Annotated in this window: 43 protein-coding genes (2 of these 43 cut by a window edge); all 43 read left to right on the top strand. The window is 42.7% G+C overall.

All coding sequences use genetic code 11. From position 1 onward, the window contains the following. Window positions 1–1,443, top strand: the 3' portion of a protein-coding gene (locus tag D6853_RS13140) for a lipopolysaccharide biosynthesis protein (RefSeq protein WP_120658471.1). It extends 108 nt beyond the left edge of the window; the window shows 1,443 of its 1,551 coding nt (coding positions 109–1,551); the start codon falls outside the window, past its left edge; its stop codon occupies window positions 1,441–1,443. Between the two features lie 6 nt (window positions 1,444–1,449). Further along, window positions 1,450–2,541 carry a glycosyltransferase family 4 protein gene (locus D6853_RS13145; RefSeq protein WP_120658472.1) on the top strand — a complete coding sequence of 364 codons (1,092 nt, stop codon included), beginning with the start codon at window positions 1,450–1,452 and terminating at the stop codon, window positions 2,539–2,541. A gap of 28 nt (window positions 2,542–2,569) precedes the next feature. Beyond that, window positions 2,570–4,273: a thiamine pyrophosphate-binding protein gene (locus tag D6853_RS13150; protein WP_120658473.1), complete on the top strand. Its 1,704-nt coding sequence runs from the start codon at window positions 2,570–2,572 to the stop codon at window positions 4,271–4,273. A 39-nt stretch (window positions 4,274–4,312) separates the two neighbouring features. Next, a complete protein-coding gene (locus D6853_RS13155; protein ID WP_120658474.1) occupies window positions 4,313–5,143 on the top strand; it encodes an SDR family NAD(P)-dependent oxidoreductase in 831 nt (276 codons plus the stop codon). 50 nt (window positions 5,144–5,193) lie between these two features. Continuing rightward, complete coding sequence (locus tag D6853_RS13160) at window positions 5,194–6,006, top strand: LicD family protein (protein ID WP_120658475.1); 813 nt, start codon at window positions 5,194–5,196, stop codon at window positions 6,004–6,006. Window positions 6,007–6,023: 17 nt separating this feature from the next. Next, window positions 6,024–7,634, top strand: a complete 1,611-nt coding sequence (locus tag D6853_RS13165; protein ID WP_147367764.1) for a hypothetical protein — start codon at window positions 6,024–6,026, stop codon at window positions 7,632–7,634. Next, on the top strand, window positions 7,634–8,998 hold the full coding sequence (locus tag D6853_RS13170; protein WP_120658477.1) for an MBOAT family O-acyltransferase: 1,365 nt from the start codon (window positions 7,634–7,636) through the stop codon (window positions 8,996–8,998). The genes D6853_RS13165 and D6853_RS13170 overlap by 1 nt, the downstream gene beginning before the upstream one ends. 76 nt (window positions 8,999–9,074) lie before the next feature. Continuing rightward, a complete protein-coding gene (locus D6853_RS13175) occupies window positions 9,075–10,874 on the top strand; it encodes an NTP transferase domain-containing protein (protein WP_243108359.1) in 1,800 nt (599 codons plus the stop codon). A 15-nt stretch (window positions 10,875–10,889) separates the two neighbouring features. Next, window positions 10,890–11,636 carry an NTP transferase domain-containing protein gene (locus tag D6853_RS13180; RefSeq protein ID WP_120658478.1) on the top strand — a complete coding sequence of 249 codons (747 nt, stop codon included), beginning with the start codon at window positions 10,890–10,892 and terminating at the stop codon, window positions 11,634–11,636. 34 nt (window positions 11,637–11,670) lie between these two features. Continuing rightward, complete coding sequence (locus D6853_RS13185; RefSeq protein ID WP_120658479.1) at window positions 11,671–13,215, top strand: BCCT family transporter; 1,545 nt, start codon at window positions 11,671–11,673, stop codon at window positions 13,213–13,215. Window positions 13,216–13,314: 99 nt separating this feature from the next. Beyond that, complete coding sequence (locus D6853_RS13190; protein ID WP_120658480.1) at window positions 13,315–14,382, top strand: polysaccharide biosynthesis protein; 1,068 nt, start codon at window positions 13,315–13,317, stop codon at window positions 14,380–14,382. A 3-nt stretch (window positions 14,383–14,385) separates the two neighbouring features. Next, window positions 14,386–15,663 carry a polysaccharide biosynthesis C-terminal domain-containing protein gene (locus tag D6853_RS13195; protein ID WP_120658481.1) on the top strand — a complete coding sequence of 426 codons (1,278 nt, stop codon included), beginning with the start codon at window positions 14,386–14,388 and terminating at the stop codon, window positions 15,661–15,663. Between the two features lie 14 nt (window positions 15,664–15,677). Next, complete coding sequence (gene wecB, locus D6853_RS13200) at window positions 15,678–16,856, top strand: non-hydrolyzing UDP-N-acetylglucosamine 2-epimerase (protein ID WP_120658482.1); 1,179 nt, start codon at window positions 15,678–15,680, stop codon at window positions 16,854–16,856. Window positions 16,857–16,862: 6 nt separating this feature from the next. Continuing rightward, a complete protein-coding gene (locus D6853_RS13205) occupies window positions 16,863–17,366 on the top strand; it encodes a PglD-related sugar-binding protein (RefSeq protein WP_120658483.1) in 504 nt (167 codons plus the stop codon). 483 nt (window positions 17,367–17,849) lie between these two features. Beyond that, window positions 17,850–19,073, top strand: coding sequence for an SGNH/GDSL hydrolase family protein (locus D6853_RS13210; protein WP_158588756.1), 1,224 nt, complete (start codon window positions 17,850–17,852; stop codon window positions 19,071–19,073). 241 nt (window positions 19,074–19,314) lie between these two features. Further along, window positions 19,315–20,895 carry an NAD(P)/FAD-dependent oxidoreductase gene (locus D6853_RS13215; RefSeq protein ID WP_120658485.1) on the top strand — a complete coding sequence of 527 codons (1,581 nt, stop codon included), beginning with the start codon at window positions 19,315–19,317 and terminating at the stop codon, window positions 20,893–20,895. A 47-nt stretch (window positions 20,896–20,942) separates the two neighbouring features. Beyond that, window positions 20,943–21,887, top strand: a complete 945-nt coding sequence (locus D6853_RS13220) for a glycosyltransferase family 2 protein (RefSeq protein ID WP_120658486.1) — start codon at window positions 20,943–20,945, stop codon at window positions 21,885–21,887. 18 nt (window positions 21,888–21,905) lie between these two features. Further along, complete coding sequence (locus tag D6853_RS13225; protein ID WP_120658487.1) at window positions 21,906–23,366, top strand: MBOAT family O-acyltransferase; 1,461 nt, start codon at window positions 21,906–21,908, stop codon at window positions 23,364–23,366. 7 nt (window positions 23,367–23,373) lie between these two features. Continuing rightward, a complete protein-coding gene (locus D6853_RS13230; protein ID WP_120658488.1) occupies window positions 23,374–24,867 on the top strand; it encodes a hypothetical protein in 1,494 nt (497 codons plus the stop codon). Beyond that, window positions 24,857–25,477 carry a uridine kinase gene (gene udk / locus D6853_RS13235; protein WP_199713038.1) on the top strand — a complete coding sequence of 207 codons (621 nt, stop codon included), beginning with the start codon at window positions 24,857–24,859 and terminating at the stop codon, window positions 25,475–25,477. Before D6853_RS13230 ends, udk begins: the two co-directional genes overlap by 11 nt. Window positions 25,478–25,519: 42 nt before the next feature. Next, window positions 25,520–26,713, top strand: coding sequence for a DUF6077 domain-containing protein (locus D6853_RS13240; protein WP_120658490.1), 1,194 nt, complete (start codon window positions 25,520–25,522; stop codon window positions 26,711–26,713). An 11-nt stretch (window positions 26,714–26,724) separates the two neighbouring features. Further along, window positions 26,725–27,555 (top strand): hypothetical protein, encoded by an 831-nt coding sequence (locus D6853_RS13245; protein WP_120658491.1) that lies wholly within the window; start codon window positions 26,725–26,727, stop codon window positions 27,553–27,555. Window positions 27,556–27,606: 51 nt separating this feature from the next. After that, window positions 27,607–28,452: a LicD family protein gene (locus D6853_RS13250; protein WP_158588757.1), complete on the top strand. Its 846-nt coding sequence runs from the start codon at window positions 27,607–27,609 to the stop codon at window positions 28,450–28,452. A 3-nt stretch (window positions 28,453–28,455) separates the two neighbouring features. Next, complete coding sequence (locus D6853_RS13255; protein ID WP_120658493.1) at window positions 28,456–29,169, top strand: IspD/TarI family cytidylyltransferase; 714 nt, start codon at window positions 28,456–28,458, stop codon at window positions 29,167–29,169. 28 nt (window positions 29,170–29,197) lie between these two features. Continuing rightward, window positions 29,198–30,604, top strand: a complete 1,407-nt coding sequence (locus D6853_RS13260) for an MBOAT family O-acyltransferase (protein ID WP_207667219.1) — start codon at window positions 29,198–29,200, stop codon at window positions 30,602–30,604. A gap of 71 nt (window positions 30,605–30,675) precedes the next feature. Next, window positions 30,676–31,746 (top strand): hypothetical protein, encoded by a 1,071-nt coding sequence (locus D6853_RS13265; RefSeq protein ID WP_120658495.1) that lies wholly within the window; start codon window positions 30,676–30,678, stop codon window positions 31,744–31,746. A 252-nt stretch (window positions 31,747–31,998) separates the two neighbouring features. Further along, entirely contained in the window at window positions 31,999–33,579 is a 1,581-nt protein-coding gene (locus tag D6853_RS13270; protein ID WP_147367765.1) for a DUF6056 family protein, read from the top strand. Window positions 33,580–33,581: 2 nt separating this feature from the next. Next, window positions 33,582–34,601 carry an SGNH/GDSL hydrolase family protein gene (locus tag D6853_RS13275; RefSeq protein WP_120658497.1) on the top strand — a complete coding sequence of 340 codons (1,020 nt, stop codon included), beginning with the start codon at window positions 33,582–33,584 and terminating at the stop codon, window positions 34,599–34,601. A 90-nt stretch (window positions 34,602–34,691) separates the two neighbouring features. Then, entirely contained in the window at window positions 34,692–35,063 is a 372-nt protein-coding gene (locus tag D6853_RS13280; RefSeq protein WP_120658498.1) for a transporter, read from the top strand. Continuing rightward, complete coding sequence (locus D6853_RS13285; protein ID WP_120658499.1) at window positions 35,053–35,403, top strand: multidrug ABC transporter; 351 nt, start codon at window positions 35,053–35,055, stop codon at window positions 35,401–35,403. Before D6853_RS13280 ends, D6853_RS13285 begins: the two co-directional genes overlap by 11 nt. A gap of 3 nt (window positions 35,404–35,406) precedes the next feature. Continuing rightward, window positions 35,407–37,017: a hypothetical protein gene (locus D6853_RS13290; RefSeq protein WP_120658500.1), complete on the top strand. Its 1,611-nt coding sequence runs from the start codon at window positions 35,407–35,409 to the stop codon at window positions 37,015–37,017. Between the two features lie 1,052 nt (window positions 37,018–38,069). Further along, window positions 38,070–42,092 carry a glycoside hydrolase family 25 protein gene (locus D6853_RS13295; protein WP_120658501.1) on the top strand — a complete coding sequence of 1,341 codons (4,023 nt, stop codon included), beginning with the start codon at window positions 38,070–38,072 and terminating at the stop codon, window positions 42,090–42,092. A gap of 138 nt (window positions 42,093–42,230) precedes the next feature. Then, window positions 42,231–43,652 (top strand): hypothetical protein, encoded by a 1,422-nt coding sequence (locus D6853_RS13300; protein WP_120658502.1) that lies wholly within the window; start codon window positions 42,231–42,233, stop codon window positions 43,650–43,652. Window positions 43,653–43,734: 82 nt separating this feature from the next. After that, window positions 43,735–44,820, top strand: coding sequence for a dTDP-glucose 4,6-dehydratase (gene rfbB, locus D6853_RS13305; protein ID WP_120658503.1), 1,086 nt, complete (start codon window positions 43,735–43,737; stop codon window positions 44,818–44,820). A gap of 59 nt (window positions 44,821–44,879) precedes the next feature. Continuing rightward, window positions 44,880–45,749: a glucose-1-phosphate thymidylyltransferase RfbA gene (rfbA, locus tag D6853_RS13310; RefSeq protein WP_120658504.1), complete on the top strand. Its 870-nt coding sequence runs from the start codon at window positions 44,880–44,882 to the stop codon at window positions 45,747–45,749. Window positions 45,750–45,849: 100 nt separating this feature from the next. Then, window positions 45,850–46,326, top strand: coding sequence for a hypothetical protein (locus D6853_RS13315; protein WP_147367767.1), 477 nt, complete (start codon window positions 45,850–45,852; stop codon window positions 46,324–46,326). 91 nt (window positions 46,327–46,417) lie between these two features. Then, window positions 46,418–46,963 (top strand): dTDP-4-dehydrorhamnose 3,5-epimerase, encoded by a 546-nt coding sequence (gene rfbC / locus D6853_RS13320; RefSeq protein ID WP_092247883.1) that lies wholly within the window; start codon window positions 46,418–46,420, stop codon window positions 46,961–46,963. Then, the gene (locus D6853_RS13325; protein WP_243108360.1) at window positions 46,960–48,027 is read left to right on the top strand and encodes an ABC transporter permease; all 1,068 of its coding nucleotides are present in this window, start codon (window positions 46,960–46,962) and stop codon (window positions 48,025–48,027) included. The genes rfbC and D6853_RS13325 overlap by 4 nt, the downstream gene beginning before the upstream one ends. A 42-nt stretch (window positions 48,028–48,069) precedes the next feature. After that, window positions 48,070–49,494, top strand: coding sequence for an ABC transporter ATP-binding protein (locus tag D6853_RS13330; RefSeq protein WP_120658506.1), 1,425 nt, complete (start codon window positions 48,070–48,072; stop codon window positions 49,492–49,494). Beyond that, window positions 49,478–51,667: a class I SAM-dependent methyltransferase gene (locus D6853_RS13335; RefSeq protein WP_120658507.1), complete on the top strand. Its 2,190-nt coding sequence runs from the start codon at window positions 49,478–49,480 to the stop codon at window positions 51,665–51,667. The genes D6853_RS13330 and D6853_RS13335 overlap by 17 nt, the downstream gene beginning before the upstream one ends. A 10-nt stretch (window positions 51,668–51,677) precedes the next feature. Beyond that, window positions 51,678–53,789, top strand: a complete 2,112-nt coding sequence (locus D6853_RS13340) for a glycosyltransferase family 2 protein (RefSeq protein WP_120658508.1) — start codon at window positions 51,678–51,680, stop codon at window positions 53,787–53,789. 12 nt (window positions 53,790–53,801) lie between these two features. Next, window positions 53,802–55,865 carry a glycosyltransferase family 2 protein gene (locus tag D6853_RS13345; protein WP_120658509.1) on the top strand — a complete coding sequence of 688 codons (2,064 nt, stop codon included), beginning with the start codon at window positions 53,802–53,804 and terminating at the stop codon, window positions 55,863–55,865. Between the two features lie 77 nt (window positions 55,866–55,942). Then, window positions 55,943–57,671: the 5' portion of a phospho-sugar mutase gene (locus tag D6853_RS13350; RefSeq protein ID WP_120658510.1), read on the top strand. Its footprint extends 11 nt past the window's final position; the window shows 1,729 of its 1,740 coding nt (coding positions 1–1,729); it begins with the start codon at window positions 55,943–55,945; its stop codon lies beyond the right edge, outside the window.

A 57,671-nucleotide genomic window follows, 5' to 3' on the forward strand; every position in this document is an offset into this window, starting at 1 on the left:
GTATTAGGCAAGGAGTATGCAGGAATTAGTTCGCTGTTTACTTCTATTTTGTCAGTATTAAGCTTGGCTGAGTTGGGATTTGGTTCGGCGTTAGTCTATAGTATGTATCGCCCTATTGCAGAAGGCGATATAGCGCATCTTAATAACTTGCTGGCATATTATAGAAGAGTTTACAATATCTTATGCGGCTTTTTGCTAACTGTTGGAGTGGCAATATTACCTTTCATTAAATATTTCGTGAAAGAAGACTGCCCGCCTGACTTAAATTTATATATTCTCTATTTGATTTACTTAGTAAATTCTGTTTCAGCGTACATTCCTCCTGCTTATCGTAGATCAATCATTTATGCTTATCAGAGGCGTGATATTGATAATACATATACCTGCTTGGTTAAGGCTGCTCAATATTTATTGCAAATTTTGCTTTTATTGACAACTAAGAATTATTATTTATTTGCCTTGGTTCTCGCGTTTTCTAATATTCCTGTTACTTTACTAATCTCTGCAAGAACAAAAAAAGATTTCCCGGATATAAAACCTGAAGGGATGATAAGCAAGTCTGAAAGAGAAGTGGTTAAGAATAAAGTTGCAGCTTTGTTTGGGCATCAATTAGGTGGGAAGGTAATCATTTCTTCAGATAGTATTATTATTTCCTCTTTCTTGGGAGCGGGAATACTTGGTATATATAGTAATTATTACTATATTTTCTACTCTGTAATAGAAATGCTCGAGATTATAAAATCTTCTATAGTAGCAGGTGTGGGAAATAAAATAGTTACAAGCGAAAGAAAAGAATTGTTTAATCTATTTAAGCGATCCATATATATATGGATGATGATTGTGGGATGGGCATCAACCTGCTTGTTGTGCATGTATCAACCATTTATAGAATTGTGGCTTGGAAAGAAGTATTTATATCCGCTTAGTATTCTTATAGTGATTATTATTTATTTCTATACATGGCAGTTTAGGTCGGTTCTAGTAGTTTTTAAAGATGCTGCAGGGTTGTGGACTTCTGATTGGTATAAACCATACCTTGGTAGTGTGATAAATATAGTTGGAAGCATATCTTTAATTATTTATCTTAATAGCGTTGTAGGGGTACTGATTCCAACAATTATTATAATGTGTTGCATTTATTTTCCTATTGAGACGCATGTTATTTACAATAATTTATTCATAGGGGAATCTAAAGTATCTTTCTATTTAAACGTATTGAAATATTGCATTATTAATTGCTCGGGTATGGCACTTTCATTTCTGTTATGTTCGGTGATAAACACATCTTCGTTGCTGATAAATGTGATCATATATTTTATTATATCAAGCGTTTGCGCTATTATTCTTTTTATTTTGCTCACATATAGAACAGATGAATGCCGTTGGTTAATAGCAAATATAAAGAAACGCTTGGTTAGAAGTATTAATTTTGTTAGAAGGTAAGAAAAGATGAAGGCTATTTTTTTGGTTCCTAAGGATTACAAATTGACTGGTGGAATGTATATGCCAATCAATCATTATGTTGATTATTTCAATAGGAATGGAATGATTGTCGATGAGATAATTGAACTTCCTTATCATAAGGATAATACATGCAAAGGAATAAGCGAACGGTTACATAGCAAATTATCAGAAGAAAAGTACAATATAGTTGGTTTCACACTGAATATTTGTTATATGATGCTTAGAGATTTTCAGTTACATAAGAACAGCAATTGTGATTGTACTTGCTTTTTGGTAGATAGTATGTCACTAAATATGGATTCTGTAATTAGAAATGAGAGTATTGGAAAAGAATATATTGAACATATATTGAAATTTTTTTTGTATGAATTAAAGGAAAAGTATTGCCTTCGTAATTGCAATAAAATAGTTTATGTTTCTTCGGTGGATAAGCAATATGTATTAAAGCGTTTTAATAGAGATATTTTGGGTGATGTTTTCGTAGTTCCTAATGGTATAGATCTGCCTAATGAAGTAAGCGATAAGTTGGTGAGAAATGAGAACGACATTCCTACGTTAGGTACATTAACCGGCTTTTCTCAGGAAACATTAAATAATAATTTATATCCATTTTTATATTCAATTTTCCCCCAAATAATCAAAGAGTTTCCGGATATTCGATTTGTAATTGCGGGAAGAGGAGCAAGTGTCGAGGTTGAAGAAAAATTGTCTCACCTTGATAACGTTGATTACATAGGTGAAGTAGAAGATTTACATGATTTTTATGACAAGGTTGACATTGTAGTTACTACAGTAAAGAAAGATTGTGGACTAATAAACAGGGTGCTTGAAGCGTGGGCTTATAGGAGGCTCAATATTGGTTTTTCTAAAAATTTTGCTGCTTTTGAGTATGCTGAGAATGGAGTGCATTATCTTTCGGCAGATAATGAGGGGGAATTTGTTTCGGCAGTGGAGTATGCTATTAAATACCCGGATAAAGCACGAATTATTCGGGATAATGGGTATGATTTAGTAAAAAATAAGTACTCATGGGGAAAAAGTGGAGAAGTATTTTTGGATATTATTGAGAACAAATAATAATTAAGAAAGAGTAGAGATGGTTATTATGAAAATAGGAAATGATGGATTGATTGAGATAGTTATTGATTTACTTAAGGCTCATAATATTCGACATGTTGTAATTAGCCCCGGTGGAACCAATTATGGATTCGTATCTAGAGTTCAAAATGATTCTTTTTTTAAGTGTTATTCTGTTGTCGATGAGAGGAGTGCAGTTTATTTTGCTATAGGATTATATCTCCAAACTAATGAAACTATAGCTATGTCATGTACTAGTGCACAGGCAACGAGGAATTATATTCCAGGCTTAACAGAGGCGTATTATAAGAAAGTACCAATTTTTGCTATCACCATGTGTAAACATCCAAGGTTTGAACTACAAGGATATATGCAGGCACCAATTCAGGATTCATTACCTGTAGATTGTGTGAAGCAATCATACAAAGTCCCGTACTTGACTGATGCTAATGATTATTTACATATTGTTCGTGTAATTAATCAAGCTATTTTGGAATTAGATCATATGGGGAAGGGGCCGGTACAACTGTGTGTTCCAAAACTTGATTGGAGTATAGATGGAGAAGTAAAAGAAAAAAGAACAATTACTAGATACAGTAATGTAGATTATGCGCAACCTCAAATTAAAGGGAAGAAAATTCTTGTGGTAGTTGGTGAACACATTCCGTTTAATGATTTAGAGAAGTCTGCTCTAGAACATTTTTGTGAAAAAACAAACAGTTGTATTTATGTTAATCATCTATCCAATTATTCTGGAAAATACTCTGTCAATGGTAATCTTTTGCTAGCTGGTATGTCGGTAGAATATTTTAAGAATAATTTATGTCCAGATATACTGATTACGATAGGGGGGCAGACAGGAGACTATCCTTTATATAATATTCTATCGAGTCAAACGCTAAATAATGTTGAACACTGGAGCGTTTCAACCGATGGAAATGTTGTAGATACATATGATAAATTAACATGTGTTTTCCAAATGGATGAAATGGCGTTTTTTAATGCATTTTCTGAAAATAAAGTTGAAAATCATCCTTATTATTTTACGTGGAAGAGCCTTATTGACGGAAGTCAATATCCGGATAATATTCCTTTTTCTAGCGTGGCAATCGCTAGTTTGTTGCATGAAAATATACCAGATAACGCTGTAGTTCAATTTTCGATATTACATAGTTTGAGAATATGGAATTTCTTCAAGTTGAAGCCAAGTGTTTCATGCTTTTCAAATGTTGGAGCTTTTGGAATTGATGGTGGATTATCAACTTTGATAGGTCAGAGTTTTGCCACTGATGAGTTGTGCTTTATGATAATAGGAGACTTAGCATTCTATTATGATATGAATTCTATTGGCATAAGGGGAATAAGAAATAATGTAAGAATTTTAATAGTGAACAACAACGGAGGTGTGGAGTTCAAACTTGGTAGTGGAGTAAATATGAAAGAAACTGACAGATACGTTGCTGCAGCTGGACATTATACTAATGCTAAAGGATGGGCGGAATCATGTGGATTTGATTATTATTGTATAACGTCTGAAAAAGAATTTGAAAAAGTGGTTCCTACTTTTACCTCTGTATCTAACAAACCAATTATCATTGAAGCAATGATAAAAGATGTTGATGAAGTTGCTGCTCATGAGAGTATTATTGAACTGAATAGTAAAAGAGATCTTCGTTCTGCTGTAAAACATTCAATAAAAAATTCTGTTAATGCTATTATCAAGAAACACTAGTGTTAATATTTCTGCTAATATCAAAGATAGGGGGAAGGAATGAAATTATCAAAAATACTAAGAGGAGTAGTTAGCATTTTTAAAGAAAAAAGAATATACCCAGTTGTTACTCCGGTATATTCAACTCAGTTACTATCTGATAAGGTGGCATTGATATCAGGAGGAACTGGTGGAATAGGGAAAGCAATAGTGAAAGCGTTTTTAGAAAGCGGATGCAAGGTCATTATTGCAGGAACTAACCAGTCAAAATTATCGCAGCTTTGTACGGAATTAGGTGCGAATGAAAATGTGAGGAGTATGGTAATTGATATTACAGATGTATCTTCATTAAAGGATAAAATTAATGAGGCATGCAGTAAATATGGGACAATTGATATTCTTGTTAATTGTGCTGGTATCATAAATAAGAATACTTTTTTTGATATTACTGAAGATGAATATAATTCGATAATGGATATAAATACCAAAGGTGTGTTTTTTCTTTGCCAGGCGGTGGCAGAAAAGATGATTGAATTAGGTGTGAAAGGACATATTTTAAATATAACTTCATCATCTGCGCTTAGACCGGCATGGACACCATACGAGATGAGTAAATGGGCGGTAAGAGGATTTACTATTGGCTTAGCAGATTCTCTTATAGATAAGGGAATTATCGTCAACGCTATTGGCCCTGGGCCAGTTGCAACTCCTATGTTAGGAAAGTCAGAGGGAGATTCTATGTATAAAGAATCAAGCCCTGTACATAGATTTGCACATCCTGATGAAATTGCAAGTATGGCTGTTTTTTTATGTAGTTCAATGGGAAATTATATAGTTGGTGACACCGTATATATGACTGGTGGTAGTGGCATTATTTCCTTGCATAGATGAAGTAATCATCCCTTTTAGAAGTGGTTATTATGCTATCGGAGTAAGCAAGTATGGGAATCAAATTATCTGAGAAAGAAATTAAATCTATTCAAATAAAAATTTTAAATGATATAAGCGCTTATTGCGAAAAAGAGAGTTTGGTTTATTTTCTGGCATATGGATCGCTTATTGGTGCGATTCGGCATAAAGGTTTTATCCCTTGGGATGATGATATAGATATATGTATGCCAAGGAAAGATTATGATAAATTAGTAAATGGCTATAATAGGAATAATCATGGCGACACTATGCTATTATCTCCAGAGACAGATCCTGATTATTACGTCACTTCTGCAAAAATAGTTGATACGCGTACAATATTAAAGGAATATGTTTCTACCGATAAGACTATAGGTGTATATGTTGATGTTTTTCCTGTAGATACATGGCCGAACGATTTAAAGCTTGCGCAACGGCATCAAAGAAAAATCCTTTTTTGGAGGAGGCTACTAACTCTAAAGAATCTTATTGTTTCAAAAGATAGAGGGATATTAAAGAACATAGTGATATCTATCGGACATGTTATTCTGTTTCCTGTTTCTAAACGTAAAATAATTGAAAAAATAATGGTTATATCACAAAAATACAATTATATCGATAATCCAAAATATAAGGGAACAGTTTCGGAACCGGATTATGGTATGGGTGAGATAATGCCTTCTGAATGGATGGAGGAAATAACTGAAGCTGTGTTTGAAAATTATAAGTTTAAAGTCCCGGTTCATTATGATGATATTCTTAAACAACTTTATGGTGATTATATGAAGTTACCACCTAAGGAAATGCAAGTTTCTCATCACGGATTTGATGTGTGGTGGAAATGAAAATAGAGAGATTAGTTATGAGATTTCAGAATATTATAAATGTAAATCGTAAAAAAATAGTATCTATTATATTCTTTGTAATTATTGCTACCCCGTTATTGCTCCAAGTATTAGGTGAATGGACGGGGTATAGTTTTGATTATTCTCTGAATGGGTATACTGATATTTATGAAAAGCCAAAAGCATCGCTTAAAGAGTGGATGAAGGGGGAGTATCAAAAACAATATTCGGATTGGGTTAGTAATAATTTTGTTACGCGAGGATTAGGAATAAAAAACTATAATCAGATAAGATATTCTTTATTTGATATTGGGAATGGAAAGCAAGTAATTGGAAAAGATCATTATATTTTCCAACAACCATATATTGATGCATACCTCTGTCTTAACGAAGATAACAATTATATTTACGAGGGCAATAAGAATAAATTGCAGAAATATGTCGGTGATTTGGTAGAGATTGATCACAAATTAAAAAAAGTTGGGAAAAAATTATTTTTTTATATAACACCGTCTAAAGCACGCTATTTTTCTGATAAGATTCCTGATAGATATTATAAGATGAGTGGTTCTGATTCTTCATTATCCGGATATGAGTATTTGAAATATTTACTTACTGAAACTGATTTGAATTATCTTGATTCAAATCAGTTGTTCAAAGATTCATCGGTTGATATAAGTTTTTATTCGACGGGAATACATTGGAGTAGGCCATTTGAACAAGTTACTGATAAAAAAATAATTGAGGCGCTATCTGATTGTTCAGGTGAACAATATAGAAATATTGAGTTGGGTGGGTTAAATTCTAGCTATATTCCGTATTGGAGAGACAGTGATGTTCAAGATTTATTAAATATATTTACAGCCCCCAAAGAAACATATTATGAATATGTTTCAAATATTGATGTAGAAGAATATAAGCCGTTACGTGCTTTGCTTCAAGGCGGATCATTTGCTCAAGGTTTGATAACGGATTATTTTGACGAATCCATAGATTCTTCTTTGTATTATATTAACTACAATAAGCATCTTTATGATAATAATACAGGTGATCATCAAACGATATCCGAATGGGATGATGTGGATTTTCAAAAACTGCTAGACGGTTCGGATTGGGTTATTATTGAACTTAATGAAGCGGTTATTTCGAATTATTCTGATGGTTTTGTTGAGTATCTTGATAATTATTTGGATTCATATGTACCAAGGAAGCAAGAACTAGCTGATAATTTTGTTCCCAGCCAAGAATTAAGCAGAACAAGGGCAAGAGGATATTATGGTTATGAAGATACATATCGTTGGACTACTAATGACAGTAGCTTAACTTTGTATAATGAGCGTATAGCTGAAGAAGGATTAAAAATAGAATTTGTAGTTCCGGATCAATTGGTAGTAGAAGGAAGTGTAACAGTAAAAATATTTGTGAATGGGCAAATGTGTACAGATGAAACATACACGGATTTTGGAGATTACTGTGTTAACATAAAACCGGAAAAAATTGAATCAAAAAAAGATACATATTGTATTGAGATTGTTAGTAGTAAATGCTTTGTTCCGAGTGAATTGGGGAACAGTACAGATAGTAGAGTTCTTTCATTAAAAATGAAGTATATAGGAGAGAACGAGTAATGATATTTAATTCAGCCTTTTTTATGTTTGTTTTTTTGCCACTATGTTTGGCGGGTTATTTTTTGATAAATAATAAATTTCATAATATTTTTCTTATGTTGGTTTCATTGTTTTTTTATTCTTGGGGAGAACCAATCAATATAGTTTTTCTGCTATTGTCAATAAGTGCTAATTATGCTCTTGCCAAAGCGATTGGTAGATTGAATAGAAAATTTAAGAGAATTGTTTTTCTTTTTACTATATTAGCTAATATATCGTTACTGTTCGCATTTAAATACTTTAGCTTTGTTGTTAGCAACACACCGTTTAGTATAGGGCCAAAGCATATAATTCTTCCGTTAGGAATATCTTTTTACAGTTTTAAATGTTTATCATATGTTATTGACGTATATGAAAATAGAATAGAAGCGGAAAAGAATATTTTGAAATTTGGATTATATGTATCATTTTTTCCGCAACTGATAGCTGGACCGATTACAAGATATGGAGATATTGAACCACAGATTAGTGATAGAAGAGTATCTTTTGAGGGGATTTATAATGGGGCAATTCGTTTCATGAAGGGATTTTCGAAAAAAGTTCTTATTTCAGACCAATTGATAAATATAGTCTCTATCATCTTTGATAGTAATGGATATTCTGCTCCGATAGCTTGGTTGGGTGCCATTGCGTATACTATTGAAATATATTTTGATTTTAGTGGTTACTCTGATATGGCTATAGGTTTGGGAATGATGTTTGGTTTTGAAACAAAAGAAAATTTCAATCTACCATATATTGCTACGTCTATTCAAGATTTTTGGAGAAGGTGGCATATTTCATTATCGACTTGGTTTAGAGATTATGTATATTATCCTCTTGGAGGGAGTTATTGCTCCAAATTACGAACCTACTTTAATGTTTTAGTTGTTTTCGGATTAACTGGGCTTTGGCATGGGGCTAATTGGAATTTTGTAGTGTGGGGGTTATTTTATGCATTATTTTTAATTGCAGAAAGGGCTGGGTTGAAGAATATATTAGTAAAGCTTCCGCGTTTAATTCAGCATATATATGCACTATCTGTTATTATCATAGGCTGGGTCTTTTTTAGAGCTAATAACATAAATGCAGCTTTAAGATATATAAAGAATATGTTTAGCATTAATTCTAGATGGTATGCTGATTTATTATCAATTGTTGATAAACAATTGGTTTTCTGTATAATTTTAGGCATCGTTTTTTCTTTTGGTTTTTCAGTATGGTTGGAGAAAAGGCTAGTAGATAATAGATGGATTTGTGATTTGATGATTGTTATGATATTTCTGATAGCCATCGGATATATGTGGGGAGGTGGATTTAGTCCATTTTTATATTCACAATTCTGAAGTTTCATTGCTATTTTTATTATTGCGTTCAAGAAATATGAGTTTTATATTTTGATAAAAGTGGAGTAATATTTGAATGAAAAATACTGAAAGAGCTGATTTAAGAGATATCAAAAAACATGAATATGATATCCTATATCATCTCTATACTGAACCTTATATTAATCAGCGTATTCTAGCTAAAGCGTCAGGCCATAGCTTGGGAGTCGTTAATAAGTCGTTGAATAAACTGATTTCTCAAGGCTTCTTGGATGGAAAGGGCAGGCTAACCAAGTTATCTCGCGATCTTATTGATTCTAGGAAACCTAAAAATGCTATCATTCTGGCTGCAGGATTTGGCATGAGAATGGTTCCAATCAATCTAACTACACCCAAAGCATTGATAGAGGTTAATGGAGAGAGGCTTATAGATAGGCTTATAAGTCAGCTTCATGATGTGGGAATAAGGGATATAACTGTTATAGTTGGATTTATGAAAGACAACTTTGAGTATTTGATTGATGAGTATGGGGTAAAGCTTACTTATGCAGCTGACTATGCGAGTACAAACAATATTCATAGCTTAAGAACTGCAATAGATGAAATCGGCAATACATATATTATTCCTTGTGATATATGGTGTGATCGCAATCCGTTTAGGAGTCATGAGCTTTATTCGTGGTATATGGTAAGTGATATTGTTGATGAAACCTCAAGCGTAAGAATAAATCGTAAGATGGAACTCATTAAGATTCCTAAGCATTCGGGCGGTAATGCAATGATAGGGATATGTTATCTTACAGAAGATGAGGCGACTGTAGTTAAAGAGAAAATATTAAGCTATTGCAAGAATCCTTTATATGATGATAAGTTTTGGGAAGAATCATTGTATAAGAATGATAAGATGATCGTAAGAGCTAGGGTTGTTCATTCTTCAGATGTAGTTGAGATTAATACTTATGAACAGCTTCGAGATCTTGATTCTGATTCTAATCAGTTAAAATCAGATGCGCTTAAGACAATAAGCAAAGAACTATGCTGCAATGGTGATAATATAGTTGATATTAAAGTATTAAAGAAAGGAATGACTAATAGATCTTTTCTTTTCCGAATTGATGATGGTGAGAATGTCGGTAAATATATTATGCGAATTCCCGGAGAGGGAACAGACAAGCTTATCAACAGAGAGCATGAGGCTATGGTATTTAAGACTATAAGCGGGCTTGGGATATGTGATGATCCTGTTTATATCAATTCTGAAAACGGTTATAAGATTACTAAATATTTGGAAGGCATAAGAGCATGTGATCCTGAAAATGAGGATGACCTTCACAAGTGCATGAAAAAGCTGAGAGCTTTTCATGATATGAAATTAAAGGTTGATCATTCATTTGATATTTTTGATCAGATTGAATTTTATGAGTCGTTATGGGGCGGAGAACCATCAGTATATCATGATTACATGAAGACCAAGGAAAACGTTATGGGGTTAAAGACTGCTATAGACAGTTATAAGAAGGAGTTTTGCCTGACTCATATAGATGCTGTTCCTGATAATTTTTTGTTTTATAAGAATGAAAACGGAGAAGAAATGCTCCAACTAACGGATTGGGAGTATTCCGGGATGCAAGATCCACATGTAGATATAGCTATGTTCTGTATTTACGCCATGTATGATAAAGAAAGGGTTGACAGACTTATAGACATTTATTTTGGAAATGGATGTGATATTGATACCAGGGCAAAGATTTATTGTTATATTTCTATGTGCGGGCTTTTATGGTCTAACTGGTGTGAGTATAAGAGAAATCTTGGCGTGGAGTTTGGAGAATACAGTTTGGCTCAGTATAGATATGCCAAGGAATATTTTAAATATGCTAAAGAACTGATGAATTGAGCGGGTTTTAATAAAATGGCAAAAGAATTATCCCTGGAAGAAGTAAATAAAGTGAAACGAGCCATTATTATGGCTGCCGGAATTGGTAAAAGAATGCAGCCGCTGACATTAGAAGTGCCCAAACCTCTGGTTAAAGTTAATGGAATCAGAATGATAGATACGGTTGTTGATGGCCTTAGGAAAAACGGCATTAATGAGATTTATGTTGTAGTTGGTTATCTTAAGGAACAGTTTTATGAGTGGGCACGAGGACAGAGCAAAGTAGAGATTATAGAGAATCCTTACTATGAAACTTGTAATAATATAAGCTCGTTATATGTTGCGCGTGATCATCTGGAAGATTGTATCATTCTTGACGGAGATCAGATAATATATAATCCTGCAATTTTAGATCCATCATTTATCCGTTCAGGGTATAATGCTGTATGGTGTGAAGGAGAAACAGATGAATGGCTTATGGATGTTGATAGCGGGGTAGTTAGATCGTGTTCAAGAAACGGCGGTTCACATGGATGGCAACTATATTCAATATCTCGATGGTCTAAGCGTGATGGAGACAGATTAAAAAGAGATTTGGAGTTTGAATTTGAATCCGGAAACAGAGATATATACTGGGATGATGTTGCGATGTTTTGCCATTTTGATAATTATGAGCTTGGCATCTATGAAATGAAGGCTTCAGATATTATAGAGATTGATAGTTTGGATGAACTGGCAAAGCTTGATTCCAAATATCTATCGTTTATTGATAATAAAAAATAAAATACACGTACGTGTATATTAGAGAGGAAAAGAAATGGGAAACACAACAAATGTAGCAGAGAAGAACAGGATAGACTGGCTTATTACGCTTGTTCCATTTATTCTTATCATGGTGCTAGCGGTGTATTTGTTCATATTCCCTGAGCAGGCAAATGCTGTAATTGCTCAGGTGCGTTTTTTCTTTGGTGATACACTTGGAAGTTATTATTTGATCATTGGTCTGGGAGTATTGATCATATCTTTATATTTGTCTTTTAGCGAATATGGGAAAATAGTTCTTGGAAAACAGGATGAAAAGCCTAAGTATAGCTTTTTTACATGGGGATCGATGATGTTTACCTGCGGACTTGCAGCAGATATTCTTTTTTATTCATTTGCTGAGTGGGTAATGTATGCAACTAATCCGCACATAGCTGAGATGGGCGGGGATGTTACAGAATGGGCAGGAGTATTCCCGTTGTTTCATTGGAGTTTTATTCCGTGGTCTTTTTATCTTGTACTTGCTGTAGCATTCGGATTTATGCTTCACTGCAGAAAACGTGATAGACAGAGATACTCTGAGGCATGTTTGCCTGTAATCGGAGAAAAACATGCGCACGGTTTACTTGGCCGTATTATTGATCTGTTTGCACTCTTTGCGTTACTTGCCGGAACAGCGACAACATTCTCGGTTGCAACACCTCTTATGGCTGAAATAATAGTTACTTTGTTTGGAATAACTCTTTCGCGTACTGCTGTAACTATTATCATTCTTCTTCTTACATGCGCAGTATATACATATGCAGTTTTGCATGGATTCAAAGGAATAAGCTTCCTTGCTAAACTCTGTATTTATATGTTTTTTGGATTACAAATAGTAGTTCTTTTATTTGGTGGTGAGGGAAGATTTATTATAGAAAACGGTGTACAGAGTCTGGGAAAGATGGTCCAGGAGTTTATCAGTCTCAGTACATACACTGATCCGGCCAGAACCAACAGCTTTCCCCAGGATTGGACCATCTATTATTGGGCATATTGGATGGTATGGTGTATAGCAGCACCATTCTTCATAGGTAACATTAGTAGAGGAAGGACAATTAAGCAAACTATACTTGGTGGATATATATTTGGAGTTGGAAGTACAATAAGCTCTTTTATTGTTCTTGGTAATTACAGCTTGGGACTCCAAACGGCCGGAACACAGGACTTCATTGCTCAATATGAAGCAAGTGGAGATTTATATGAACTGATCATGAATATTATACATAGCATGCCGGGAAGTGGACTTATACTTGTGTGGATACTTCTCTGTATGATTTTCTTTTATGCAACGAGCTTTGATTCTATAGCGTATACAGCTGCTTGCTATAGCTATAAAAAGCTTGAAGAAGATGAAAAGCCTAGCACTATGATCACATTGCTATGGTGTATTTTGCTGATAGTCCTTCCGATTGCGCTGGTGTTTAGCGAGAGTTCGATGAATAATATCCAATCAGTGAGCATAATAAGTGCATTCCCAATAGGGATTATAATGATATTGATGATATGGAGTTTTCTTAAGGATTCTAAGAAGTATATCAAAGAGAACAAGGAAAAATGATTAAGCATTTGAAATTATTGTAATGGTATACTCTATATTGTAGTATTATCATTACAGATTAAATAATCATATTTGTTATGGAGAAGAGGATTATAATTGATGAAAAACATAACAGAATCATTTAAAAATAAAACATTGGTTATTACCGGAGGAACAGGATCATTTGGATCAACTGTTCTCAAGCATTTTCTTACTTCAGATATTGCAGAGATCAGGATTATTTCTCGTGATGAGAAGAAGCAGGACATGATGAGACATATACTGCAGGCAAGGTATCCTGAGCAGTTTTCTAAGGTTCAGTTTTATATTGGAGATGTGAGAAATATTGAATCTGTACGTGATGTCATGTATGGAGCTAATTATGTTTTCCATGCAGCTGCACTTAAGGAAGTTCCTTCTTGTGAGTTCTTTCCCATGGAAGCGGTAAAGACCAATATTATCGGAACTGATAACGTTATTACTGCCGCTGTTGAGAATAACGTAGAGAGAGTAGTGTTCCTTAGTACAGATAAGGCAGCTTATCCGATCAACTCAATGGGTATGTCTAAGGCTCTTGGCGAGAAGGTTGTAGCAGCAAGAGCGCAGAAGGCGTTTGAGAGAGGAGGAACGGTTCTTTCTTGTACAAGATACGGTAATGTTATGTGCAGTAGAGGATCAGTTATTCCTCTTTTCATAGACCAGATTAAGGCGGGACGCCCTATTACAATTACAGATCCGGAGATGACAAGGTTCCTCATGAATCTTGATGAGGCGGTTAATCTTGTAGCATTTGCATTTGAGCATGCTGAGCCTGGAGATCTTTTCATCCAGAAGGCTGATGCAAGTACAATCGGTGACCTTGCCAAGGGTGTTATGAAGGTATTTGGAGAGACTGATGTGAAGGTCATTGGAACCAGACATGGTGAGAAACTTTTTGAGACTCTTATGACCAGAGAAGAGAGACTTCGTGCAACAGATATGGGTGATTATTTCAGAATATCTCCCGATGGAAGAAGTCTTAATTATGATCAGTTCTATGTAGAGGGACAGGTAATGACTCAGGGTGATGAGGCATATACCAGCCATAATACCAACAGACTTGATGTTGACGGCGTTGTCGATAAGATAATGGCTACTGATTATGTAAAGGAAGAGCTGGAAGGAAGACCACATGCTGTGGAGGCATAAGATATGAGGATATTGGTTACAGGATCTAATGGGTTTGTAGGCCGTAATCTCGTATGGAATCTTAGAAATATACGAGATGGAAGGAATAATACAAGGCCTAACCTATTGATTACAGAGATATATGGATATGACTTGGGAACAAGCGACGAAGAACTTGAGCTTGCTTGTGAAAGGGCTGATTTTGTTTTCAACCTTGCCGGGGTAAACAGACCTAAAGATCAGGCAGAGTTTATGGAAGGGAACTTTGGCTTTGCATCCAAGCTCCTTGATACACTTAAAAAGAAAAACAATACATGTCCTGTTATGTTATCCAGCTCTATTCAGGCATCGCTTATAGGAAGATATGAAGGCTCTGAATATGGTAAGAGTAAGCTTGCAGGAGAGGAATTGTTCCTGAAATATCAAGAGGAGACGGGAAGTAAAGTTCTTGTGTATAGATTCCCCAATCTGTTTGGAAAGTGGTGTAAACCTAATTACAACTCAGCGGTGGCTACTTTCTGTAATGCTTTTGCCAACGATTTGGAATACACGGTTAATGACAGAAGTACAGAGCTTGAGCTTGTATATATAGATGATCTTATTGAAGAGATGTTAGATGCTCTGGAGGGAAAAGAGCACAGATGTGAATATGACACTTCATCGGGAAGCGTTCAACCTGTTGCAAATGAGAATGGTAAATATTGTTATGTTCCGACGTCACATCATGTGACCTTGGGAGAGATAGTTGAGCTTCTTGAATCATTTAAATCGGCACCTCAGACTCTCATGGTACCGTCTATTCCCAATGATTCTTTTGCCAAGAAATTGTACAGCACATATCTGTCTTATTTACCTGCAGAGAAAATGAGTTATGGCTTTAAATCAAATATAGATAACAGAGGTACATTTACAGAGCTGATCAGAACTCTTGATCACGGACAGGTTAGTATCAATGTAGCTAAACCCGGAATTGTAAGAGGCCAGCATTGGCACAATAGTAAGTGGGAGACTTTTATAGTTGTTTCCGGGCATGGACTGATACAGCTTCGTAGAATTGGCATAGATCCTGAAACTGAAAAGGGATACCCTGTTATCGAATTTGAAGTTACCGGCGAGCAGATGAAGGCGATTCAGATGATACCGGGATATACGCATAATATTATAAATCTTTCCAAGACTCAGGATCTTGTTACTGTGATGTGGGCTAATGAGATATTTGATCCAGACCATCCGGATACATTCTATGAGATTGTTGACAGAGACGGGGATGAGAAGATCAATCCTGAGAAAGGTAATGTATAAAGTAGGTGGAATTAATGGGTTCATATAATTGGAAGAATAATGGCAAGATTAAGCTTGCGATAATAGTAGGAACAAGACCGGAAATCATAAGACTTGCAGCGGTTATAAAAAAATGCCGTAAGTATTTTGATACTCTTTTGGTTCATACTGGTCAGAACTATGATTATAACCTAAACGGAGTGTTTTTTAAGGATCTTGGACTTTCTGATCCTGAGGTATATCTTGAGGCTGTTGGTAATGACCTCGGAGAGACAATGGGCAATATTATTGCCAAGTCATATCAATTCTTTGTTGATGCTAAGCCTGATGCGGTTCTTGTACTAGGTGATACCAATTCATGTCTTTCAGTTATTGGAGCAAAGCGTCTTCATATTCCTATTTTCCATATGGAAGCGGGGAACAGATGTAAGGATGAGTGTCTGCCGGAGGAAACAAACAGAAGAATTGTCGATATAATCTCAGATGTTAATCTCGCATATTCCGAGCATGCACGCAGATATCTTGCTGATTGCGGACTTCCTAAGGAGAGAACATATGTTACAGGAAGCCCTATGGCAGAAGTACTGACTGAGAACCTTGATAAGATTAAGGCATCCGATATTCATTCAAAACTTGGTCTTGAGAAGGGCAAGTATATTCTTCTTTCTGCACATAGAGAAGAGAATATTGATACTGAGCAGAATTTCCTTAGTTTGTTTAATGCTATAAATGCAATTGCGGCTAAGTACGATATGCCTATTCTGTATTCTTGCCATCCAAGATCTAAGAAACGTCTTGAACAGATGAAGGCAGACGGTAAATTTGAACTCGATCCAAGAGTTATTCAGCATGAACCATTGGGCTTCCATGATTATAATTGTCTTCAGATGAATGCATTCGCGGTGGTTTCTGATTCAGGAACTTTGCCTGAAGAGTCTTCATTCTATACATCAATAGGACATCCTATTCCTGCAGTATGTATCAGAACATCTACTGAGAGGCCGGAAGCTCTTGATAAAGGCTGTTTTGTTATTTCGGGTATTGATGAAAAGGGACTCGAGCAATCTGTTGAGCTTGCTGTAGAGATGGTTCAATCTGCGGATAACGGTATTCCTGTTCCCGATTATGTTGATACTAATGTCAGCACTAAGGTTGTTAAGATAATCCAGTCTTATGTTGGGATTGTAAATAAGATGGTTTGGAGAAAGCAGTAAGATTATATGAAACTGGTAATCCTAGGTGCCGGAGGCTACGGTCATACAATCAAAGATATAGCTGAGCAATCCGGTAAATATTCTAAGATCATCATATTGGACGATAGCATGGGGGAAGGTGTATCAGGAGCACTGGATGATTATTCCGAGTATATTGAAGATGACTCGGAGTTTTATCCTGCGTTTGGTAATAATGAGTTTCGTTGTTCTTGGCTTCATAAACTTGAAGAAGCAGGTGCAAAAGTTGCTACCGTTATACATGAATCTGCATATATTAGTCCCACTGTTTCTATCGGTAAGGGAGTTGCTGTTCTTCCGAGGGCTATAGTTAATACAGGCGTTACGGTCGGCAATGCATGTATTGTTAATATCGGAGCAATCGTTGATCATGATACCGTTTTGGAACAGGGGGTTCATCTTGCTCCCGGAGCTATAGTAAAAGGCGGCAATGTTATCCCTTCTTTTACCAAGGTTGAATCGGGGACGGTGATTGAGAGAGGAAAGTATTGAAAACACATGAGCGCCACGTATCTTGTGAAGAGGTACGTGGTTTTTTTATTACCAACCTTATTACCAATCATTCTATTTGACGCGCGTCAAATAGAATTCGGTACAACAATATTTATTTGACGTGCGTCAAATAAAAATGGAATCATAATGACGACAATCATATATATCCATTGACATAGCAGTGGCGTGAGCGTATATTATGGTTACCAAGAGATATTGGTTGGCTAATAATGCTCTAGGTTGTACGTCTCTCAGCATATGAGAATGACCGAACCCTAGAGCTTTTTTGTTTACTTCGGATGATAAGAATACAACTGCCGATAAACGATATTCCGTTAACTCCTTAAGACTTTCTTAAGATTAGCGGCAGAAATCCTTAATTTTGATACAAAACTGTTTTTTTCTCAAAAAAAAGATGCTACAATGACTTTGGTGTACGGCAAAAAGCTGAGAAGGTACACAGCTATAAGAGGAGAAAAAGGAATGAAAAATATATACAGAAAAGCATTTTTAGCAATGCTATCATTATCATTTATGCTTACGGCATGCTCATCTCAGGCTAAGGGTTCCGATACAGCTGAAGAGTATGTTAACGAAAATACTTTAGCAACTGCCGAGCAGTCTGATGCAGCAGCTGAGGACGGTTCAATCGTGGTTGCGGAGAATCTTATACAGCCTACATTGGAGCAGGGCGCAGCATCGGCTTCGACTTCAACTGTTACTCAGGAGGCACCTGCAGAGGAAGCTCCCGCAGAGGAAGCTCCCGCAGAGCCTGAGAAGAAGGAAGACGACAGATGTGTTATGGTCTTCATCGGTGACAGCCAGATGGAGAACGGATTAAGTGAGAGAACAGATATCGCTCACCTTGTAGCAGAGAGAGTTCCTCATGCCAAGGTTTATAATCTTGGAATCGGCGGAACTACGGCTTGTGTTGAGATGTCCACTTCAGACACTGATCTGGACAACTGGGATTCAGCTTCATTTAACGGAATCTGTTACGGTCTTGCAGGCAAGATTGATGTAGACGGCGTATTTGCCAACCGTGAAGATGTCAGACATGCTATAAAAGAGATTAATTCAGATAAGGTTGATTATTATTTCATCGAGTACGGTGCCAACGACTTCTTCCAGAAGATGCCGCTTGACAATACTCAGCATGACGGCAATGATCTTCATACATATTACGGCGGACTGGAGAGAGGTATTAATACCCTTAAGGAGATCAGTCCACAGGCTAAGATTGTCGTTATGACACCTTTCTACGGAATTTATACAGACGGTAACGGTAAGTATCTCGGTGACTCTTACATCGTAAGTAACGGGGTGGATACACTTGCCAATTATGCAAGAAAGGCACTTAATGTTGCCGATGATCTTGATGTTATCGATTTTGATGCTATGAATAACAAGCCTTTCGATCTTTATCTTGATACTGCTGATGAGTATCTTATGGACGGAACTCATCTTACACTTAAGGGAAGACAGGTAGTGGCAAGGCTTCTTGCACATATCCCTAATTTCTATGAGGGAAATGAGCCTTATGATTACCTTGAAAAAGACTATGTTAAGATAGCAGAATTTGATCCTGAAGATTATTTCAGAGTACCTGATTCTCAGCTTGCGGAGGATTATCCCGAGCAGTATGAGAGACTCAAGAACGGCGACTACGAATGGGCTCGCCAGCACGGAGCAGGTTCAGACGAATAAGTTTACGCACGGATTTCGCATCCATGCGTAAATCCTTCAACAAAATAACCAACAAAAAGGAAGACCCACAGATACCCTCAAACGTCTGTGGGTTTTTCTTTGTTTTAATTTAGGGGGATTATGTGTTAATCCCCTAAATTCTTGAAGAAAATAAGCGGTTGAGGTATACTACTACTATTAGTGGTACTATGCCCTTGGGGCGACCGCTTATTTTAAACTATAGAAGTTGAGGGTAAACAATATGAAAAAGGCTCTTATAATTGGTGCGGGTCCTGCAGGACTTACAGCTGCTTACGAGCTTTTGACCAAGTCAAAAGATTATCAGGTAGTGATCTTCGAGGAGACCGACCAGTTTGGAGGAATATCAAGAACCGTAGAATACAAGGGTAACCGCATGGATATGGGCGGTCACAGATTCTTTACCAAGGTTCCCGAAGTTAACGAGTGGTGGGACAAGATGCTTCCCGGACAGGGCAAACCCACTTATGATGACATAGTTCTCGACAGACCGATGAAGATGACGGAGGGTGGCCCGGATCCCGAGAAGACGGATAGGGTTATGCTCAAGAGACATCGTGTCTCTCGTATTCTTTTTGATTCTAAGTTTTATGACTACCCGATTTCACTTAAGGGCGAGACTTTTAAGAACTTCGGCTTTTTGACTACGATGCAGGTGGGATTCTCATATATGGCCTCTGTTTTTCACAAGAGACCCGAGGATAATCTTGAGAATCTTTATATCAATAATTTCGGTAAGAAGCTTTATTCGATGTTCTTTGAGTATTACACCGAGAATCTCTGGGGCAGACATCCCAGTGAGATAGATGCTTCATGGGGCAAACAGAGAACCAAGGGCTTATCTATTTTCGGAATAATCAAGGACTATCTCGGAAGACTTTTTAAAGTTAAGAACCGTAAGGTTAACACTTCACTTATAGAAGAGTTCAAGTATCCCAAGCTTGGCCCCGGTCAGCTTTGGGACGTAACTGCCGATGAGATCAAGAAGCTTGGCGGAACCATCATCATGAACGCCAAGGTTACCGGAATCAAGAAGGACGGCAACCACATCAAGGGCGTATCTTACGTAATGGATGGTAAAGAGGTTGAGATTGACGGCGACATCGTTATCAGCTCAATGCCCATCAAGGATCTCGTTGCAGGAATGAATGATGTTCCCGCAGATCCCGCAAGGATCGCGGCAGGACTTCCTTATCGTGATTACATGACTCTTGGCGTGCTTGTTCCCAAGCTCAATCTTGAGAATAAGACCAAGATCAAGACTATCGGTAATATCGTGCCGGATAACTGGGTATATGTTCAGGACAGAAATGTTAAGATGGGAAGATTCCAGATCTACAACAACTGGTCTCCTTATCTTGTAAAAGATCTTGAGCATACCGTATGGGTCGGACTTGAGTATTTCTGCTTTGAAGGCGACAACATGTGGACTATGACCGAGGATGAGTTTGCCAAGATGGCGATTGACGAGATGGTTAAACTCGGACTTATCGATAGTGCAGATGAAGTTATCGATTATCACATGGAGAAAGTTAAGAAGGCATATCCTGCTTACTTTGATACCTATGATGAGATGGATAAGCTCATCGAATATCTCGATACTATCGACAATCTCTACTGCGTAGGAAGAAACGGTCAGCACAGATACAACAACATCGACCATTCGATGTGCACATCCTTTGAGGCGGTAAAGAATATCGTAAGCGGAGAGACAGATCGCAGCAATATCTGGAATGTCAATACCGAAGAAGAATACCATGAGACTTCAGAGGCTGAAGAAAACGACGAAGTCGAGATTGATTGAATTATTTATGCGGTGCTTGCGCACCGCATTCGTGTTTTGGAGTATATATGAAAAAAATCAGCATTTTAATTCCTTGCTTCAACGAAGAGGAGAACGTCGAGGGAATATCGGCCGCAGTTGAAAAGGTTCTTGTAAATGACCTTTCAAACTACGACTATGAGATCGTATTTATAGACAACGCATCAACTGACAGCACAAGGGCCAAGATCGAGAAAATTTGCGAAGGCAACAAGAAGATCAAGGCAATCTTTAACGTGACGAATTTCGGTCAGTTCAATTCGCCGTTCCACGGAATGTGCTCACTTGACGGAGACTGCGTGATCCCTGTTTGCGCGGACTTCCAGGATCCCGTTGAGATGATCCCTGTATTTGTAAAGAAGTGGGAAGAGGGACACAAGATTGTCAGCGGCGTTAAGTCATCGAGTAAGGAAAACGGATTCGTCTATTTCCTTCGTACGATGTACTACAAGATGATAAAGAACATGTCTAAAGTCCGCATGATCGAGCACTTTACGGGCTTCGGACTTTACGATAAGACTTTTATTCAGCTTCTTCGCAAGCTTGACGATCCGGTGCCTTTCATAAGAGGTATCGTTGCGGAGTACGGCGAGGGCTTTAACATGACGACTGTCGAGTACGAGCAGCCTCAGAGAAGAGCCGGCAAGACTCACAACAATTTTTATACTTTATACGATGCCGCAATGCTCAGCATCACATCTTACACCAAGGTGGGACTGCGCCTTTGCACGATCGCGGGCTTTATCTGTGCGCTTATCGATATCATCGTTGCTTTTGTTTACCTTGTACTTAAGCTTACTCACTGGTACAGCTTTCATGCAGGTTACGCGCCGATGATCATCGGAATGTTCCTTATCGGGGCTGTTCAGCTCTTTTTCATAGGACTTATGGGCGAGTATATTCTCAACATCAACACGAGAGTTATCGGTCGTCCCATTGTAGTCGAAGAAAAACGCATCAACTTCGATGCATAACATTGTTCGGGAGAGAGTATGAGCTTTATTTCATTTGCATTCATGGTGTTTTTGCCGATTGCAGTGCTTGTTAATTTCATAGTGCCAAAGAAATATCGCTACATCTGGCTTCTTATCACAAGCCTTGCTTTCTATGCAACGGCGGGGATAGGTGCTGCGATTATTTTGGTTATTTCTATGGCTTCCGTTTATGCGGCAGGTCTTTTGCTTGATAAGTACAGGGACAGGGCAAAAGAGATCCTGACAGCCGCACTTGTCTTTAATATCGGAATTCTTTTTGTATTTAAATATCTAAATTTCTTTATGAGAATCTTGGGGCTCGTTTCTTTCGGAGCCCTTCCGGACATACATTTTAATCTGTTTCTTCCGCTCGGACTATCTTTTTACATACTTAAGTCCGCAGGGTATCTTATCGACGTGTACAGAGGCGACATGAAGGCCGAGAGAAATCCGGCTATGCTGGCTCTTTTTGTATCGTTCTTCCCTCAGATAGTTGCGGGCCCCATAGAAAGAGCGGGCAATATGATAAAGCAGTTTAAAGAGCCTGTTCCCGTTGATTTCGACAGATTCAGAAACGGACTTCTTCAGATGCTCTGGGGATATTTCTTGAAGCTTGTTGTGGCCGAGAGGCTTGCAATATTTGTTAATACTGTTTTTGACACGGAGACGGAGCTTGGCATAAACGGATCGCCGGCGCTTGTTGCGATTCTTTTTTACACATTTCAGATATATATCGATTTCGCCGGTTATTCGCATATTTCGATAGGTGTTGCGAGGATTCTTGGAATCGATGTTATGAAGAACTTTGAATCTCCGTATCTTGCGATGTCAATCGCGGAGTTCTGGAGAAGATGGCATATTTCGCTTTCATCCTGGCTCAGAGATTATCTCTACATTCCGCTTGGCGGAAACAGGAAAGGAACTATCAGGAAGTACATAAACATAATGATAGTCTTTGCGGTGAGCGGTCTTTGGCACGGCGCGAACTTTACGTTTGTTGTCTGGGGACTACTGCACGGATTGTATCAGGTGATCGGAAAGGCATTAACTCCGGCAAGAGATAAGATCATAGAATTATTCAATATCGGAAGATACAGTTTTTCTCACAGAGTGGTAAAAACTGCGGTCACTTTTTCCCTTGTAAGCTATGCGTGGGTGTTCTTTAGAGCGGACAGCCTCGGCGATGCGGTGAGGATTATTAGGAGCTCTTTTTTCTTCACACCGTGGAAGCTGGTTGATAAAAGTTTGTACGGTTATGGACTTTCGAGAGGAAATTTCTTGCTCGCTGTTGCCGGGATAGTACTTGTTGTCATCGTAGATCTGTATAACTACAGAGGAGTTGTGATCAGGGAAAATATTCTTAAGCAGGGTATGTGGCTTAGATGGATCATCATGATCACGGGCATCGTGGTGACTGTTGTTTTGGGAATCTGGGGCCCGGGCTACAACGTGGCTGATTTTATTTACAAGCAGTTTTAAGGGAATTATGAAGAGAAAGATTAACATAGCTTTAAAGTGCATATTTTTTATAATAACCGTTTTTGCCATCTTGTACGGCGCTACCATTGCGCTCAGAAGAAAAGACAGCTTGTATAAGTACGCGGATTTTTTTGAGCTTGCCAAAAAAGATCAGATAGACGTTCTTTTTCTTGGCTCGTCACATACGATAAATGCGGTGAATCCGGCGGTTCTTTACAATAATTACGGCTACACTTCCTACAATATGGGCGGTCACGGATCGCTCCTTCAGGCGACATACTGGGAGCTTATGGAGGCGCTGCAGTACGAGACGCCGGAGTGGGTGGTCGTTGATGCCTACATGCTGGAAAAGAACTATCGTTATCTGGATGACAGGGAGAACAATCCCGACGCGAGCGAGATCAATACTTCGATTGAGCAGCTGCATCTGAACATGGATGTCTGGCCGCTTAATAAGCTCAAAGTCGAGGCGATGAACGACCTTGTCCAGGATAAAGACCTAAAGAGGGAATTTCTTTTTGATTTCATCGTGTATCACAACAGGTGGGAGTACATCACGGAGGATGATTTCAAGTCGATCGTCGGTCACGAGTCAAAGAACGAGCTCTTTGGCGCGGAGATGCGCTACGATGTTGAGACGGCGCCGTATATCTGCCAAAGACCCGAGGATGGTGAGACTTTTGCCGATCAGACGGTGGGAATGGAGTATCTTGCCAAGATCATTGAGGAGTGCCAGAATAGGGAGATTGGAGTGCTTGTTACTTTCAATCCATTTAATCCCGAGACAAAAGATATCATTGCGGCAAACACGGCGGGTGCGATATGTGACGCTTACGGAGTGCCGTATCTTAACATGCTTGATGGTGATGTGATCGACATTTATTCGGATCTTAATGACAGAGGTCACTTAAATGCCGCAGGCGCTGATAAGACTACGAGAGCGATCGGCGACTGGCTCAAGGCCAATGCAGGTCTTGTGGATCACAGAGACGATGAGGCTTACGCATATTGGGAAAAACTGAGCAACAAGTATTATGATGAGCTCAGAGAAAAGATACTTTCAGAGGATAGTCTTTTTACCAAGTTAAAGGCTTTGTCCATCGGCGAGTACGGATTTGTGCTTTATTGCAACGAGGGTTCGCAGGTGTTTACCGATGAAGTCATGAAGCATCTGATAAAAGAGATCTCGGGTTCAAAAGTGATCTATGAAACGCCCATAGGGCCGTATATCATGATATGCGATCCCGGCTTTAACAAGGTTTATGAGGCTTCGGGAGATGCGGCGCTAGATAATGTCGAGACGGCGATGGGCTTTATGAATTATCAGCCTGTTGAGGAGAATTTCAGGCTTTTCTACGAAACGGACGACGAGGATACGAACTATTTATACGATGAGGATCATGTGGCTGAGGATGTTCAGCTTTTGATCTATGATAAGAACACCGGTGAAGTGATAGATCACGAGTACTACACTTCCAAAGGAGGCAATTATGGCAGATAAGATCTGTATCGTGGGAATCGCGGGGGGTACCGCATCCGGAAAGACTACTATCGTTAGGAAGATAAAAGAGAGTTTTGGCGACGATATTGTTGTCATCAACCATGATTCATATTATAAAGCGCACAACGACCTTTCCTATGAGGACAGGACGAGGCTTAACTATGATCACCCCGATGCGTTTGATACCGAGAGAATGATCGAGGATGTAAAAAAGCTAAAGAACAATGAGGAAGTCGATATCCCCGTTTATGATTTTTCGATTCATAACAGGGTTGATGCGACGGTTCATATCATCCCTAAGAATGTTATAATTCTTGAAGGTATCCTTGTGCTTGAAAACAAAGAGCTGCGCGACCTTATGGATATCAAGATCTTTGTCGATACCGACGCAGACGAAAGACTTATGCGCAGGATTATCCGTGATATGGCGGAGCGTGCAAGAAGTATCGAGTCTATCCTTACTCAGTACAGAGATACCGTTAAGCCGATGCATGAGCAGTTCATCGAGCCGAGCAAAAAATACGCGGACATCATTATCCCGCGCGGCGGCGAGAACCTCACAGGTATCGGAATTTTGCAGCAGCATTTGAAGCTTATGCTGGGAGAATAAAGTGGATTGACGCTACTGTGCGTTTGATTGGGAGAGTAAAGTATGTTGCAGATTGCGTGGTCCGTGGTACGCCTCATCTTTTGGATGGTGGCGGTGCCCTTCTTTATCGGACAGCTTTTCAACTTCATATTGCCGAATGATAAAAAACGCAGAACCTTTGGGATCACGTATCTTTTGGGGCTCTTGATCTACTTTGCCGTGTTCGAAGTTATCTCGATTCCCTGCATGATACTTATAAAGTACGATGCTTTTAAGTACTGCACGTGGATCTACGGAGTGATTTGTGTAGTGCTTGCAGTGCTCGGTGCGTGCAGGTATTTCGGATTTCTTTTTACGGAAAAAGAGGATGAGGAGGCTCGCAAGATCAAGACTTCGCTTGATTATGTAAGTGACCTTAAGAGTATGAAAATTGATACCAAGATCTATTTTGGTATATTTATCGCACTGGTTTTTTTGCAGATGGTGATGAGCCTTGTCTATGCGCCGTTTGACGGAGACGATGCGTATTATGTGGTGCAGTCGCTTCAGGCGCAGCAGCTTGATGTGATGAACACGGTGAATCCGTATCTTGGAAGGTCGAATCTTCTAAGTCATGAGTACAGACATGCGCTCGCCGTGATCACGATGTGGATTGGGTTTGTGGCCAAGGTTTCGGGAGTGCATGCGACGATCGTTGCGCACAGTGTTATGCCGCTCTTTGTGATACCGCTCGTTTACTTCGTTTACTATCAGATTGCGAAGGTTCTTTTTAAAGATAAAAAAGACGGAACGGGGAGAAAAGAGCTTGTTCCTGTGTTTATGATATTCATAACGCTACTTATGATGTTCGGAAATGTGTCGATCAACACGCCGGCGACGTTCCTTCTGATGAGGACTTGGCAGGGCAAGACGCTGTTCTGCAGCCTGGGACTTCCGATGATACTCTGGATCTTTTTACTTATGTTTGAGGATGTGGAGAAGGTGAGAGAAGTGCAGGGCGGCCTTAAAGAGACTGCGAAAGTTGCGGCGCCGTGGTGGATCATGCTGACTTTGGTAAATATGTTCTCGGGCATGTGCACAGCGCTCGGAGCGGGTATCGGAGCGGCATTTGCGGCGCTTCTTACACTGATTCTTTTGATCGTATCTAAGAGAAAGACGGTTGTTTTGGGCGCGGCTGTTTCGGTGATTCCAAACATTGTTTATGTCGGCATTTATTTGCTGCTCCAGCGCGGATTGCTGCATACGATTTTTAATTAAATGAGGATAATATGTACGGAATTTTCAGAGAGTGTTGGGTGACGCTTCGCCAGTATTTTGGCGGCTACGGCGAACCTTTGGACAATTTCAGAGCGTATTTATATATAATTATTTTCCTTGCTGCGGCGATCTACATCGCGGTTCGCGAGCGCAATGCGGCTAGGAGAGTGCTTTTGGGATTTACGCCGCTTGTGATGATCGCGGGATTTCTTTTTCCCTTGACGAAGTGGGCTTACGTCAGCAAGATCGATCCTCCGGTCGGGGAGACTTATTACAGGATCTTGTGGCTGGTGCCGGTGTATGTTGTTATCGCGTATGCGGTGTGCTTGTTGATATCGCGCGCTAAGAGGTATACGTTTAAAACGATCATTGCGGTTGCGACGGTGTTTGTGATTGCGCTTTCGGGATCGCTTATCTATACGAACATGTATATGACCAAAGCTGAGAACATGTACCACATCCCGCAGTACGCCATCAATATTTGCGATGCGATAAAGGATGCAAACGGCGAAGGGCAGGTCGTGGCAGCTTTCCCGACAGAACTTGTCTACTTTGTAAGGCAGTACACGACTGACATCAAGATGCCGTACGGCAGGGATTACACGGACTGGACGCAGGAGGGGTATTTCCACCCGGTTTACGAGGCGATGGAGAAGCCCGAGGTGATAAACGCCAAGGAGCTCGTCGCGGCGACCCGCGACCCCGAGGGCAACGGCAATGCGGATGTCCGCTGCAAATACATCGTCCTTAAAGAAGGTCGCAAGATCGACACCGACCTCACGACGCTTGGACTGAAGCTCGTCGCGACGGTGGATGGGTATAAAATATACGAAGATAAGTAATCAGCAGCTGAGAGCATAACATCATTTAAAAACTATATGGAAGTAAAATATATGAAACCGGAAGTACAGCAGTACCTCGACAGAGTGCATGAATCGGACTATGCGATGCTCTGCGAGGTTGATAGAATTTGTCAAAAATATAATATACAGTATTATCTTCACGGAGGCACAATGCTCGGCGCCGTGAGGCACGAGGACTTCATCCCGTGGGATGACGATGTGGATATTCTCTTCCTCCGAGAAGACTACGAGAAGTTTTTGGAAGTTTATGAAAAAGAGGCGGATCCAAGATTCAAGCTCCTTAGATTTGAGCAGTATCCGCAGTTCTTTGACTTTATTACAAAGATAGCTGACAGCGAACTTACCTACGAGGAGACGACGTTCGGCGCGGAAGATTTCTATGATCACAGATACTCCCACCCGACACTGGATCTTTTCGTGTTTGATAAAGAGGCGGACAATCACAAGTGGCAGCTTGTCAGAATGAAGCTGTTATACGCACTTGCGATGGGCCACAGGCCGTACGTTGATTACAGCAAATTCAGCGGCGCGATGAAGGTTGTTTCCTTCGCGCTCACCACAATCGGTAAGCTTGTGCCGTTCAAAGTAATCGCGCGTAAGTACATGAAACTACAGGTTTTAGGTGGCACCGCGAAGCGCGGTGAGGATGAGACGACTCTTTTCATCTCAAATGAGCAACCTGATCCCAGATACTGGGGCCTCGACTTCGACGCGGAGCATCTGATCTACGGGCCCGACACCGCGAAGATCCGCGGCAGGGAATTCCCAATTCCCAAGCACCACGACAGGTGGCTTAAGAAGACTTACGGCGACTACATGAGTCTTCCTCCGGAAGACAAGCGCGTTCCGATGCACGTGAACGTGATAAAGGAGTAATTTATGAAAACAGTAGCACTTATAATTGCGGGTGGAACCGGCGAGAGAATGCACCAGGACATCCCGAAACAATTTCTTACGGTTAATGAAAAGCCCGTTATCGTGTACACGCTCGAAGCGTTCCAGAACCATCCCGAGATCGATTCGATCGCGGTTGTTTGCGTCGATGGTTGGGAGCAGATGCTCAGAGCCTACGCGAGACAGTTCAATATAGACAAGCTCGATATCGTTGTGCCCGGCGGCGAAAACGGCCAGGGCTCTATCAGAAACGGTGTTTACGAGCTGGAAAAACATTTCGACAAAGACGACATCGTGCTTATTCACGACGCAATCCGTCCCATGGTCTCTGCTGAGATTATTTCGGATTGTCTTTTGAAGACCAAGCAGTTCGGTAACGCGATCACATCGATTCCCTGCGCGGAAGCCATGCTCACAACGTCAAACGGCGAAGACAGCAAGGAGACTTACCCCAGAGACAATCTCAAGAGAACTCAGACTCCTCAAGGCTTTAAGCTCGGCGAGATCTGCGACCTTCACAGAGAAGCGCTCGAAAAGGGCATCACAAGCTCAGTCGCTTCCTGCACGCTCATGATCGAGCTCGGCCGAAAGGTCTTTTTCTCCCAGGGCTCGGAAAAGAACATCAAACTCACAACGGTTGATGATATCGATATTTTCAAGGCGCTTCTTATCAGCAAGAGAAGTGAATGGTTAAAATAACATGTTGTTTAATTCGTATGGATTTGTGATGCTTTTTTTGCCAATCTTCATACTTGGTTTTTGTTTGCTCAGGCGGGCTCTTTCTGATTCTAAGTCAAAAGAGCTTGCTCTTAATATATGGATTATCGCGGGATCGCTGGTTTTCTACGGCCTGTTCGGGCTTAGGAATCTTGCGATTCTTGTTGCGAGTATTCTTTGGAACGCCGCGATCGTACGTGGACTTGCGGGTAAAAAAAATTGTGGGAATGCCGGCCCGGACAAGATTATTCTGGCGATCGGAATCGTTGCGGACGTCCTTCTTCTTTTGGTATTCAAATTTTCGGGGCTGATTCTGCCTATCGCGATAAGCTTTTACACTTTCAATCAGATCTCATTCATTGTCGATGTGTACAGAGGTGAGATCGCGGATCGTGATTTTCATACGTATCTTTCGTACATTCTCTTTTTTCCTAAGATTCTTCAGGGTCCGCTCATGTCTTACAAAGACTTTGTAGCAGAGCAAAAGAAATCCTTCGAAGCTAAGGTTGACTGGGAAAATGTGATGCGTGCGATGCTTCTTTTGGCCATGGGTCTGTTTAAGAAGGTGATTCTTGCGGATACTTTCGGAAAGGCGGTAAACTACGGCTTTTCTAATATCGCGGTGCTTGGTCGTCTGGAAGCAATTCTTTCTGCGTTCTTTTATTCGTTCCAGCTTTACTTTGATTTTAGCGGCTACTGCGATGTTGCGACGGCGGTCTGCATGCTGATGGGCTTTGGGCTTGTCGTGAATTTCAATTCGCCTTATAAGTCAGTGAACATCATGGATTTCTGGAAAAGATGGCACATCACGCTCACGGACTTTTTTACCAAGTATATTTACATTCCGCTCGGCGGTAACAGAAAGGGTGCGGCTCGCACGTACGTCAACATTCTGATCGTGTTCCTCGTGAGCGGAATCTGGCACGGAACCGGCTGGACGTTCGTCGTCTGGGGCCTCATGCACGGCGTGATGAGTGTGATCACACGCGCAGTGAAGAAGGTGCCGAAGACTCGCATAGGCCATGCGGCTGCGGTTCTTGCGAACTTCCTGTATGTGACGGCTGCGTGGGTGTTCTTCAGGGCTGAGAGCGTGAAGGGTGCGATTGGTATTTTCGGCCGCATGATATTCGGCGGAATCAGGCCTTTCTACAGCACTTTTGCGGACGGCTTTAATCTTGATGAGATCTGGTATTTCATCAAAGTGACACCGCTTATGAAGCTAAGCTTTGCTTGGGACATTTGTTTGTGGCTGTTCACGGCGTTTGCAGTCATTATCATTTTCTTTTGCCCAAATGCTATTGAATACACGAGGAAATGCAAGATCGGAATACGCACGACGCTCCTTACGGCGTTCCTGCTGTTCTGGTGTGTGCTGAGCTTCGGCGGCGTTGCGACTTATTTGTATATGAATTTCTAAGCGCGACGGCGCGAGGGCCGGGGCGCGGGCGAGCTTTGGCGATACATAGAATCTTTTTACAGAGGTTATAGATGAAGAAGTATAGGAATCTTTTCATCAGTTTAATAGCGATACTTGTGGCGGCGACGGTGGCGGTGGCGGCGCTTGTTGTTTACGTGGATCCGTTTTTTCACTATCATGCGCCGATTAAGGGCTTTCCTTACATTGTCGACAATCAGTTGAGCCAAAATCCGGGAATGGCAAAGAACATGCTCTACGACTCATGCATTATCGGGTCTTCGATGACAGTGAATTTTGACACGGACGATTTCAGGGAGCTGCTTGGAAGGGATACGGTCAAACTCAGCTACAGCGGGGCTTATCCCAAAGACGACAATAATATTTTATCAATTGTTTTTGACAAGAATACATATGCGCGCAGGAACTGCGACATGAAGGCGGTGTTCATTGCGGCGGACATTCCGACGATGACGGCGGACGTGGACGAGATCAAGTATCCGCTCCCCGAGTACCTTTACGACGACAATTATCTGAACGACGTTGAGTACGTGCTCAACAAGGATGTTTTGTTTGAATATATCTTAAAGCCCGTGATCCAGGGCAAGGGCTCCGACCTTTCCGAGATCTATTTTAGCTGGTGGACGCCCGATTATTACAATATTCAGTGGGTCATGCACAACTACGAAAAGCCTGAGGTTGTGGCTGAGGGCGCGCCCGAGGACTCTTTTATCCCGGCAACGGAGCGCAATCTCGAGGCGAATATCTTGCCGTTTGTTGAGGCCAATCCCGACACGGAGTTCTATTTCTTTTTCCCGCCATACAGCATTCTTTATTGGAACAATGTGCTGTGCGAGAACACGTACGATGCGACGATGAACCAGTACAGGTACGTGGCGAAGCGGCTTTTGGAATATGATAATGTGCGCCTGTTTTATTTTCAGAACATTGACGAGGTGCTGGACCTCAATAACTACGCGGATTACTCGCATTACAAGCCCGAGATCAACAGATTTATGGTAGAATGCTTTAAGAGCGGCGAGCACGAGATCCACTCAGAAGATGAGATGGCAAAAGAGCTGTCGAAGATGGACGAGATGGTGCGCGGCTTTGATTTCGAGGCACTCTTCTCGCAGGAGTGGTGACGGTGCGGTGCGGTTGAGGCTGCTCGATTTGTGGCAGGAGACTGCTACTTTTGGAGATTTGTGGATATAGGCAGTTGATTTCTGAAGTGAGAGACTGCTACTTTTGAGGATTTGCAGATATAGGCAGATAATCACAGTGAAAAACAACTGCTACTTTCGAAGAATTGCAAATATAGGCAGATAAACCCCGAAAAAAACATCTGCCGGAAATAAGATTTGCAAAATCTAGCAGTAATAATAGGTATAAGACAGATGAATTTAGAAAAGACAAAGAAAATTGCATCAAGGGCATTGCTGATATTATCGGTACTGGCGCTGATCATCATGATTGGCACGGTGCTGTTAGCTTCGCTGTACACTGTGCCGATAGCGGACGACTACTGGTACGCGAGGACGGGCATAGGCGCGAAGGGGCTGTGGCACAGGCTCATAGTTGCGGTGCGATTTTCATACGAAATATATGTGCATCATCAGGGAACATACTTCACATCGTTCATAGGATCGCTGTTTAACCCGCTTATTCATGGCGGTTTCCCGAAGCTGAGAGTGGTCATGTTCATCAACGCAGCGATGGCCTTTGCATCGATCCTGTCATTTGTATATGTTGCACTTAGCAAGTTAAAAGTAAAGTCGGCCACCGCAAAGGTGTTCATTCTTGCGCTCGCAACCTTTGTAATTACAGGCTTTGACGCCTTTCAGGAGATATTCTACTGGTACGTTGGTGCGTGCGTTTACGGCTTCCCGATGTCGCTTGGAGTGTTTGCAATGACGCTCCTTCTTCTTGCGAACTGTCGCGGAACCGCGCATACACCGGAACTCGACGCCTCGACATCAGAAGGCAAAGTAGCCGCGGCATCCAAGACCAAGCTCCTCTACATCTTATCCGCGATTCTCGGTTTCTGCGCGGTCGGAGCGTCGCTTGCGATCACGGGAACGGTGTGCTGGATTGTGCTCAGCATTGTTGTGTTCTACGCTATTAAAGATAAGAAACTTGATAGAAAAAACATTTCGGTATTTCTTGCTTGCTTTGGCGGAGCGCTCATAAATGCAGCGGCGCCGGGCAATTTCATCAGACTTGGAATTGAGAACAGCTCATCGTTTGGGCTAGCTGAGGGAATAAAGGCGACTTGGGGCTACTTTATTTATGCGATTAGATGGCTCTTTTTAAACAAGAATTACAGCTGCGTATTTCTTGCGCTGATCATCACGGGCTTCGTAGTATTCGGGCGAGACAGAATCGAGGCAACAGCCAAAGACAAGCGCCCTCATGGCGCCGCCGATGCGCCGGAAGAAGGCAAGCGCTTCACCCGCGCCTACGCCATTCTTTCCGTTATGCTTTTATTCACGCCGTTTGTTACGGTCTTCCCGGTGTTGATGGGCTACAGCGTAGGCTGGATGCCGAACAGGTGCTTCTACATTTTGATCGTGGTCATGGACATCGCGCTGGGAAATCTTGCGCTTGCGGTCGGAGCTCTTTTGTCTGAGAAGTTAAAAGAGAATGCGAAGAAGCCGGTGCTTATCGGTTTAGCCGCAATGCTAATTTTGCTTTTTATCGCGACACCGTTTAACATAAGAGAGTACATCTTTTTAAAGATGGACAAGCAGCTTGTCATGGGAGAGTTCCAAGAGAATTACAATAACACCAAGGATATGCTTGATGGATTCGCGGATATGGAGGGCGAGGACGTTGAAGTTGACGTGCCGACGCATCCTGAGGAAATCAGGAATTTCTATTGTTTTTATTTGACGGAAGATCCGACAAGCGATTTTAACAAAGATATTGCGAAGGCATACGGGCTTAAATCTATCGTGAATACTAGGAAGGAGGACTGATCATGGGAGAGAACGAGAGAAATACGGGGAACATCGATCCTGAGATTGAAGAGAACGAAATAAACGAGGGCAGAAAGATTCCAATCTGGGCACATCTTATTGCGATTGGCGTTATCATTGCGGTTGTAGCAGGTTCTGCTATTGCGCTTTGGAGGTGGAATCAGGGAACTGCGGTCGTTGAGGAAAACACGGGCGAGAGCTATGAGATAGAGGTACTTGATCTGCCGTTTCTTTTGCCTGAAGAAAAGAAAGCGGGACATACATTTGACGATGTGGAGACGATTCTTTTCCTTGGTAACGACGCGATCACTTACGATATGAAAGAATCGGGATTTACGGGACAGGTTTCCAAGAAGCTTGGCGCGACCTGCATAAATGCGGGATTCCCGGGCTCAACTATAACCAACAAAAACAAAGATTACAGCGATGAATATCCGCTTGATGCTTTCAGTTTTTACAACGTTGCGAAAGCAATAAGTGATGAGGATTATTCGCAGCTTCTTTCTTCTGCGGAGAAGTTTGAAGATTCAACATATGATAAGAGCGCGGAGACACTTGCGGGGCTTGATTTTGACAAGGTTGATACGCTCGTGATCTTCTACAACGCGCAGGATTACTTAAACGGAAGGATCGGTCTTAATCCCGACAACAAGGAAGACGTCATAACCTACAGCGGCGCGCTTTATTCGGGCATCAAGCTGATTCAGGATAAGTATCCTTACATCAGGATCGTCTGCATGTCGTTCCCGATGTGCTACGCCTACAATTCAAGCGGCGAGCTGGTTAGCGGCGACAGGGTTGATTTCGGTAACGGTAAGCTCACGACTTATCTTCAGTTTATGATCGATGTTTCGGGCGACACCGGAGTTTCTTTTATCGACAATTATTACGGAACGATCGACGAGGACAACAGCTCGGAGTGGCTTCTTGATAACGTGCATGTCAACGCGGCCTGCAACGAGCACATGGCGCAGCACTTTATAAACGTCATCTATCCCGAGAGCGATGTCGCTGAGGAATAAGACTAAGCGCAGAGCGGTGTTATTTTGCAAGATATAACACAGGGGAAAATTTGGTAAAAAGAGCCGGCTCTTTTGCCGGGAGGAAGTGTTATGAAAAAGAAGATCGGAATTGTAGACATACTGCAGATCCAGAGCGCGGTTGTGATTTACTCGCTCTCGACGGTTGCTGCAAATCTTGCATCAAAGCATGATTTTTTGTCTTGGAAATATATTTTGTTTTTTGGTCTGGAGTTCTTTATTCTTGGCGTTTACGCCATCGTCTGGCAGCAGATGATCAAGAAATTCCAGCTTTCGATCGCATATGCGAATAAGGCGCTGACCCTCATGTGGTCTATGCTTTGGAACTTCGTGATCTTCAGTCAAGGTATCACGCCTTGGAAGGTTGTGGGGGTCGTGCTCGTCGTGATCGGCGTTATGGTCATGAATCTGAGTGGTGAGGAGGAAAAAGAAAATGATAAATAAGTTCTTTTTCCTGATGCTGCTTGCAGAGCTGATTGCCTCAACGTCGCAGGTTTTATTGAAAAAGAGTGCGGAGAAAAATTATCCGAACATAATACGCGAGTACCTGAACGCGCTTGTTATCGGCGGTTACATGTTGCTTGTGCTGTCTATGGTGCTGTCAATTTTTTGCTATGATGAAAAAGCGCTTGGCTACATGGGCGTTGTCGTTATGGAGCCCGTCGGTTACATCATTGTTATGGTTATGTCCAGGATCTTTTTCAAGGAAAAGATCAGTGCTAAAAAGCTTGCGGGTGTTGTGCTGATACTCAGCGGAATCGCGGTATTTAATATACTTGGGTGAGTTATGGGAAACACTAATACAGATGCGAAAAAAAACAGAATAAATGGCGTAGTTCGTCACATAGCGCTCCTTCTTCTGGACACGGTGTTGGTGCTGATCCTGTGGACTTACGCGGATGCAAATATTCATCACTACACGGCCAAGATGGACGCGGACATTGCTTCGGAGACGCTTCTTAGTACCAGGATTTACGAAAATGGCTTTAGGCAGCCCGATACGTGGGTCGTGTCGACTCATAACTATGTGATCATGGCGCCGAATCTGGCTTCGTTTATTTATCCCATTATCGGAAAAAACATGAATCTTGCCATGGGGCTTGCTATTGTTGTGCTCTTTTTGCTGATGGCGAGGCTTATGTATGTCTATCTAAAAGAGACCGAGTTGTCGCATGTCGGCGTGATCAGCGCAATGATCCTGTCGTTTTCGCTTATGCGAACGAGCGACGACATCCAGCAAATGTTCTTTTTGTACGCGGCGTATTACGTCGTGCATTTCATTACGCTGTTTCTTTTGCTGATACTTTATAACAGGGCAATTGAAAAAGACAAAGTGTCGCTGTGGGTCTTTGGGCTCACGCTTTTGCTGTCGTTCCTTAACGGACTTCAGGGCATGCACGCTGCGCTTTTCTGCTACATGCCGCTCCTTGGAGTTGAGATTGTAAGAAGATTTGTTTCGTTCATAAAAAAAGAAAAGCAGAGTGATTTCAAGATACTTGGATGGCTCTTGTCTACTGCTTTTTTGTCGGTATTTGCGACCAAGATCGTCGGTTCGTATACGCTCGGCGCAAGCCGCAACATCAGGCACGCCGGCGAGAAATTTATCGAATATGTCTGGCCGTTTTTCCTTAATGTCATCAGCTTTGAAAACATGCCTGTGCTCGTTGCTTTGTTCTGCGTGCTCGCGGCGGTCGGTTATTTCTTTGTGATAAAAGAGCTTTTGACGAGCGGAATAGAAAGTTTGGGAGCGCCCGCAAAATCTCCGTACTGGAGCGTTCTTGCGTTTCCGTTCGGAGTTATCGTGTGCATGCTTTCTTCGACGTTCACTACGGCCGAGGCTGCGCCTCGCTACTACGTCATGATCTTGTTTGTGGTCGGCGTCGGAGTAGCGCTGTTTATGCGCGGTTTGAAGAAGATGGTTGAGAAGAGCGGAGGATGTGCGATTGCAAATTATGTCGCACTTGCTGTAGCTGCGCTCGTTGTTGTGTATGGAATGGATAAGGCGTATGTTTTCAACAGGGAGCTTATCGTGAACGATGAGTCCTCGAAAGCTGTGCAAACCGAGGTTGCGCGCTGGATGGAAGATCACGGCTATGAGTACGGCTATTCTACTTTTAATCATGCCAATACCATCACGGTTATGAGTAACAATAAGGTCAAGGTTCGCGCGGTCAATTCTATGGCTGAGCTGCAGGGCGCCAAGTGGCTTTCCGATAAGACTTGGTATCCGCCGACTAAATCAAGCGAAGGACCGACTTGCTACATTGTCAGCGATTCCAATGATGAGGACTTCGCGGAATTCCTGGCTGCGAAGCAGCCCACAATCATTGAAGAGACTGAGATCGAGGACTATAAGATCTACGTTCTCGACCACGACTACACCGAGTGGGTGGATTGAGCGGAGCCGAGTGCCCTGCGTTGCGGGAGAAGTGAGGTGGCTGCGTAAAGGCGCGACAAGTTTAAAGGCAGCCGGCCAAGCCCGTGCGTTGCGGGAGAAATGAGGCGGCTGCGTAAAGGCGCGACAAGTCATACGGCTGCAAGCCGAGTGCTCTGCGCTGCGGATGTAATTAGGAATCGTGTAAGGGCGCGACAAGTCATATGGCTGCAAGCCGAGTGCTCTGCGCTGCGGATGTAATGAGAAATCGTGTAAGGGCGCGACAAGTTTAATATATGTGGAATTCTTGGGAGTATGTACCGCCTGCGAGAAGGTTTGTGCCTTTTCGGCGGTGCTTTTTTGTTGGGTGAAGGCTAAGACTAGTGAGGGAGCACCGCCTGGAAAGATTTTTTGTCGTGTAGGCGGTGGATCATAGCGGAGGTGCACCGCCTGAGAATGATTTTTGCTGTGTAGGCGGTGGATTATAGAGGAGGCGCACCGCCTGAGAATGATTTTTGCTGCGCAGGCGGTGAATTATTGCGAGGGCGCACCGCCTGAGAAGATTTTTTGTCGTGCAGGCGGTGGATTATTGCGGGGGCGCACCGCCTAGAAAGAAATTTTGCTGTGTAGGCGGTACTTTATGCCGAGTGCTTACGGGGCGAGAAGAGAATTGTGCTGTGCACCCGTAAAACTTGCCTGTGACTTACGGGGTGAATAGGGGGGTGCGTCAAACACCCTGTAATTACTGCCTGGAACTTACGGGTGTAGAAGAGAATTGCACTATGCATCCGTAAATAGTGCCGAAAGTTTACGGGTGGAAATGAAGTCTTCACTCCCGCGCCCGTAAGCAAGCCCTCGCGACGTTGTGCAACACCTGTTGTGTGATAATTTTGTGAAGGGCTTGTCTATTCAGTACACTGATGATACAATCACAATATATAGTGTATTACTAGGACTAATACAGTGATATTATTCACGACAAAAACACTGATTTCAAGCCGCTTTTGTAATAGCACTGTGTGAAATGAGGAGAATATGTTTCGTCTATATATGGCGAGCAGGGTTAGGTAGAGAGTATGAAAAAGAAGAAGTTTGGGTTATTCGCCGGTAAAAAATCCGGTGCAAGGCGTAGAGAGAAAGTAACCAAGTTCAAGGATTACAGAGACTCATATTACGAAAATGATGATTTTGATGAAGACTTTGAAGACGACTATGACAGTGACGACTACGACAGAGACTACGCTGAAGATGATGGTTACTACCGCGATGACTATGATGATGTAGATCGCGATTATGAAGATGACGCTCGTTATGATGACGACCGCTATGACGATGACGAAGATGGTGATTATCGTGACGACACAGATGCTGACTATCGCGACGATGATGATGCAGATTACCGCGATGATGAGCGCTATTCAGACGAGGATGACGAGAATTACTCGGATGAAGATGTAGAGGAAGAGCGTTACGAGGACGATGCAGATTCCGAAGACGAACGTTATTCTGATGATGAAGACTATCGCGATGAAGATGATAGATATGCGGATGAAGACGACACTCGCTACGAAGACGACGCTCGCTACGACGAGGAAGGCGAGAACTACGACGAAGCTCGCTACGCCGATGAAGAAGGCGATCGCTACGAAGATGATGTGGATTATCGCGATGAAGATGATAGATATGCGGACGAAGACGACACTCGCTACGACGAGGAAGACGATCGCTACGCCGATGAGGAAGAAGACCGTTACGCCGACGACGTAGATTATCGCGAGGACGCCCGCTACGCCGACGAAGAAGAGAACTACGCTGACGAAGAAGACGAGAACTACGACGACGAAGATTACCGCGATGATTATTATGAAGACGACTATGATTATGAAAGGTATGACGACGATGATCGTTATGCCTCTGCTTCTGCGCGCAGAAATAAGGGCGGCGCATTTGCAGGCAAATCTTCCAAGAGCAAGAGGCTAAAGAGCTCCAAGAAATCAGCGAAGAATTCCCGCAAAAATTCAAAGAAAAACAAGAAAAACAGAGACGACAACGACAATATTTTTGCTCGTTTCCTCACGTTTGTTAAAGGCACAAGTGCTGTTGAAAGAACCGCTGCAGCTGTCGGAATTGTTATTTTGGCAGGTGTTATCGTGACTGTGTCTTTCTTTAGCACCGCATTGGATAGAAATAAAGAGTTAAACTCTTTTGCCGACGTGGGATCTAACATGGACGATACACAGGTTATCGGTCAGAGCGGACTTATCGCGGTTGCCGATGCCGAGAAAGCAAGAAGTCTCACGGCCGAGATGGTTGATGAAGAGGATGATGACGAGGCAGCAGAACCTGAAACGGAAAGTGCCAAGATCAACATGAGTCTTACCACGATCAAGAGCGACATGAAGATCAAGTTCTTTAACGCCAAAACCAACAAGCTTGTTGCAAGCGTTCCGTTTAAGGTTGACGTTGTGACTCCCGACGGCTCCAAGACAACATTTGAGGACGACGACAAGGACGGAATCATTTATAAAAAAGAGCTCAAGGCGGGCAAGTACACGGTTACTCCCGTTGCGCTCACAGACGAGTATTCTGAATACGAGCTGGATACTTCGTCAAAGACTCTTACCGTAAAAGACACTGTGGAAATGAAGGCTGTCGATGTCAGCAACGAGATCAAAAAAGAGTCTCAGGTCAATGCCGCAAAAGAGGACACAGCTGTTCAGACTCAGGTCGAGTCCGTGTTAAAAGACACAGTTGAGTGGGTAGAGAGCACAAAGACTCCCATCGGCGACGGCGAAGGTGACGGCGGCGACTATACCTACGAAGAGATAGATAATAATAGCATCAAGAATCCTATCGCATTTAGCAGAAATTTTGCGCCGGGTACATTTGTAAAAACAGCGTTGTTTACAGCAGATAATTCCACATTAGAGAATTCAAACGGTGAAAAGGCTTCTGATTCAGCAAGCAATTCTTCCACAGTAAAGCCTGAGACTGACGATGATAATGGTGAAAATAGTGGAGATACGCCAAGTACAGGAAATCAAGGTGGAGATAACAACCAAACAGCGAATCCTGGAAACCAGCAACAGAATTCAGGCGACAATACAAGTAGCGGATCAGGCGACAATACAAGTAGCGGATCAAGCAACAATAACGGATCACAGAATCAAAACGGTGGTCAGGAACAGACACCTCAACCACCAAAAGAGAAAAAGATGGATTTTAATAACCATTCGCTGGGTGCATCTATTGAGATTGAAGTCGATCAGAAATCTTTTGCTATTCTTCCCGAAGACGCAGATACTCACCAACAGATTTCCGGTGTTTCATTTAGTGTGGAAAAAACAAATGTGGCAAAGGTTGTTGACGGTAATAAAATTCAAGGTGTTAGTGCCGGAAATACAAAAGTTACTTTGAGTAAAGATGGATATAATTCTATTTCTATACCTATCACTGTAAAAGATAAGCCTCAGCCTAAAGAGTTTTGGATTGAACCGGCCAATGTTGTTTTGACAGTAGGTGATAAGAAGCCTGTTTATGTAAAAGATAAGTCAGGAACTCTTATCTCCGGCGGAGTAACGTTCTCGCCTGACAAGCCTGATGTTGCTAAGATTGATGAAAGTAAAAATATTGTTGCTTTGAAAAAAGGACAATCAATAATAACAGTTACCTGTAACGGTTATAATCCAGGCAAGATTGTTGTAGAAGTAAATGATGCCGCTCCAAAGAAGATGAAGCTTAACATTGAAGATGGTATCAAGCTTAAAGTCAACAGCGTGACAAATTCGATTACAGCCGTTGATGAATCTGATGGAAAGACAAAGGTTAATATCAAATCTATCACTGTAAGAAACGAAGATAAGAATGTACTTGAGATTGTTGACGGAAATAAAGTCAAAGTTAAGGCAAAGGGATCAGGAGTAGCTTATGTTAATGTCGCAGCTGATGGATACGAGACTAAAACTCTCAAAATCAATATAGAAGGCACCGGCGGAAAGATACCGCTCAAGATCAGTAAGATGACATTGATGGAAGGCAAGAAGGTTTCGCCTGCGGCTTCTGAGCTTGTAAAGGATGACAATATAAAGAAGATCAAGCTTACTTCAGATAATCCGAATGTTGCCAAGATTGAAGGAGATTCATCAATTGTTCCTGTGGCAAAGGGTGAGGCCAATATTACAGTAACAGCGGACGGATATGAGCCTTCCGATAAGATTAAGGTTACTGTTCTTGCGAAGAAAGATCCTCTTACGGACAAAGACGGAAATCCTCTGTACATGAAGAATTCCGATGGCAAGTTTGTAGAAGCAACTCTTGCGGATTACGATCCGAACAAGAAGTTCTATACAAGAAAGAACGGCAAGCAGGAGTACAAGTACACCGGTTGGCAGACGATTGACGGAAAGACATATTTCTTCAAGAAGGATCATGAGTACGTTACGGGTGAGCAGGTAATTCAGGGTGCGAAGTATACGTTCGGCGCTGACGGTGTTCTTTCGAGCGGATCGGGATCGAGAGGAATTGATGTTAGTAAGTGGAACGGATCAATCGATTGGAAGAAAGTTAAGAACGAAGGAATCGATTTTGCTATAATAAGATGTGGATACAGAGGTTCATCTGCGGGTGCGCTTATTGAGGATCCTACTTTCAGGGCCAACATGAAGGGCGCGCAGGCAGCAGGGATCAAGGTTGGAGTGTACTTCTTCACGCAGGCTGTCAACGAGGTTGAGGCGGTTGAGGAAGCATCAATGGTTATCAACCTTTGCAAGGGATACGGATTGTCATATCCCGTATATCTTGACGTTGAGGGCTCTAACGGACGAGGTGACGGAATCAGTGCAGCTCAGCGTACCGCCAACATAAAGGCGTTCTGCGGAACAATTCAGAACGCGGGCTACAAGGCAGGTGTATACGCCAACAAGACTTGGTTTACAAGTAAGATCAACACAAGTCAGCTTACAAATTACAAGATCTGGCTTGCACAGTATGCGGCAAGTCCGACTTACAACGCCACAAGATACGACATGTGGCAGTACACATCCAAGGGCAAAGTATCCGGAATTTCAGGAAACGTAGACATGAACACTTGGTACAGGTAATGCGATAAGGGCATTATCGCCCGCAGCTTTGCCGCAAACATAGGTAATGATATGAGTAGAAATTACAGAAACAAAGGATTAGGGTCTTTCCAAACCCTGTCCTTTGTTTTGCCATTTATTTTTTATATGGGATTTGCAGTGATCGACGGGCCGGTTTGGTGCGTCGATTCTCCCAGTTATACAAGCATGGATTTTTCAAGGGAACCGGTTTATCCGCTGTTTCTTTTGATATTCAGAAAGATATTTGAATTATTCGATTGGTCCGGCAAGATGTACGGACTTGATTCATATCTTTTCCCCGTGATCCTCGTTCAGAGCATGCTCTGGGTGTACGTGGTCTATAGATTGGGAAAAGAAGTTTATGAAAAAGCAAGCTCTTTTCTCCCGGAAAATAGAGCTCTGATCCTGGGCTACACCGCGATCGGAACGCAGCTTGCGGTTTCTGCGCTCAACAGATTTATGGCAAACAGAGGCTCGATGTACTCGGAGTGCATCATGACGGAGTCGCTTGCGATGCCGCTTCTTGTGCTGTTTATCATCTATCTGTGGAAGCTTCTTGAAAATTTCAACAACGCCAATCTCAGGAAAACATTTTTACTTGCGGTCCTCAGCGCGAGCATCAGAAAACAGATGCTGATCCTACTCATCGTGTGGGGCGGCACCGCGCTTGTTGTCTATCTTATCGAGATCAAAAGAAACGGACTTCACAAGTTCTTTATCACGGCGCTTATGATAATCGCGGCGTTTGCGTGCATCGGAATTTTCGACAGGACATACAATTTTTTTGTTCGCGGCGAGTTTGCGGAGCACATCGGAAACAGCAAGGGCGGGCTTGATACGGTTCTTTACACAGCGTCCGCCGGGGATAAAGATCTTTTTACCAAGTATGATGACTCCGAGGATTATCCGAATCTTTCGGGGCTCTATGAGGAAATCTACAATACTTTGCAGGAAAAAGAGCTGACGATTGATTACGCGCCCGGCTATGAAAATAAAGAGGAGTCGACGGTCTTTAACAGCGACTGGGCGGCGATGGCTTCGCACTATGCGGACAGCTACGATGTGATCGGCTTTGACATCGTGCAGGTTAAGTGCGATGAATACGTGGCGGAGAATTTCCCCGAGTTGGAAGGAACCAAGGCTCAGTTAAAAGAAAATGCGGTAGAGGGAGTCCTTTTTAAGACTCTTTTGAAAAAAGACATTGATGATGTTTTTCATAAAAAAGGCGCGGCGGCAAAGTATGTGTTTTTTGCAAATGTTCTGAAGGCCTTTGTTATCTCGGCTGCGAATATGAGACCGCAGGTGCTTATAAAAACTTCGTTTTTGATCTATTTCTTTTATCTGGCAATATTTGTTATGGCGGCGATCAAGTCGGCAAGGGGTGATGGCATAAATGTGACGAACGGCCGAAGAAGTTTCTTGCTTTTATCGTTTATAACTTTGGCGGCGGTCGCTGTAAACTGCGTGGTTACGGGCTCTATGATATTCCCACAACCAAGATATATGTGTTACACAATGGGGCTCTTCTACTTGACACTGACTTGTGGTATACTGTGCTAGTGTAATTGTCAAAATTATGCTTTCACGGCAGTTACATAGTAATATTATCTTTTTTTGAAAGGACAATAAGAAGGAAAAGAAAATGAGAACTTATCTTGTGACAGGAGGAGCCGGATTCATCGGTTCTAACTACATCCATTACATGTTTAAGAAGTATGACAACGACATCCGCATCATCAACGTGGATGTACTTACATATGCGGGTAATCTCGAGAATCTCAGAGATGTTGAGAATCGCGACAACTACACATTCGTAAGAGCTGACATCACAGACAGAGAGGCGATCGACAAGATCTTTGCAGAGAACGATATCGACAGAGTTGTTCATTTCGCTGCAGAGAGCCACGTTGACAGATCTATCGTTAATCCCGAGATCTTCGTTCAGACCAACGTTCTTGGTACAGCTACAATGCTCAACGCTGCCAAGAAGGCTTGGGAGCTTCCCGACGGATCATTCAAGGAGGGAAAGAAGTTCCTTCATGTTTCAACCGATGAGGTTTACGGAACACTTGATGACGATCCGAATGCTTATTTCTATGAGACAACTCCTTACGATCCTCACAGCCCTTACTCAGCAAGTAAGGCAGGATCTGACATGCTTGTTAAGGCATATATGGACACATACAAGTTCCCTGCAAATATCACAAACTGCTCAAACAACTACGGACCTTATCAGTTCCCTGAGAAGCTTATTCCTCTTGTTATCAACAACGCACTCGCAGGAAAAGATCTTCCCGTATACGGCGACGGTAAGAACGTTCGTGACTGGCTCTATGTTGAGGATCACGCCAAGGCTATCGACATGGTTCAGGAACAGGGCAGACTTTTCGAGACATACAATGTCGGCGGACATAATGAGAAGCAGAACATCGAGATCGTTAAGACAATCATCGACGTTCTCAAGGAAGAGCTTGACGATTCAGATCCCAGAAAGGCACACCTTTCTTACGACCTTATCAAGTACGTAACAGACAGAAAGGGCCATGACAGAAGATATGCGATCGCGCCCGACAAGATCAAGAGCGAGATCGGCTGGGAGCCTGAGACAATGTTCAAGGAAGGCATCAGAAAGACGATCAAGTGGTACTTCGAGAACCATGAGTGGATGGAGCACGTTACAAGCGGCGACTACGAGAAGTATTATACAAAAATGTATAGCAATAGATAATGTATGAATTGCGGTGACGCAGTGATGCGCCAACTGTAGAATTATAGGAGATTACACAAATGAAGGGTATTATATTGGCGGGTGGCTCAGGAACTAGGCTTTACCCCCTTACAAGAGCGATTTCCAAGCAGATCATGCCTGTCTATGACAAGCCTATGATCTACTATCCTCTTTCAACACTTATGCTTGCAGGTATCAGAGATGTGCTTATCATCTCAACACCCAGAGATCTTCCTATCTTTGAGGATCTTTTCGGAACCGGCGAGCAGCTTGGCATGCACTTTGAGTATGCGGTTCAGGATCAGCCAAGAGGCCTTGCCGATGCGTTTATTATCGGTGAGAAGTTCATAGGAAGTGATTCGGTTGCACTTGTTCTTGGCGACAATATCTTCTACGGACAGAGCTTTAGTAAGCTCCTTAGAGATGTTGCTTCAAGAGATAAGGGCGCAACAATCTTTGGTTACTATGTTCGTGATCCCAGAGAGTATGGTGTTGTTGAGTTTGATGAGAACGGAAAGGCTATCAGTATCGAGGAGAAGCCCGAGAATCCCAAGAGCAACTACGCGGTACCCGGACTTTATTTCTATGATAACGATGTTGTTGAGATAGCCAAGAACGTTAAGCCTTCAGCTCGCGGTGAGATTGAGATCACAAGTATCAACAACGAGTACCTCAGAAGAGGAACACTTCACGTTGAGACAATGGGACGCGGCTTTGCATGGCTTGATACAGGTAATCACGATGCTCTTCTTGACGCGGCAGATTTCGTGTGCGCATTCCAGAAGAGACAGGGACTTTACGTATCATGTATCGAAGAGATCGCGTATAAGCGCGGATTTATAGATAAGGAGCAGCTTCTTAAGCTTGCCGAACCACTCATGAAGACCGATTACGGTAAGTATTTGGTTGAAGTTGCTAACGGGCTGTGAGCTGTGAGCACTTGACGACGTATTTTGGAGTCTAGTGCGAACGTCTTCCGGCGAGCGAAGCGAGAGCGGAAGTTCCTTGTAAAAAAGAGGGGAAAGGGCAGTGGATAAACGCGTATTCACCATGGCAATTCTTACGATCATCAGCGCCTTTATTTTGGTGCTCGTGATTGTATATGCCACCAATGCGGATAAGATAAGTGAACTCACGGGTAAAGGAAACAGTAACGAGGCAGATACTGCCGCGTCTTACGTGTCCGTTACCGGGATGATCGAGGGTGATCAGATAGGTGATAATCTTGACGCCTTCGTTTATGATGAGGATTTTTTTGACGAGAACGACAAGATTCCCGCTATCGTCGTGATAAAAGAAAACGAGTCCGACGCCGCAAACAGTGCGTCTTCCGGAGCTTCCGACGAAACGGACGGATCCGAAGACAAAAAGAGAGTTGGCATGGGAAAGGTATCAAGCGGTGAGCTTGAAAATCCCAATCCTATAGATGAAGATGAGCTTCCTTTGACAGGAAGTACACTTCCTCCCGTTGAGGGAACACCCGTTGGAACTGCAGTGGGTAATTGAGAAAATCGGGTAACCGGTAGAATTCGGAGAACGCAGCTGCTATGCGGCGTGAACCGATCAAATAAATAACATATCAATCGGAGATGTAAAAATGGGCAAGATAACAGTAGAGACATGCGAAATTGAAGGACTGAAGGTGATCACTCCACAGGTTTTCGGAGATGCCAGAGGTTATTTTGTAGAGACCTACAACAAGAATGATTTTGTAGAAGCAGGAATTGATGTTGAATTTGTTCAGGACAATCAGTCGGCTAGCAAGCAGGGAGTATTAAGAGGGCTTCACTTCCAGAAGGAGTTCCCTCAGGATAAGCTTGTGCGCTGCATCAACGGAGAAGTATTCGATGTGGCCGTTGACCTTCGAAAGGGTTCTAAGACTTTCGGTAAGTGGTTTGGAGTTACATTATCTGCCGAGAACAAAAAACAGTTCTTTATTCCCAAGGGTTTTGCCCATGGATTTTATGTTTTATCGGAATATGCCGAGTTTGCTTATAAGTGCTCGGATTTTTATCATCCTAATGACGAGGGTGGACTTATTTGGAACGATCCCGATATTGGAGTAGAGTGGCCTCTTATCGATGGCGTAGAACTCAATCTTTCCGACAAGGACACTAAGTGGGGAGGAATTAAGGAATATTGAATAAGGGATTAAATCTTAGAAAGCCCCCCAAGAAATTCTTCTTGGGCGTTTTCTATGTAATGGCGGTTATATTCATGCTGTTACTGGTAATGCACAAAAATCCTCTTGCAGACCAACACTCAGAGCACCTTAAAAAGATATGCGGATGTCTTTTACTTACGGTGGGCTGTATACTGGTCTCATTTTGGTATGATAAATTGACCGTTCTTCCCATCGAGCTTTGGCACAACAGAAAGCTCATCTGGAGACTTTCAGTAAATGATTTTAAGAAAAGATATGCAGGCTCTGTTATGGGTGCTGTCTGGGCTATGGTACAGCCTGTTGTTACGGTCATCCTGTACTGGGTAGTTTTCACAAAGCTCTTTCCTGCACGAGCAGCAATGGCAGGTGAAGTAGAGGTTGATTATGTCCTTTTTCTAACTGCAGGTCTTGTGCCCTGGTTTTTCTTTGTAGAAGCTCTTACCAACGGAACCACGGCGCTTTTAGAGTACAATTATCTTGTAAAAAAAGTTCTTTTTAAGATCAGTATATTGCCTCTTATTAAGATAATTGCGGCAATGTTTATTCATTTCTTTTTCATAGGCGTTCTTCTTGTTATGGCCTGGTTTATGGGGTATCCACCAAGTATTTATTGGATTCAGCTTATTTATTACATCGGCTGTGAGTTTATACTTGTGTTGTCCATCAGCTATGCAACCTGCGCGCTTGTAGTTTTCTTCAGAGATCTCCTTCAGATAATAAACATCGGAATACAGCTGCTTCAGTGGTATACACCTATTTTGTGGAGTTTTTCTGATGTTATAGCACGTGCCACAAAATATCTTACAGAGGAAGGGTGGGATATAGAGAGTATCAGAAGATGCGAAGAACTTATTAAGGTGTTTATCAAGATAAACCCTATGGCTTATATTGTGGATGGCTACAGGAATTCGATCTACGGCCAATCATGGTTCTTTGAACACTTCTATTCATCCACATATTTCTGGATGTGTGTTGTCGTTCTTTTCTGCATAGGAACGCTTTTGTTTAAGCGACTTAAGCCGCATTTTGCGGATGTGCTTTAATAAGCCGCGGCGCCCACAGTGGCGTGGCATGGAGATTTGTACATGAACAAAGACATTGCTATCGAGGTAAAAAACCTCACTAAATCATATAAGCTCTACGACAAGCCGATGGACAGGATCAAGGATTCACTCGGACTTGCCAAGAAAAAGAAGTTCAAGGAAAAGCTTGCCCTGAACAATGTAAGTCTATCGGTCAAAAAGGGCGAGACTGTCGGAATTATTGGAACCAACGGTTCGGGTAAGTCGACAATCCTTAAGATCATCACAGGTGTCCTTACACCGACATCGGGCGAAGTCAACGTAGACGGCCATATCTCAGCTCTTTTGGAACTGGGCGCAGGCTTTAACATGGAATACAACGGAATAGACAACATCTACCTAAACGGTATGATGATCGGTTTTTCCGAAGAAGAAATAGAAAAAAGAATGGATGCGATCCTTGAATTCGCAGACATCGGAGATTACGTATATCAGCCGGTCAAGACTTATTCAAGCGGTATGTTTGTAAGACTTGCTTTTGCTGTTGCGATAAACATCGATCCCGAGATCCTGATTGTCGATGAGGCGCTTTCTGTAGGAGACGTGTTCTTCCAGGCTAAGTGCTATCACAAGTTTGAGGAGTTTAAGAAGCAGGGAAAGACAATTCTCTTCGTGTCACATGATCTTTCAAGTATCAGTAAGTATTGTGACAGAGCGGTTCTTCTTAACCAGGGCGTGCTCCTTGGAGAGGGAACTCCGAAGAAGATGATCGACATCTACAAGCAGGTTCTTGTAGGACAGTATCCGCTTCCGAGCGGTGACGAGGGCAATCTTCTCGATGACGAAGATATCCGAAATGCCGCAGCGAAGGCAGACGAGAGAGCGGATTCCAAGGTTAAGGGTTCAGGTAAGAACTCCAAGAATGCCGCAGCCAAAAACGCAGCTTCAAATGCTCAGTCATCTCAGCCGGGCTCAGGCAAAGCCTCGGCCTCAAATGCACCCGCCACGCAGGCAGGCGCAAATCCCGACACTCTTGAGTACGGTGACGGAGCTGCTACGATCACGGATTATTACGTGACCGATTCAAACGGTGTGCAGTCCAATTCAATCGTAAAGGGTACGGACTTCACAGTGCACATGAAGGTCAGCTTCAAGGAGGATGTTGCGGCGCCCATCTTTGCTCTTACTTTCAAGAATATAATGGGTATCGAGATCACAGGTACCAATTCAATGGTGGAGAAATCATTCCTTGATCCCGTCAAGAAGGGCGACGTTAAAGAAATCTCTTTTACCCAGAATATGAGCCTCCAGGGCGGCGAGTACCTTCTAAGCTTTGGTGTTACGGGCTTTGAACAGAATGATTTTACCGTATATCACAGGTTATATGATGCACTAAATATCACGGTAGTTTCCGACAAGAACACGGTAGGCTACTATGACATGAACACAACATGTAAGGTGAAAGACGCAGATGCAGGAACAGATTAAGATCGGAAGCGTTACGCTGAACTTCAAACATTACTCAGGGGTTGATCTTTATAGCGACGGTGCTATAGAGAACGACCTTCTTGAGATTGTAAAAAATCATACAAAAGACGAGTATCAGAAGATAATCGAGGAGCGCGCAAGCTGGCCTATTCTCTATCATCTTTCGGATCAGAGAGCGAACATCGTAGAGTGGATCCCGATGAGCAAGGACGCCAAGGTTCTTGAAGTTGGTTCGGGCTGCGGCGCCATCACAGGCATGCTTTCAAGCAAGGCGGGACAGGTCGTATCCTGCGATCTTTCTAGAAGAAGATCCGAGATCAATGCGACAAGAAACAAGGACTGCGACAACGTTACAATCCATGTCGGCAATTTCCGCGACATTGAGCCCGATCTTGATAAGGATTTTGACTTTATCTTTTTGATCGGTGTGTTTGAGTACGGACAGGGCTACATCGGCACCGAGAACCCTTATGAGAAGTTTCTTTTGATGCTTAAAAGACATCTCAAAAAAGACGGACGTATAGTTATTGCTATCGAGAATCGCCTCGGACTTAAGTATTTTGCGGGATGTACAGAGGATCACCTCGGAACGTACTTTTCCGGAATCGAAGGCTATACTGCGGACAGTGTAGCCAAGACCTTCACAAGAGGCGGTCTTATCAATATATTCAAAAGATGCAGGATAAACGATTATCATTTCTATTATCCTTATCCCGATTACAAGCTGATGACGCTGCTTCACTCGGATTCGTATCTTCCGAAGTTCGGAGAGCTTCAGGACAACGTTAGAAATTTCGACAGAGACAGGCTTGTTTTGTTCAATGAGAAGCACGCTTACGAGGATCTTGTTAAAGACGGCTTGTATCCTGAGTTTGCAAACTCTTTTGAAGTAATAATCGGACCCGGATTTGACACCATCTACAGTAAGTACAGCAACGACAGGGTGGATGAATTCAAGATCCGTACAGATATTGCAATTGGCAGAAACGGCAGGAAGGTCATCAAGAAGTTTCCTCTTACAGAGGCTGCAAGAGAGCATGTTTACAGTATCAGAGATGCTTATGCGGGCCTTAGAGAGAAGTATCACGGCGGAGATCTTGAGATCAATGACTGTCAGATAGATGAGAATGAAGGCTGTGCCATATTTTCTTTTGTCAACGGAGTACCTCTTGCTTCCGTTCTTGATGAGTGTATTGATAAGGATGATATGGAGGGCTTTAATGCTCTTATCGCCGAGTACGTTAAGAGGATCAGGCACAATGAGGATTATCCTGTATCCGACTACGACCTTATTTTCAGCAATATTATGGTTAACGGTCCTATCTGGACTATAATAGATTATGAGTGGACTTACGGTAAGTGTATTCCTGTCAAAGAGCAGGTGTGGAGAGCACTTTACTGCTACAGACTTGAGGATAGAAAGAGAGAGAAGTTCGATCCAAAGCCTATTTACAAAAAGCTTGGTCTTTCTGAGAAAGAGATGAAGGTGCTCCTTGAAGAGGAGTACGCTTTCCAGAAGTATGTGACCGGCAATCGCAAGTCCATGGTAGAAATTTGGAAAGATATAGGACGCAAGATCATCGTGCCAAAAGAGCTTGCGATGAACCCCGAAGCGGCAAGAGCTGCGGACTGCATACAGATCTATTTGGATGAGGGAGAGGGCTATTCAGAGGATGATTCGATCTTCCCCGAGGAGCAGTATGATGAGAAGAATACCGTTACGCTTACCATAGACGTTCCTTCTTCATGCAAGATGCTGCGTGTGGATCCTGCTTTTTCGCCTTGTCTTGTGACGATACTTGATGCGACTTGGAATGGCAAGTCGGTTGAGGACGGAACGGCTGACATTTCGGTTGAGCCCGGCAACGGCGAGTGGCTGAGCGATGATTCTTTTGTCTTTAATACGGACGATCCGAGTATTGAATTTGATCTTTCAAGCAACAGACTTTCCGTTAAGGAGAACAATGTGCTGGTGCTTAAGCTCTTAACAACGCTTGTTCCGAAGAACGCCGCGGATGCGGTGGTTGCGTCGGTTAAGGCAAATGATGAGGGCAACAAGGAAAAGGTGAGTATCATCCGCAAGATTGGAAGAAAGCTTAAGAATAAGCGCAAGGAACGCCGCGAAGAAGACTATGACTACGAGGATTTAGACGACTATATTGACGAGGAGTAATCCCTGACAGATGCTTAAAGATTTAGTTAAGAACACTCTTATTACTCAGAGGCAAACTAAATACAATAAGGTTTTAAAGGCCAAGTCGTCGGCATATGACAAGTGGCAGAAGGAAGTTGAGAGACAGCCTGTCATAACTGCCGAGGCTCCGGTTTCTTACGAAGAAGGAGAAAACGGTGAACTTATACCGCACAAGCTCCCGGCACCCAAGGTAAAGGTTGTTCCTTACGCCAAGGTATGGGAGATGACGGATGCCAAGAACGATGAGAATGTCGTTTATCTTTTTGTGAGCCCCAAGGGTAAGCTTACAAAGAGAGCTTCCGAGGTGGTTAAACAGTATTTTATCGCTCATCCCGAGCACAATGTTGTTTACGGAGATGAGGATGAACAGGGGGGAGGAGGCAAGTATATTCATCCGTACTTTAAGCCCGACTGGTCACCCGATTCTTATCTCAATGCTTTTTATATCGGCAGCTTTTTTGCCTGCAGAGCGAGTGCGCTTCATGCGGCGACACCCGAGTACGACAACGCGGTCAAGATGCTCGGCGGAACAGCCAATAAAAAGAACTCTCCCGAGCAGGTGGGGCTTGAGGCATCTCTTTTGTCAGCGGATGTGCTTTTCTGCATGCTTGCAATAAGCGAAAGAGCTTTTGCAAAGAGAACGGGAACCGAGCTTCCGATTGGTCATATCAAGGAGATTCTGTATCACAGAAACGCGGGACAGGATGTCTTTTACGGAAGAAGCTTTCATAATTCCAAGCATATGCTGCTTAAGCCCACGACGGTGAGCATCATCATTCCGTCGATGGATCATCCCGAGATCTTCAGGCAATGTCTCAATTCGATCATAGAGACAACGAAAGATGCGGGGATTACCTACGACATCGTTGTTATCGATAACGGAAGCAGCGCGGCCAACAGAGTTAAGTACGGTGTGTATGCTTCAAGAGCAGAGCGAAAAAATGGTCTTACCAAGATCAATTACATATACAAAACTCAGGACTTTAATTTCTCCGCTATGTGCAATCAGGGCGTGAGAAATTCAACCGGAGAGTATCTTCTTTTCCTTAATGACGATATTGAGGCGGTTAAGGACGGATGGCTTACAGAGATGGTTTCACAGGCGCAGCTGCGTCATGTGGGCGCTGTCGGAGCTAAGCTCATTTATCCGGGCACCGATCTTATCCAGCATGCGGGAATAGCGAATGTGCGCCGCGGTCCGGTGCACAAGCTTCAGAAGATGCATGACGGAAAGAGCCATTACTTTGGCTACAACAGAGGCATCCACAATTGCATAGGTGTTACGGCGGCCTGCCTTCTCATCAGCAGAAAGAAATTCCATGATGTGGGCGGTTTCCCCGAGGAGCTTAAGGTTGCCTTTAACGACGTGGATTTTTGCTACAGCATTTTTGAAAAAGGTTATTACAACGTTTGCTGTAATCACATATATCTCTATCACCATGAGTCACTCACAAGAGGTCTTGATAATCTCGATCCCAAGAAGATGGAGAGGCTTGCGGTTGAGGGCGATACGCTGATGAGGCGGCACGCTTATCTCTACAATGTGGATCCTTTCTACAGCCCGCATCTTACCGAGGATGAGACGATATCTGCGATCATCCCGAGAGAGGATTATACGCCTGTTGAGGACATCTCTTATGCGGCTGTTTCGATCCACGACAACGGTATCAAGGGCGCGCATGAAGATCAGTGTCTGAGAGTTGGATGCGAGTACAACGGAACCATGGACAACTGGCTCTACGGCGTGAATGCGACCGGCAACGAGGAGGGCTATTTCCTCAAGGGTTACAGCTTTGTTATCGGTTCGGACAATGCCTTTTATGAAAAGAGATTGCTCCTTCGCCTTGTAGAGAGATTTGAAGACGGAGCGGGACCTGTAGGAAGCAAGGTTTACAGCTTCCCGATATATACCTGGTACAGACCCGACATCAGAGTCAGGCTTCAGGATCAGGAGAATGTCGATCTTACGGGATATAAGCTTAGGATCAAGAAGGGCGATCTTACGCCGGGATTTTATCAGATAGGAATGCTTGCAGTTGATAAGACAGGCAGAAACAAGCTTATCAACTGGGTTCCCAATATTTTACATATTAAGAATTAATGGATTTTGATTATGTCAGAGCAAAAAGATTTTGATTTTAAAGCCGCATACGAGCGGGAAAAATTAAAGAGCGCAGACCTTGCGGAGAGGATTGCGGAGCTTGAGGACAAGAATTCGGAGCTTGAATTTAAGCTTAATCGTATCAAGAACAATCCGATCTGGAAGGCAAGTACGCCAATGCGTAACACTATGCACTGGGTCATCAGACAGCGCGACCGTCTTAGAAATCAGGGATCTCTTCGCGGTGTCATCGCCAAGATCAAGTACAAGCAGATCGAGAAAAAGGCGATGACTCACTACGGAACGGAGAGCTTTCCCGATGAGAACACAAGAAAAGAGCAGGAGAATGCGGTTTTTGCCAACATGACAAAGATCTCTATCCTTGTTCCTTTATACAATACTCCCGAGAAATTTCTTCGCGATATGATAGGGTCTGTGCTTAACCAGACCTATGCAAATTGGCAGCTTTGCCTTGCGGATGGCTCCGATGAAGCGCATATCGAAGAGGTTTCAAGAATAGTTTCGGAGTACATGAAGGATGCACGTGCGCTTGATAAAAACGGTGAGTGCAAGATCTCATACATGAAGCTTGAAAAGAATGAGGGAATCGCGGGCAACACCAATCACTGCCTTGAGCTTGCAACGGGCGAGTACATAGGCCTTTTCGACCACGATGATATTCTTCATCCCGAAGTTCTCTACTGGTATGTGAAGGCTATCAATGAAGAGAATGCTGATTACATCTACTGTGATGAAACAACCTTCAAGGGCGATGACATCAACAAGATGATAACCATGCACTTTAAGCCTGATTATGCTATCGATAATTTAAGAGCCAATAACTATATCTGTCATTTCAGCGTGTTCAAGAGAACGCTGCTTGAAGGAACGGAGCTCTTTAGAACTAAGTTTGACGGAAGCCAGGACCATGACATGATCCTAAGGCTTACCGACAGCGCGCAGCACATCGTGCATATTCCGAAGCTCTTGTATTACTGGAGATCGCACGCTGCTTCCGTTGCGTCGGATATAAGCGCTAAGCCCTATGCAATAGAGGCTGCCAAGGGCGCTGTTGCGGATCACTTAAAGCGCCACGGCTACGATCACTTCAAGATCACGAGCACAAGGGCTTTTGAGACTATATTTAAGATCACTTACGAAGTTAAGGGAACGCCCAAGATCAGCATCGTTATCCCTACCTGCGAGCATGCGGAGGATCTTAGAAGATGCATTGATTCTATTTATGAGAAGTCTGTTTACGACAACTACGAGATCATTGTTGTCGAGAACGGAAGCAAGGCTTCAGAGACTTTGGGCTATTACGAGGAGCTTAGAAACGGCTCGTTAAAAGACATTGTTAAGGTCGTTGATTTCTACGCGGATCCTGCTAATCAGCCTGCTGCGGGAGAAAAGAGATCTTTTAACTATTCAAAGGTTGTAAACTACGGCGTGTCACAATCTACGGGTGACTACATCATCCTTCTTAATAACGACACGCAGGTTATTACCGTAAACTGGATGGAAGAGCTTCTTATGTACGCGCAGAGAAGCGACGTCGGAGCGGTAGGCGGAAAGCTCTATTTCCCTGACAGAAAGATCCAGCACGCGGGAGTGGTTCTTGGGCTCGGAGCTCACAGAACTGCGGGACATTCGCATTACGGTCAGGCAGGAATGAATCTCGGATACATGGGAAGACTGTGCTATGCGCAGGATGTGAGCGCTGTTACGGGCGCCTGCCTCATGGTTTCAAGAGCTAAGTACGACGAGGTCGGCGGCTTCGATGAGTCTTTTGCCGTAAGTCTTAACGACGTGGACTTCTGCCTTAAGCTCAGAGAAAAAGGGTATCTTAACGTATTTACGCCTTTTGCGGAGCTCTTCCACTATGAGTCGCTTTCAAGAGGCCTCGATCTTGAGGGAGAGAACGCCAAGCGTTACGATGCGGAGTCTGATCACTTTAAAGAGAAATGGAAAAAAGTTCTCGAGAAGGGAGATCCGTACTACAACCCGAATTTCTCGCTCGACAGAAGCGATTACAGCTTAAATGTCGAAGGTTATTCGAGTTTGAGAGTGCAGTAAGAGTTTCGTTTAGTGAGGTACTTTCGAACTTAGAATTATGGTATAATTCTTACGATTATACAGAGAGGAGTGTTATTATGAGCACAGCAACAGATCAGCTTAACTACTGGTTAAATGATTCTTACTTTGACGATGCCACCAAAGAGGAGCTTATGGCTATCCGCAATAACGAGGCTGAAGTTGAAGACAGATTTTATAGAGAGCTTGAGTTCGGTACAGGCGGACTTCGCGGAGTTATCGGAGCGGGCACCAACAGAATGAACAAGTACACTGTAAGAAAGGCTACTCAGGGTCTTGCCAACTATATCAAGAAGAACGGCGGCCCCGATGCTTGCAAGAAGGGTGTAGCTATTTCTTTTGACTGCAGAAAGTTTTCTCCCGAGTTTGCGGATGAGACTGCGCTTTGCCTTGCAGCTAACGGCATCAAGGCTTATGTCAGCGATATTCTTCGTCCCACACCCGAACTTTCTTTTGCACTTAGAGAATTCGGATGTATCGCCGGAGTTATGGTTACGGCTTCTCACAATCCGCCTGAGTACAACGGATACAAGGTATACTGGGAGGACGGCGCGCAGGTAACACCTCCTCATGACACAGGAATCATCAAAGAGGTAATGTCTATTACCGATTATCACGAAGTCAAGACAATGTCCAAAGAGGATGCTGTCGCTCAGGGACTCTATGTATCTTTCGGAACAGAGATCGACGATAAGTACATGGTTGAGCTCAAGAAGCAGATCATTCATCAGGACGTTATTGACGAGATGGCTGACAAGTTCACCATCGTATACACTCCTTTCCACGGAACAGGTAATCTTCCCGTAAGACGTGTCCTTAAGGAGCTTGGATTTAAGAACGTATTCGTAGTGCCCGAGCAGGAAGCTCCCGACCCGGATTTCACTACACTTGAGTATCCCAATCCCGAGGATCCCAAGGCATTTAAGCTTGCACTTGAGCTTGCAAAAGAAAAGGATGCGGATATCGTCCTTGCTACAGACCCCGATGCGGATCGTCTCGGAATCTATGCAAAAGACCTTAAGACAGGCGAATATGTTGGATTTACCGGAAACATGTCAGGTATGCTCATCGGTGAGTATATCTTAAGAGAGCGTCAGGCTACAGGCACAATGCCCGCCAACCCTGCGTTCGTGACCACTATCGTTACAACCAATATGGCTAAGAGAGTCGCAGATAAATACGGACTTTACTATACAGAGGTTCTCACAGGCTTTAAGTACATCGGTGAGCAGATCAAGATCTACGAAGAGAACAATCAGTCTCACAACTATGTATTCGGTCTTGAGGAGTCTTACGGATGTCTTGCGGGAACACATGCAAGAGATAAGGACGCCATCGTAGCTGTTATGTGTCTTTGCGAGCTTGCCGCTTTCTACAAGAAGCAGGGTAAGAGCGTATGGGATGCAATGATCGACATGTACGAAGAGTACGGCTATTACAAAGAGGGTCAGTACTCAATCACCATGAAGGGTAAAGAGGGTGCAGGCCAGATCGCAGCTCTTATGGAGAGACTCAGAAACAATCCTCCCAAGGAGTTCGGTTCATTTAAGGTTGAGCAGTTCAGAGATTACAAGACAGGCAAGACTCTTGATATGGCTACAGGAAAAGAGGGAACAACAGGACTTCCCGAGTCCAACGTTCTTTACTTTGCACTTGATAACGATGCTTGGTGCTGCGCAAGACCTTCGGGAACAGAGCCCAAGATCAAGTTCTACATGGGTGTAAAGGGCAAGAACCTTGAAGATGCCGCTAAGCTTGAAGATGAGCTCACAGAGGCTGTAAAAAAGG

Origin of the sequence: Butyrivibrio sp. X503 (assembly GCF_003625475.1) — a bacterium.
Classification (GTDB): Bacteria; Bacillota; Clostridia; order Lachnospirales; family Lachnospiraceae; genus Butyrivibrio.

Bases quoted from the DNA above. Each gene is read 5' to 3' on its own strand.
- D6853_RS13145 (WP_120658472.1), top strand. From the start codon at position 1,450: ATGAAGGCTATTTTTTTGGTTCCTAAGGATTACAAATTGACTGGTGGA.
- D6853_RS13150 (WP_120658473.1), top strand. From the start codon at position 2,570: ATGAAAATAGGAAATGATGGATTGATTGAGATAGTTATTGATTTACTT.
- D6853_RS13155 (WP_120658474.1), top strand. From the start codon at position 4,313: ATGAAATTATCAAAAATACTAAGAGGAGTAGTTAGCATTTTTAAAGAA.
- D6853_RS13160 (WP_120658475.1), top strand. From the start codon at position 5,194: ATGGGAATCAAATTATCTGAGAAAGAAATTAAATCTATTCAAATAAAA.
- D6853_RS13165 (WP_147367764.1), top strand. From the start codon at position 6,024: ATGAGATTTCAGAATATTATAAATGTAAATCGTAAAAAAATAGTATCT.
- D6853_RS13170 (WP_120658477.1), top strand. From the start codon at position 7,634: ATGATATTTAATTCAGCCTTTTTTATGTTTGTTTTTTTGCCACTATGT.
- D6853_RS13175 (WP_243108359.1), top strand. From the start codon at position 9,075: ATGAAAAATACTGAAAGAGCTGATTTAAGAGATATCAAAAAACATGAA.
- D6853_RS13180 (WP_120658478.1), top strand. From the start codon at position 10,890: ATGGCAAAAGAATTATCCCTGGAAGAAGTAAATAAAGTGAAACGAGCC.
- D6853_RS13185 (WP_120658479.1), top strand. From the start codon at position 11,671: ATGGGAAACACAACAAATGTAGCAGAGAAGAACAGGATAGACTGGCTT.
- D6853_RS13190 (WP_120658480.1), top strand. From the start codon at position 13,315: ATGAAAAACATAACAGAATCATTTAAAAATAAAACATTGGTTATTACC.
- D6853_RS13195 (WP_120658481.1), top strand. From the start codon at position 14,386: ATGAGGATATTGGTTACAGGATCTAATGGGTTTGTAGGCCGTAATCTC.
- wecB (WP_120658482.1), top strand. From the start codon at position 15,678: ATGGGTTCATATAATTGGAAGAATAATGGCAAGATTAAGCTTGCGATA.
- D6853_RS13205 (WP_120658483.1), top strand. From the start codon at position 16,863: ATGAAACTGGTAATCCTAGGTGCCGGAGGCTACGGTCATACAATCAAA.
- D6853_RS13210 (WP_158588756.1), top strand. From the start codon at position 17,850: ATGAAAAATATATACAGAAAAGCATTTTTAGCAATGCTATCATTATCA.
- D6853_RS13215 (WP_120658485.1), top strand. From the start codon at position 19,315: ATGAAAAAGGCTCTTATAATTGGTGCGGGTCCTGCAGGACTTACAGCT.
- D6853_RS13220 (WP_120658486.1), top strand. From the start codon at position 20,943: ATGAAAAAAATCAGCATTTTAATTCCTTGCTTCAACGAAGAGGAGAAC.
- D6853_RS13225 (WP_120658487.1), top strand. From the start codon at position 21,906: ATGAGCTTTATTTCATTTGCATTCATGGTGTTTTTGCCGATTGCAGTG.
- D6853_RS13230 (WP_120658488.1), top strand. From the start codon at position 23,374: ATGAAGAGAAAGATTAACATAGCTTTAAAGTGCATATTTTTTATAATA.
- udk (WP_199713038.1), top strand. From the start codon at position 24,857: ATGGCAGATAAGATCTGTATCGTGGGAATCGCGGGGGGTACCGCATCC.
- D6853_RS13240 (WP_120658490.1), top strand. From the start codon at position 25,520: ATGTTGCAGATTGCGTGGTCCGTGGTACGCCTCATCTTTTGGATGGTG.
- D6853_RS13245 (WP_120658491.1), top strand. From the start codon at position 26,725: ATGTACGGAATTTTCAGAGAGTGTTGGGTGACGCTTCGCCAGTATTTT.
- D6853_RS13250 (WP_158588757.1), top strand. From the start codon at position 27,607: ATGAAACCGGAAGTACAGCAGTACCTCGACAGAGTGCATGAATCGGAC.
- D6853_RS13255 (WP_120658493.1), top strand. From the start codon at position 28,456: ATGAAAACAGTAGCACTTATAATTGCGGGTGGAACCGGCGAGAGAATG.
- D6853_RS13260 (WP_207667219.1), top strand. From the start codon at position 29,198: ATGCTTTTTTTGCCAATCTTCATACTTGGTTTTTGTTTGCTCAGGCGG.
- D6853_RS13265 (WP_120658495.1), top strand. From the start codon at position 30,676: ATGAAGAAGTATAGGAATCTTTTCATCAGTTTAATAGCGATACTTGTG.
- D6853_RS13270 (WP_147367765.1), top strand. From the start codon at position 31,999: ATGAATTTAGAAAAGACAAAGAAAATTGCATCAAGGGCATTGCTGATA.
- D6853_RS13275 (WP_120658497.1), top strand. From the start codon at position 33,582: ATGGGAGAGAACGAGAGAAATACGGGGAACATCGATCCTGAGATTGAA.
- D6853_RS13280 (WP_120658498.1), top strand. From the start codon at position 34,692: ATGAAAAAGAAGATCGGAATTGTAGACATACTGCAGATCCAGAGCGCG.
- D6853_RS13285 (WP_120658499.1), top strand. From the start codon at position 35,053: ATGATAAATAAGTTCTTTTTCCTGATGCTGCTTGCAGAGCTGATTGCC.
- D6853_RS13290 (WP_120658500.1), top strand. From the start codon at position 35,407: ATGGGAAACACTAATACAGATGCGAAAAAAAACAGAATAAATGGCGTA.
- D6853_RS13295 (WP_120658501.1), top strand. From the start codon at position 38,070: ATGAAAAAGAAGAAGTTTGGGTTATTCGCCGGTAAAAAATCCGGTGCA.
- rfbB (WP_120658503.1), top strand. From the start codon at position 43,735: ATGAGAACTTATCTTGTGACAGGAGGAGCCGGATTCATCGGTTCTAAC.
- rfbA (WP_120658504.1), top strand. From the start codon at position 44,880: ATGAAGGGTATTATATTGGCGGGTGGCTCAGGAACTAGGCTTTACCCC.
- rfbC (WP_092247883.1), top strand. From the start codon at position 46,418: ATGGGCAAGATAACAGTAGAGACATGCGAAATTGAAGGACTGAAGGTG.
- D6853_RS13330 (WP_120658506.1), top strand. From the start codon at position 48,070: ATGAACAAAGACATTGCTATCGAGGTAAAAAACCTCACTAAATCATAT.
- D6853_RS13335 (WP_120658507.1), top strand. From the start codon at position 49,478: ATGCAGGAACAGATTAAGATCGGAAGCGTTACGCTGAACTTCAAACAT.
- D6853_RS13340 (WP_120658508.1), top strand. From the start codon at position 51,678: ATGCTTAAAGATTTAGTTAAGAACACTCTTATTACTCAGAGGCAAACT.
- D6853_RS13345 (WP_120658509.1), top strand. From the start codon at position 53,802: ATGTCAGAGCAAAAAGATTTTGATTTTAAAGCCGCATACGAGCGGGAA.